Annotated in this window: 43 protein-coding genes (1 of these 43 running past the window's edge); 36 read left to right on the top strand and 7 right to left on the bottom strand. The window is 54.5% G+C overall.

Features of this window, described 5'->3' with window-relative positions; genetic code table 11:
* From ACL7TT_RS02650 to ACL7TT_RS02630, 5 genes are all read left to right on the top strand, one after another.
* Positions 1-321 carry the 3' portion of a glycosyltransferase family protein gene (locus ACL7TT_RS02650; RefSeq protein ID WP_413392963.1) on the top strand. Its footprint begins 573 nt before the window's first position, so 321 of the gene's 894 nt are visible here — the last part of the coding sequence; its start codon lies off the left edge, out of view; the stop codon is at positions 319-321.
* Entirely contained in the window at positions 312-2,363 is a 2,052-nt protein-coding gene (locus ACL7TT_RS02645; protein ID WP_413392961.1) for a capsular polysaccharide biosynthesis protein, read from the top strand. The genes ACL7TT_RS02650 and ACL7TT_RS02645 overlap by 10 nt, the downstream gene beginning before the upstream one ends.
* A gap of 142 nt (positions 2,364-2,505) precedes the next feature.
* Entirely contained in the window at positions 2,506-3,549 is a 1,044-nt protein-coding gene (locus ACL7TT_RS02640) for a phytanoyl-CoA dioxygenase family protein (protein ID WP_413392959.1), read from the top strand.
* A gap of 424 nt (positions 3,550-3,973) precedes the next feature.
* Positions 3,974-5,215 carry a capsule biosynthesis protein gene (locus ACL7TT_RS02635; protein ID WP_413392957.1) on the top strand — a complete coding sequence of 414 codons (1,242 nt, stop codon included), beginning with the start codon at positions 3,974-3,976 and terminating at the stop codon, positions 5,213-5,215.
* Positions 5,216-5,425: 210 nt separating this feature from the next.
* Positions 5,426-7,162, top strand: coding sequence for a DEAD/DEAH box helicase (locus tag ACL7TT_RS02630; RefSeq protein ID WP_413392955.1), 1,737 nt, complete (start codon positions 5,426-5,428; stop codon positions 7,160-7,162).
* Between the two features lie 173 nt (positions 7,163-7,335).
* Here the strand turns inward: ACL7TT_RS02630 and ACL7TT_RS02625 are convergent, their stop codons facing one another.
* Positions 7,336-8,265 (bottom strand): LysR family transcriptional regulator, encoded by a 930-nt coding sequence (locus ACL7TT_RS02625; protein ID WP_299946225.1) that lies wholly within the window; start codon positions 8,263-8,265, stop codon positions 7,336-7,338.
* A 182-nt stretch (positions 8,266-8,447) separates the two neighbouring features.
* Here ACL7TT_RS02625 and metE point away from each other — a divergent pair, with 182 nt between their 5' ends.
* Positions 8,448-10,682 carry a 5-methyltetrahydropteroyltriglutamate--homocysteine S-methyltransferase gene (metE, locus tag ACL7TT_RS02620; RefSeq protein ID WP_413392953.1) on the top strand — a complete coding sequence of 745 codons (2,235 nt, stop codon included), beginning with the start codon at positions 8,448-8,450 and terminating at the stop codon, positions 10,680-10,682.
* 251 nt (positions 10,683-10,933) lie between these two features.
* Here metE and pepQ read toward each other — a convergent pair whose 3' ends face one another.
* Entirely contained in the window at positions 10,934-12,247 is a 1,314-nt protein-coding gene (gene pepQ / locus ACL7TT_RS02615; RefSeq protein ID WP_413392951.1) for a Xaa-Pro dipeptidase, read from the bottom strand.
* An 83-nt stretch (positions 12,248-12,330) separates the two neighbouring features.
* Between pepQ and purU the strand changes: the two genes are divergently transcribed.
* Together purU and ACL7TT_RS02605 are read left to right on the top strand one after the other, a co-directional pair.
* Complete coding sequence (gene purU / locus ACL7TT_RS02610) at positions 12,331-13,167, top strand: formyltetrahydrofolate deformylase (RefSeq protein WP_413392949.1); 837 nt, start codon at positions 12,331-12,333, stop codon at positions 13,165-13,167.
* A gap of 205 nt (positions 13,168-13,372) precedes the next feature.
* Positions 13,373-13,672 carry a hypothetical protein gene (locus tag ACL7TT_RS02605; protein WP_299946233.1) on the top strand — a complete coding sequence of 100 codons (300 nt, stop codon included), beginning with the start codon at positions 13,373-13,375 and terminating at the stop codon, positions 13,670-13,672.
* Between the two features lie 49 nt (positions 13,673-13,721).
* On the opposite strand, the gene ACL7TT_RS02600 is transcribed toward ACL7TT_RS02605, so the two are convergent.
* Together ACL7TT_RS02600 and ACL7TT_RS02595 are read right to left on the bottom strand one after the other, a co-directional pair.
* Entirely contained in the window at positions 13,722-15,218 is a 1,497-nt protein-coding gene (locus ACL7TT_RS02600; protein ID WP_413392947.1) for a tryptophan halogenase family protein, read from the bottom strand.
* 85 nt (positions 15,219-15,303) lie between these two features.
* Entirely contained in the window at positions 15,304-18,102 is a 2,799-nt protein-coding gene (locus ACL7TT_RS02595) for a TonB-dependent receptor (protein WP_413392945.1), read from the bottom strand.
* Positions 18,103-18,712: 610 nt separating this feature from the next.
* On the opposite strand from ACL7TT_RS02595, the gene ACL7TT_RS02590 reads away from it, so the two are divergent.
* From ACL7TT_RS02590 to ACL7TT_RS02580, 3 genes are all read left to right on the top strand, one after another.
* Entirely contained in the window at positions 18,713-20,947 is a 2,235-nt protein-coding gene (locus ACL7TT_RS02590) for an ExeM/NucH family extracellular endonuclease (protein WP_413392943.1), read from the top strand.
* Positions 20,948-21,159: 212 nt separating this feature from the next.
* A complete protein-coding gene (locus tag ACL7TT_RS02585) occupies positions 21,160-21,537 on the top strand; it encodes a VOC family protein (RefSeq protein WP_413392941.1) in 378 nt (125 codons plus the stop codon).
* Between the two features lie 611 nt (positions 21,538-22,148).
* Entirely contained in the window at positions 22,149-22,508 is a 360-nt protein-coding gene (locus ACL7TT_RS02580) for a VOC family protein (protein WP_413392939.1), read from the top strand.
* Positions 22,509-22,564: 56 nt separating this feature from the next.
* On the opposite strand, the gene ACL7TT_RS02575 is transcribed toward ACL7TT_RS02580, so the two are convergent.
* On the bottom strand, positions 22,565-23,827 hold the full coding sequence (locus tag ACL7TT_RS02575) for a 6-phosphofructokinase (RefSeq protein WP_413392937.1): 1,263 nt from the start codon (positions 23,825-23,827) through the stop codon (positions 22,565-22,567).
* 285 nt (positions 23,828-24,112) lie between these two features.
* On the opposite strand from ACL7TT_RS02575, the gene mpl reads away from it, so the two are divergent.
* From mpl to ACL7TT_RS02550, 5 genes are all read left to right on the top strand, one after another.
* Positions 24,113-25,501 carry a UDP-N-acetylmuramate:L-alanyl-gamma-D-glutamyl-meso-diaminopimelate ligase gene (gene mpl / locus ACL7TT_RS02570; protein WP_299946249.1) on the top strand — a complete coding sequence of 463 codons (1,389 nt, stop codon included), beginning with the start codon at positions 24,113-24,115 and terminating at the stop codon, positions 25,499-25,501.
* A gap of 104 nt (positions 25,502-25,605) precedes the next feature.
* Positions 25,606-26,187, top strand: coding sequence for a flavin prenyltransferase UbiX (locus tag ACL7TT_RS02565; protein WP_413393167.1), 582 nt, complete (start codon positions 25,606-25,608; stop codon positions 26,185-26,187).
* A 22-nt stretch (positions 26,188-26,209) separates the two neighbouring features.
* Positions 26,210-26,485, top strand: a complete 276-nt coding sequence (locus ACL7TT_RS02560) for an Rdx family protein (protein WP_459564483.1) — start codon at positions 26,210-26,212, stop codon at positions 26,483-26,485.
* Positions 26,486-26,599: 114 nt separating this feature from the next.
* Positions 26,600-29,173, top strand: coding sequence for an efflux RND transporter permease subunit (locus tag ACL7TT_RS02555; RefSeq protein WP_413392934.1), 2,574 nt, complete (start codon positions 26,600-26,602; stop codon positions 29,171-29,173).
* 437 nt (positions 29,174-29,610) lie between these two features.
* Positions 29,611-30,387, top strand: coding sequence for a FadR/GntR family transcriptional regulator (locus tag ACL7TT_RS02550; protein ID WP_413392932.1), 777 nt, complete (start codon positions 29,611-29,613; stop codon positions 30,385-30,387).
* Positions 30,388-30,611: 224 nt separating this feature from the next.
* On the opposite strand, the gene ACL7TT_RS02545 is transcribed toward ACL7TT_RS02550, so the two are convergent.
* Positions 30,612-33,659, bottom strand: coding sequence for a TonB-dependent receptor (locus ACL7TT_RS02545; protein ID WP_413392931.1), 3,048 nt, complete (start codon positions 33,657-33,659; stop codon positions 30,612-30,614).
* A 418-nt stretch (positions 33,660-34,077) separates the two neighbouring features.
* Between ACL7TT_RS02545 and ACL7TT_RS02540 the strand changes: the two genes are divergently transcribed.
* The 7 genes from ACL7TT_RS02540 (at position 34,078) to ACL7TT_RS02510 (ending at position 44,301) form a co-directional block, all read left to right on the top strand.
* The gene (locus ACL7TT_RS02540) at positions 34,078-36,351 is read left to right on the top strand and encodes a polysaccharide lyase 6 family protein (protein ID WP_413392929.1); all 2,274 of its coding nucleotides are present in this window, start codon (positions 34,078-34,080) and stop codon (positions 36,349-36,351) included.
* Positions 36,352-36,356: 5 nt separating this feature from the next.
* On the top strand, positions 36,357-38,591 hold the full coding sequence (locus ACL7TT_RS02535; protein WP_413392927.1) for a heparinase II/III domain-containing protein: 2,235 nt from the start codon (positions 36,357-36,359) through the stop codon (positions 38,589-38,591).
* 26 nt (positions 38,592-38,617) lie between these two features.
* On the top strand, positions 38,618-38,968 hold the full coding sequence (locus ACL7TT_RS02530; protein WP_413392925.1) for a cupin domain-containing protein: 351 nt from the start codon (positions 38,618-38,620) through the stop codon (positions 38,966-38,968).
* 5 nt (positions 38,969-38,973) lie between these two features.
* Positions 38,974-40,275: an MFS transporter gene (locus ACL7TT_RS02525; protein WP_413392923.1), complete on the top strand. Its 1,302-nt coding sequence runs from the start codon at positions 38,974-38,976 to the stop codon at positions 40,273-40,275.
* 64 nt (positions 40,276-40,339) lie between these two features.
* Complete coding sequence (locus ACL7TT_RS02520; protein WP_413392921.1) at positions 40,340-41,089, top strand: SDR family NAD(P)-dependent oxidoreductase; 750 nt, start codon at positions 40,340-40,342, stop codon at positions 41,087-41,089.
* A gap of 63 nt (positions 41,090-41,152) precedes the next feature.
* Positions 41,153-42,091 (top strand): sugar kinase, encoded by a 939-nt coding sequence (locus tag ACL7TT_RS02515; RefSeq protein WP_413392919.1) that lies wholly within the window; start codon positions 41,153-41,155, stop codon positions 42,089-42,091.
* Positions 42,092-42,549: 458 nt separating this feature from the next.
* The gene (locus ACL7TT_RS02510) at positions 42,550-44,301 is read left to right on the top strand and encodes a polysaccharide lyase family 7 protein (protein ID WP_413392917.1); all 1,752 of its coding nucleotides are present in this window, start codon (positions 42,550-42,552) and stop codon (positions 44,299-44,301) included.
* 123 nt (positions 44,302-44,424) lie between these two features.
* Here ACL7TT_RS02510 and ACL7TT_RS02505 read toward each other — a convergent pair whose 3' ends face one another.
* Positions 44,425-44,706: a peptidylprolyl isomerase gene (locus tag ACL7TT_RS02505; RefSeq protein ID WP_413392915.1), complete on the bottom strand. Its 282-nt coding sequence runs from the start codon at positions 44,704-44,706 to the stop codon at positions 44,425-44,427.
* A gap of 197 nt (positions 44,707-44,903) precedes the next feature.
* Here ACL7TT_RS02505 and ACL7TT_RS02500 point away from each other — a divergent pair, with 197 nt between their 5' ends.
* The 13 genes from ACL7TT_RS02500 (at position 44,904) to lipA (ending at position 57,314) form a co-directional block, all read left to right on the top strand.
* The gene (locus ACL7TT_RS02500; protein ID WP_413392913.1) at positions 44,904-45,479 is read left to right on the top strand and encodes an LON peptidase substrate-binding domain-containing protein; all 576 of its coding nucleotides are present in this window, start codon (positions 44,904-44,906) and stop codon (positions 45,477-45,479) included.
* 103 nt (positions 45,480-45,582) lie between these two features.
* Complete coding sequence (locus ACL7TT_RS02495; RefSeq protein WP_413392912.1) at positions 45,583-46,860, top strand: glutamate-5-semialdehyde dehydrogenase; 1,278 nt, start codon at positions 45,583-45,585, stop codon at positions 46,858-46,860.
* A gap of 39 nt (positions 46,861-46,899) precedes the next feature.
* The gene (gene nadD, locus ACL7TT_RS02490) at positions 46,900-47,586 is read left to right on the top strand and encodes a nicotinate-nucleotide adenylyltransferase (RefSeq protein WP_413392910.1); all 687 of its coding nucleotides are present in this window, start codon (positions 46,900-46,902) and stop codon (positions 47,584-47,586) included.
* Between the two features lie 14 nt (positions 47,587-47,600).
* Complete coding sequence (gene rsfS, locus ACL7TT_RS02485; RefSeq protein ID WP_413392908.1) at positions 47,601-47,963, top strand: ribosome silencing factor; 363 nt, start codon at positions 47,601-47,603, stop codon at positions 47,961-47,963.
* A gap of 4 nt (positions 47,964-47,967) precedes the next feature.
* Positions 47,968-48,444, top strand: a complete 477-nt coding sequence (rlmH, locus tag ACL7TT_RS02480; RefSeq protein ID WP_299947652.1) for a 23S rRNA (pseudouridine(1915)-N(3))-methyltransferase RlmH — start codon at positions 47,968-47,970, stop codon at positions 48,442-48,444.
* Between the two features lie 104 nt (positions 48,445-48,548).
* The gene (gene mrdA / locus ACL7TT_RS02475; RefSeq protein ID WP_413392905.1) at positions 48,549-50,441 is read left to right on the top strand and encodes a penicillin-binding protein 2; all 1,893 of its coding nucleotides are present in this window, start codon (positions 48,549-48,551) and stop codon (positions 50,439-50,441) included.
* Complete coding sequence (gene rodA, locus ACL7TT_RS02470; RefSeq protein ID WP_413392903.1) at positions 50,434-51,579, top strand: rod shape-determining protein RodA; 1,146 nt, start codon at positions 50,434-50,436, stop codon at positions 51,577-51,579. The genes mrdA and rodA overlap by 8 nt, the downstream gene beginning before the upstream one ends.
* A 44-nt stretch (positions 51,580-51,623) precedes the next feature.
* Positions 51,624-52,637, top strand: coding sequence for a lytic murein transglycosylase B (gene mltB / locus ACL7TT_RS02465; RefSeq protein WP_413392902.1), 1,014 nt, complete (start codon positions 51,624-51,626; stop codon positions 52,635-52,637).
* A gap of 256 nt (positions 52,638-52,893) precedes the next feature.
* Positions 52,894-53,766 (top strand): septal ring lytic transglycosylase RlpA family protein, encoded by an 873-nt coding sequence (locus tag ACL7TT_RS02460; RefSeq protein ID WP_413392900.1) that lies wholly within the window; start codon positions 52,894-52,896, stop codon positions 53,764-53,766.
* A gap of 257 nt (positions 53,767-54,023) precedes the next feature.
* Entirely contained in the window at positions 54,024-55,169 is a 1,146-nt protein-coding gene (locus ACL7TT_RS02455) for a D-alanyl-D-alanine carboxypeptidase family protein (RefSeq protein ID WP_413392898.1), read from the top strand.
* 168 nt (positions 55,170-55,337) lie between these two features.
* The gene (locus ACL7TT_RS02450) at positions 55,338-55,619 is read left to right on the top strand and encodes an HP0495 family protein (protein WP_413392896.1); all 282 of its coding nucleotides are present in this window, start codon (positions 55,338-55,340) and stop codon (positions 55,617-55,619) included.
* The gene (gene lipB / locus ACL7TT_RS02445) at positions 55,619-56,323 is read left to right on the top strand and encodes a lipoyl(octanoyl) transferase LipB (RefSeq protein WP_413392894.1); all 705 of its coding nucleotides are present in this window, start codon (positions 55,619-55,621) and stop codon (positions 56,321-56,323) included. Before ACL7TT_RS02450 ends, lipB begins: the two co-directional genes overlap by 1 nt.
* On the top strand, positions 56,316-57,314 hold the full coding sequence (lipA, locus tag ACL7TT_RS02440; protein WP_413392892.1) for a lipoyl synthase: 999 nt from the start codon (positions 56,316-56,318) through the stop codon (positions 57,312-57,314). The genes lipB and lipA overlap by 8 nt, the downstream gene beginning before the upstream one ends.
* The last annotated feature ends 357 nt before the right edge of the window (positions 57,315-57,671 follow it).

The raw sequence follows: 57,671 nt of genomic DNA, 5'->3' as shown, positions 1-57,671 counted from the left end.
AGGGTCCACGTACTGTATCCAATGAAATGGCCCGCATACTTGTCTTTAATAAGGCGTCCGGGCCGCGATATAGGGTTGGCGCCGCTGCTTGATACCCCTTTCAACAGCGCAAGATCTCACACCAAATTCTTTGATATTACCCAAACGGGTGCCGTGGGAATATACGCAGAAGGTCCTATCTATGCGACAGTGGTCAGGCATGACGAAAACGGCCTGTTATTACCTATGAAACCAGAGGCCTGGGTAGAAGCTATATTACGCTTGGCAGACGATCAAAGCTTGCGTCAGCGTATGTTAAAGGTGGCACGCCAGTGCCTGTAGTTGGTTATTGCTCCCTTGGTTTGCGTCGTTTGAGAAATCTGAATCAGTTTCTCAGGGCTGAATGTCGCTATATACCCTTTTACCCTGACGATAAAATAACCCATATGGTTGGTTGGGGGCTCAAAAATACTGCGATTAAAGCCCGAAAAATCGCCAATAAATATAATTTGCCTTATATCTGTATTGAAGATGGGTTTTTACGGTCTTTGGGGCTTGGCGTTGAAGGTTCATTACCCCATAGCCTTGTAGTGGATCATACAGGAATTTATTATGATGCTACTCAAACCAGTGACCTGGAAAGTCTTATTAAAAAAGCCGATTTTAGTCAAGAGGATATTAAGAGAGCCAATAGAGGAATCGAGCTTCTCAGGCATTACCGTCTGTCAAAATATAATAAATCTGACGATTTACCCATAAATTGGCTCGACAAGCGGAAGCGTGTGCTGGTGGTAGACCAGACGTATAATGATGTTTCCGTTCAGGCTGGATATGGCTCCAAGCAACAGTTTTATACAATGCTGAATTCGGCAATCCGAGAAAATCCGGATGCAGAAATTTGTGTAAAGATACACCCGGACGTTATAGCAGGTAAAAAAAAGGGATACCTGCTCGGCCAGGCTCAACAGAAGGGCTGTCGGGTGATTGCAGAAGATATTTCACCCTGGGCGTTATTTGAGGATATAGAGAAAGTCTATGTCGTCACCAGCCAGCTGGGTTTTGATGCATTGATTGCCGGGAAGGAGGTGCATTGCTTTGGGGTGCCCTTCTATGCAGGTTGGGGTTTAACCAAAGACCGTCAAAGCTTGAATCGCCGAAATGTCTCACGCTCCTTGGCACAGGTTTTTTGTGCAACCTATTTCTGCTATTGCCGCTATATCAATCCTTATACCGGCCTTCCTTGCAAATTTGAAGATACTGTCCATTTCATTGCGGAGCAAAAACGTATGTTCTCTCGCTTGAATGGACGGTGGGTAGGGGTAGGCTTCTCACCCTGGAAGCGGCGTTTTATCCCTAATTATCTGGGACGGAGGGGAAAGATACGGTTTATATATGACTATAAGCAAGTGCATAAGGTTAGTGCAGGGGGGAATGCGCTAGTGTGGGCTGGCCGTGTTACGGAAGAAGTTCGCACTTATAGTGAAAAATTAGGATTGAAACTCTGGCAGGCTGAGGATGGATTCCTGCGTTCTGCGGGTCTGGGTGTGGATCTCACTGTCCCAGTATCGCTGGTGTTTGATTCTAAGGGAATCTATTTTGATGCCCGTTACCCCAGTGATTTGGAAGGGATATTAAAAACAACAAACTTTTCTCAATCTTTGATTAATCGCGCAGAGAATTTAAGAAAAAATATTTTGGCAAAAGGGGTAAGTAAATATAATATTGGCTCTTGCGAAAAGCCGGGGGAGTTAAGGTTTCCTGTTGAGCGTAAGATAATCTTGGTGCCAGGCCAGGTTGAAAGCGATGCGTCGATTGCTTGTGGATCGCCGACTATAAAAAGTAATCAATCTCTCTTAAATGTGGTCAGATCTGAAAATCCCGATGCGTATATACTCTACAAACCTCATCCTGATGTAGAGGCCGGGGCTCGTTTGGGGGCTCTGCAACCTGGCCCAGATGCAGCCTATGATCGTTTGATTCGAGATATCGAGATTTCTGTATTGCTGAAACATGTAAATGAAGTACATACAATGAGTTCTTTGACGGGATTCGAAGCCTTATTGCGCAGCTTGAAAGTAGTGACCTATGGGCTGCCTTTTTATGCAGGCTGGGGTCTAACAGACGATAAGCTTCTTACCCGCGATACGCCGGCGGGTATTGAACTTGAATCCTTCAAAGCCAGAAGAGGGCGAAAGCTGACTCTGGATGAATTAGTGGCCGGGGCTCTGATTCTCTATCCACTTTATGTAGATCCTTCTTCGGGAGAGTATATCGATGCGGAGACAGCGGTAGCTTTACTGGATAAAAACAAAAATACAACAGCCTTAACCGGTGTTATTCAGAAGATCTATCGCTGGTATAGGAATCGATATCTTTTCAAATAGTGACAAATTTCGGTTTTTTGATTCTGGCAATAAAGAGCGGTGAGACTTTATTTAAACTGCATTTAGTAGATTTGTCATTTAGATTTTTATCACAATGGTATTGTAATTTTTCCTGATATACCAATCCCGGAGTGTAGGGTTTATGCAAATTCGTAAAGTCATGGATTTGGCCTGGAAATTGCCAAAATGGATTTTTGAACTTTTAAGTTGGGGGAAAAGCTTTAAGAATAATCCAATTATAGGGAATTACTGGCTCAACCGCTGCGGTCTACATGTGGCCAGAGTCATACTGGCTCACTTTCTGTTTAGGCTGCGCATTCTGCTCTTGTCCCCATTGGTATCTAAGGAAGATAGAAAAGATTTTCTTGAAAATGGATTCATCCTAAAGAAGGATTTTCTGCCGGAGGAGCAGTTCTCCAAACTCTCTATCGCACTCAAAAACTATAAGGGGGTGATACGTGAAATTGTCGAGGGGACGACGCTGACGCAGCGTGCTTTTATGGACTACTATAGCAGACAACAGACGCCGGAATTTTGTCAGTTGGTACGCAACCCATATCTTGATAGATTGATGCGGTATAGCTCTTCTAAAAATCGTCCTCCCTTTTTTTTCATAGAAAACCTGTGCAATCACGCCAATGTAGCGCCCCGGCCGGACCCACAGAGGGATATGCACGCGGATACATTCCACCCATGTGTGAAGGCCTGGTTGTATATTGACGGCACTGACGACCAAAACGGGCCCTATATTTATGTACCGGGCTCTCACCGCCTTTCATGGCGGCGCTTAAAATGGGAATACAGACAAAGCCTGAAAGCATGTCAAAAAGGGCCGCTTCGTGACAAAGGAAGATATTGGGATGGATCATTTCGCGTCAATGATACTGCGCTTGCAGAGATGGGCCTGTCGGCTGAGAAACTGTGTGTACCTGCCAATACGCTCTTAATAGCCAATGTGTATGGGTTTCATCGACGTGGTGAGGCCAGTGCGAAATCCAACCGAATGACAATCTGGATGCAGGCACGAGATAATCCCTTTAACCCACTGTTTACCCCCTGTCCAAAATACACGGGAAGGTTGTTTGAATGGGGTTGGGGAAAAGCGTTACAAAGATTGGACAAACGTAAAATCGCCAGTGGAGAGCAAAATAATTATTTGGGAAGATTCACACGTAATATAGACTAGCTTCAGCCCCATAAGAAATAGAATGCACTAATTGACAAAACGGTATTTCATGACTCCAAATGTGAAATTAAATAATAATCAATCCGCGCACTTTAATTAACCTGGCAAATCTATTATTTGCGAAGGGGTTCCTTGATTGCAGACTCACAGGGAGGGGGGATTTATCATTGGCCGACATATAGAATGCTTGGGAAAGGCCGAAATGGAAATAATTAAACTGTATATAGACATTTACGACCGTTAATGTTGCAATACGCGGCTAATTTTTGAAGCACTCTCAAGCTAGCTGTAGTTTGAAAGTGGCAAAAACAGGCAAAATCTACCCAACTATAATTTGAAAGGGGATTTGCCTGGCCACTGGTATTGACTATTTGTACTGTGGCAGATTGTTGTATGTTGTAGTTTTTCTTGGGTAGGGGAATTCATGTCTGTGGCAGTGTTTTTACAGGGGCCCCATGGCCCATTCTTTGCTGAGCTGGCAAAGTGGCTGTCCCAGCGGGGTGTCATTACCCACAAAATCAATTTTAACGGAGGTGATCGTTTTTTTGCCTGGGCAGATTACCAGGCCGATTTCAGCGGTTGTGAACACGACTGGCCCCCCTTTTTTCGTCGCTATTTGCTTGAGCATGGTGCAAAAGCGGTATTTGTCTATGGTGACTGCCGGCCCTTACATGCGATGGCCCGATCAGTCTGCGAGTCTCTGGGTATACCTTTTGGTGTTTTTGAAGAGGGTTATCTACGCCCGGATTTTGTGACTTTTGAGTGGGGCGGTGTAAACGCCTTTTCCCCTACAGACTGGTCCCGTGAAGCCATTGACCGTTACCAGAGCTGCGGGCGTCAACCCGGGGCACCCGTAGGGAGGACTTTCTCTCAACGGGCCTGTTTTGCCATAGGCTATTACCTGGCAATGCGTTTTGCCAAGTCCAGGTATCCACATTATCAGCATCATCGAAGCCGCGATTGGAAAGCAGAAGGGGCCTGTTGGATCAGGAGCTTTTTCCGAAAGGGGCTTTACCGAGCTACCCAGCATTTCTTAACCTCTAAATTGACGAAGGACTTCAGCCGGAAGTTTTTCCTGTTTCCTTTGCAAACCCGTGATGATTTCCAACTGCGCGAGCACTCGGATCTGCTCTCTATGGAAAACGCAATCGATGCAGTATTGAAATCCTTTGCCCGGTATGCTCCGGCAAATACGGTACTTGTGCTCAAGCACCACCCGATGGATCGCGGTTTTTGTCACTACCAGGAGCTGGTTGATGCTTTGGGGGCGCGCTACAAGCTCTCTGACCGAGTCATTTATTGCCATGACCTACATCTACCCACCCTGCTGGATCACGCCAGGGGAGTTGTGACCATCAATAGTACCGTGGGCATTTCAGCGCTTCTGCACAGGGTTCCAACCAAGGTATTGGGGCGCGCGCTCTACGATATGCGGGGCTTGACGCACCAGGGTTCACTTTCCAGCTTTTGGAAGGCCCCTGCTACCGTTGATTACAAGCTATTCCAGCGTTTCCACACCTATTTGTATGAACAGACCCAATTGGATGGCAGCTTTTTCAAGGGAATCAATGCAACCATTGAAGAGGTTGGCGAGCGCTTGGAGCAGATCGTGAACAGTAGATTTGGAGATGCGTCGTTCGAAGCTGGCAATACAAACACGGGCTGAACGGGGGGTGCTTTACTGAGCCTCAAGGTAATACCCCCTCGAAAACCCCGCACTTTTGGCTAGCAAGGCACTTGCTCCGGGTTCTGTACCAGGGGCAAGTTTTGATCAAAAAACAGGCTGTTCTTTGCGGTTTAACCTGTTAGACTGCCCGACCTTTTATCCTGCGCCCCAGTTCCACGACAGGAACTTTGGCCTCAAGTGACTCCCGAAATGACCGATATTCCTCAACCGGTTGGCTTTAGCCAGCTGGGCCTTCCGCCTGAAATCCTCAATGCCATTGAAAAGCTCGGCTACGAAACGCCGTCACCGATTCAGGCGCAGACTATTCCCTCCCTGCTGGAGGGGCGCGATGTGCTGGGCCAGGCGCAAACCGGCACTGGTAAAACGGCGGCCTTTGCGCTGCCACTGCTCTCCCAGTTAGACTTGAAGGATCGACACCCCCAAGTGTTGATATTGGCGCCAACCCGCGAACTGGCTATCCAGGTGGCCGAGGCCTGCCAGTCTTACGCCGCTAATTTAAAAGGCTTCCATGTGGCGCCCATCTACGGTGGCGCCGATTACCGCGGGCAGCTGCAGCAGTTGAAACGGGGTGTGCAACTGGTGGTGGGTACACCCGGCCGGGTGATGGACCATATGCGCCGCGGCTCCCTGAATCTGTCCAACCTGCGCGCCCTGGTGCTGGATGAGGCCGATGAGATGCTGCGTATGGGCTTTATCGACGATGTACAGTGGGTGCTGGAGCAGATTCCCGAAGCGCGCCAGATTGCGCTGTTCTCCGCCACCATGCCCAGGGAAATTGCCCGCATCGCACGGGAGCACCTACAGGACCCGGTTGAAGTCAAGATCCGCGTCAAGACCGAAACCGCGGAGACCATTCGCCAGCGCTACTGGCCGGTGGGCGGCCTGCACAAGCTGGATGCACTGACCCGCATCCTGGAAGCGGAACCGGTGGATGCCACCATTATCTTTGTGCGCACCAAGAACAGCACCGTGGAGCTGGCGGACAAGCTGGCCGCGCGGGGCTTTGCCAGTGCGGCACTGAACGGGGATATGGCACAAAACCTGCGCGAGGCGGTGATCGACAAGCTGAAAAAGGGCAAACTCGATATCGTTGTGGCCACGGATGTGGCAGCGCGTGGACTGGATGTGAGGCGCATCAGCCATGTAATCAACTATGACATTCCCTACGATACCGAAGCCTATATCCACCGTATTGGCCGTACCGGCCGTGCCGGTCGCGAGGGTGATGCCATCTTGTTTGTGGCACCGCGCGAGCGCCGTATGCTGCGGATTATCGAGAAGGCGACCAAGAAACCCATCGAGAGGTTGGCGTTGCCCAGCGCCGAAGTGGTCAACAGTGCCCGCATGCAGCGCTTCCGCGAGCGCATCACCACAACCCTGGAAGGCCAGACGGACCTCGCTCCCTACCGCCAGTTGATGGAGGAGTACCTGGCACAGAACGAGGTGGACCCGCTGGATGTTGCCGCAGCACTGGCGTCTATGGCGCAGGGTGACCAGCCCCTGCTGATCAAGGAACAGACGCCCAAGCCCCGCAAGGAGCGGCATGAGGGGGGCGGGGAGTTTGAAGGTCGCCGCCGCAAGAAGGATGGCTATGAAAAGGATCGCAAGATGCTGCCCCCGGATGAGGGCATGGAGCGTTTCCGTATCGAAATCGGCCGCGAGCAGGGCGTGCGTCCGGGCGGCATTGTGGGTGCAATCGCCAACGAGGTTGAGCTGGACAGTTCATACATCGGCCGTATTGAGATTTACCCGGACTACACCACGGTCGATCTCCCGGAGGGCATGCCCAAAGAGGTATTGCAGCACTTGAAGAAAGTGCGGGTAGCGGGAAAGCCCATGAAGCTTTCCCGTCTCGGTGATGCGAGCGCAAAGTCCGGCGGTCAGCCCAAAGGGGGGCGCAAACCCAAGCGCGCCAGGGAGAAATAGGCTGCCGGGCGTTGCGATCAGGCCCCACTGCTGATACAGGGGATAACGCCAGGGAATGCGTACTGCCTGTAAAAAGCGGTGCCGGTTTCGGGTTTTCCATGCCGGTGGATGACTATACCGGCTCCTCTTATGGCTCTGTGATAATCCGGCTGGGTCGGCTGGGAATTGTTGGATCAGGTGGCTGCGCGGATGCCATTTAAATGGGCAAAAGAAACATCCCGTGCGGTCTGCAGAAAGTCGGCAATGTAGGCCTGATCCAGCATATCCGCCCGCACAGCGGCGTAAAGGGTACTCCAGAGACCCTTCTCGCCCAGACGCAATTGGGCAATAAAGCCTTTTTGCAGGTATTCGTGCAAAGCCCAGTCGGGTAGGGCACAGACGCCGCGCGCGCTCGCCACCAGCTGCATCATCATAACCGTCAGCTCCGCCGTACGCACCTCTGCAGGCTCCACCCCGGCGGGGTCGAGGAAGCGCTGGAAGATATCCAGCCGCTCCCGCTCCACGGGGTAGGTGATCTGCACCTCCCCGGCCAGCTCCTCAGGCGCGACCCAGCGCCGTTTACCACTCTCCAACAACCGGTGATTACGGCTCAGTGCCAGGCACATCTCGAAGCTGAATAGGGGCTGGTAGTGGATTCCTTTCAGTGCCCTATCCGGATTGGCGGTAACCACCAGGTCCAGGTCGCTCCGCACCAGTGCCGGCAGAGGGGCAAAGTGAAAGCCGCTGCACAGGTCCAGTTCCACTTCGGGCCAGCCGTCCCGATAGGTGTTCAGGGTCGGCATCAGCCACTGGTAGCAGCTGTGGCACTCAATGGCGATATTCAAACGGCCCGACTGGCCGGATGCCAGCCGCGCCAGGTCCCGCTGGGCCAAGGCCACCTGTGGCAGTATCGCGTCGGCCAGTTGTAACAGGCGCAGCCCGGCACTGGTAAAGCGTAGCGGGCGAGACTTGCGTACAAACAGCGTCTGGTCGTGGCGCTCCTCCATCTCCCGGAATAAGTGGGATAGGGCCGACTGGGTCAGGTGCAGGCGCTCGGCGGCCCGCACCAGGCTGCCGGTATCTCTCAAGGCACTTAGGGCGCGTAATTGGCGCAGTTTAATCATCTTTGGATTTATTCATGTTTATTGCAAAAAATATGAAATTGATTGAATAACACTGTATTGACACAATCAAGTCCGGATGCTCGCAGAGGGTGTGGCTGGCACTGGCACCGGTGACAAGGCTGCGGGCGAGGGTGCCAATGTGGCGTTGTTCCACGCACAGACATGGACTTGGAGATACAGAGATGGCGCAGACACATATTCTCGGCTACCCCCGGATCGGGGCCGATCGCGAGCTGAAAAAAGCCCAGGAGGCTTATTGGCGTGGGGATATTTCCCAGCAGCAATTGCTGCAGGTGGGCACTGATATCCGCCGCGCCAACTGGCAGGCGCAGAGTGATGCCGGTCTGGACTTTGTGGCAGTTGGGGATTTTGCCTGGTACGACCAAGTGCTCAACCACTCGTTGATGTTCGGTGTGGTTGCCGACCGGTTCGTCGATGGCGCAGCGGAAAACAAGCTGGACCAGTATTTTCGCCTGGCGCGGGGTCGCGCGCCCTCCGGGCAGCCAGTCGCCGCCAGTGCCATGACCAAATGGTTCGATACCAATTACCACTACTTGGTGCCGGAATTTGATGCGGAGCAGGCGTTTTGCTTGGATAGTGGGTGGTTACTGGCAGAGGTGCGTGAGGCCCAGGCCCAGGGGCACAGGGCGAAGCCGGTGGTCATCGGTCCCTTGACTTACCTGTGGCTGGGGCGGGGTGTCGACAATGCCCTGGATCTGCTTCCCAACCTCCTGCCCAGTTACACGCAACTGCTGGCCCAGCTTGGCGAGCTGGGTATTGCGTGGGTGCAGCTGGATGAGCCAATTTTGGGGCTCGATTTGCCTGCCGAGTGGTGCTCAGCGTTCAGCGGCGCTTATCAGGAGATCAGCGCCGCTGCAGGCAGTCCGAAATTACTACTGACAAGCTACTTTTCCCCACTGCGGGAAAACCTGCCCCTGGCCTTTTCGCTGCCGGTGGATGGCGTGCATATCGATTGCGTGCGCGCGCCTGAAGAATTGGATAGGGCAGTGGCGCTTGTCGGTGCGGAGCAAGTACTGTCTGCCGGCGTGCTCAACGGGCGCAACGTATGGCGTGCGGACCTGGACCAGTGGCAGCGTACCCTGAAACCCCTGGCCGAGCAGTTGGGGGATCGCCTGTGGCTCTCCGCCAGCTGTTCCCTGCTGCACAGTCCGGTAGACCTGGAGACCGAAACAGCCCTGCCGCAGGCGCAAAAACAAAAACTGGCCTACAGCCGCCAGAAACTGGCCGAGCTCGCGCAGTTGCAACAGTTGCTGCAAGAAGAGGCCGCTGTAGCTGAGGCTGGAACAGAACAGGGGGAGAGCACCCACTCAGTTGCAGAAAAACTGCGGGATACCTGGCGGGAACAGTGCTACCTGGAGCGGGCATCGGTACAGGCAAAACGTTGGCAACTGCCCTTGCTGCCCACCACCACCATCGGTTCCTTCCCGCAGACCGATCTGTTGCGCAAGGTGCGCCGGCAATATCGCAACGGAGAGATCAGCGAGGAAGACTACCTGGAACACCTGCGCGCGGAAATTGCCGAAGCCATTCGTCGCCAGGAAATTCTCGGCCTGGACGTGTTGGTGCATGGTGAAGCCGAGCGCAACGATATGGTGGAGTATTTCGGCGAACAACTGGCTGGATTTGTACACACCGGCAACGGCTGGGTACAGAGCTACGGCTCCCGCTGTGTGAAACCGCCGATTATCTTCGGTGATATCTCCCGCCCGCAGGCCATGACCGTAACGTGGAGCCGCTATGCGCAGAGCCTCACCAGCAAGCCGGTGAAGGGTATGCTCACCGGCCCCGTTACAATACTCAACTGGTCTTTCCCGCGGGAGGATATCCACCGCAGCGAGAGCTGCCTGCAGATTGCCAAGGCACTGCGTGAGGAGGTGTTGGATCTGGAGGCGGCGGGTATTGGCATTATCCAGATCGATGAACCGGCTCTCCGTGAAGGGGTACCACTAAGGGCGGCCGGACACGCCGATTACTTCGCCTGGGCGGTGGGCTGCTTTCGCTATACCTGCAGTGCGGTGAAGCCGGAAACGCAAATTCATACCCATATGTGCTACAGCAACTTCAATGCCATCATGGATGCGATTGTGTCCCTGGATGCGGATGTGATTACGATCGAATCTGCACGCTCCGATTTGCGCCTGCTCAGCGCCTTTGCGGACAAGACTGGTGGCTACCCCAATGAGATCGGGCCGGGGATTTACGATATTCATTCCCCCAATGTGCCCGAGCGGGAAGAGCTGGTGGAGCGCCTGAAGAAAATTGCCCAGGTGGTACCGGTGGAACGGCTCTGGGTCAATCCGGATTGCGGCCTGAAAACCCGCAGCTGGGCCGAGGTGGGTTCCTCCCTGCTCAATATGGTGGCGGCCGCGCGCGCGGTGCGTGCCGAACTGGCCTGATAAAAATACCGGCAATGGTTGCGATTGCCGCTATTTTTTGAAGCATGGAGAGGGGATCTTCTCTCCGTGGGGGCTGCCGCCGATTATTGGGTTTTTATTGTAACTTTCGGTTTGGAGACGTTGAACTTGTGTTCATATCGGGAGATTGAAGCGGGGCGGGTGCAGTTGGCAACCAAACTGCTCCCGCTACCTGTTTGGCGCCAAGCCGGTTAATTGTTGGGTGTTATAGTGGCTGCGGTCACTGTGCCCAATCAGGATCGAACAGAGCCCTCGCGGGATAGGTTCTCATTACCCGCAGCGCGCACCACTATATTGTCCTCAATACGCACACCGCCATAGGGGCGGAAATCCTCCACCTTTTCCCAATGCACTTCAGTGGCAAGGGGGGAAGCCTTTAACTCCTCCAGCAGGCTGTCGATAAAGTAGAGCCCAGGCTCAATGGTAAATACCTGGTCCTCTTCTATTGTGCGGCTGGTGCGTAGGAAAGGGTACTCCGCCGGTGGGGGCGTGGTACCGCCATCGGGGCCACTCTGGTGGCCGCCCACGTCGTGGACCTGCAGGCCGAGGAAGTGGCCCAGGCCGTGGGGCATAAACGGCCGGGTCAGGCCCGACTCCACTGCGCCTTCCGCCGAGGTCTTGATCACCCCAAACCGGGCCAGCAGCTCGCCGACCTTCAGGTGGCACTGGGCGTGCAGAGCCGGGTAGGGCAGACCGGGTTTGAGCCCATCCACCAGTTCCAGTTGCTTCTCCTCCATGGCTGTCACCAGCTGCGCGAAGGCGTTGTCGGCGTAAGTATAGGTACGGGTGATATCTGAGCAGTAACCGTTGCAGTCTGCACCGGCATCAATCAGGAAAGTCCTCAGTTCCGACTTCGGCAGGCATTCGGTGGAGAGGTGATTGTAATGCAAAATTGCCGCGTGCGCATTCAGGGCAACGATATTGCCGTAAGGCATGCGGTGCTCGCCCTGGCCCGCGGCACCCAGGTAGGCCTGGTTAATTTCAAATTCGCTGGCGCCGCTGCGGAAAGCTTGCTCTGCGGCCCGGTGGCCGGCAAGGGCAATGCGGTTGGCCTCGCGCAGACAGGTGATCTCGTATGGGGTCTTGTAGGCGCGCGCCCAGTGCAGGCGGTTGATCAGCAGCGCCGGGTTGTCACTGCCGAGCGGCCAGCCCTGCAGGCTGTCGCCTTCACCAATAAAGGCTGCATTATCCGCACGGAGGAATGCCTTGGCATCGGCGGGCTTGCCCAGCAGCTCGATATCGTAAAACCCACTCCAGAAAGCCTGGGGAGCGGGCGGGACAAAGTGCCAGAAGTCTACCGGACGGTAGAACAGCAGCTTCGGCTTGCGCCCGCGCTGATAGATTACCCAGCTGTGTGGATTGTCTGTGATCGGGACCAGGGCCTTGAAGTGGGGATTGGGCTTGAAGGGGTAGGGGTTGTCATCCAGAAACTGCAGCCTGGGGGCGCCGCTGAACACATTGAGGGTCTCAAAGCCGCAGGCCTCCAGTATGGTATCGTAGCGGTGGCACAGGGTGGCCATATGCTCGGCGTAAAGGTTTTTATCCATGTTCTCCCCGGAGTGGATCGCTGAATTGGTCAATCGGCATAGTGTATAGTCTGGGCTCTGGATAGTTGGCCTGAAATTTGACCATGGAAAAGAAGATACTGCTGACCGACTGCCCCGATGACAAGGGCTTGATCGCGAAGATTACCAATATCTGCTACAAGCACCAGCTCAATATCATCAGAAACCATGAATTTGTGGACCGGCAGCAGGGCCGCTTCTTTATGCGCACCGTTCTGGAGGGCATCTTCAATGAGTCCACCTTCCTGGAAGACCTGGATATGGCCCTGCCCCAGGGGGCGGAGCGGCGCCTGGTATCCGCCGGGCGCAAGCGCCTGGTGCTGATGGTCACCCGCGAGCCCCACTGCCTGGGGGATATTCTGATGCAGTGCTACTCCGGCGCAATGGATGTGGAAATCGCTGCGGTGATTGGCAATCACCCGGATCTTGCCGGGTTGGTACAGAAGTTTGATATTCCCTTTCACTGTGTGCCGGTCGACGGACTGACGCGCAGCGAGCACGAACAGCAGGTGGCGGCGCTGGTGGACGAGTACAGACCGGATTACCTGATACTCGCCAAGTATATGCGAATACTCACCCCCGACTTTGTGGCCCGCTACAGTGGGCGAATGATCAATATCCACCACTCCTTCCTGCCCGCTTTTATCGGTGCCAGGCCCTACCAGCAGGCCTATGAGCGCGGGGTAAAAATTATCGGTGCCACCGCGCACTTTATTACCGAAGACCTGGATGAGGGGCCGATCATTGAGCAGGACGTGATTCATGTGGACCATGCCCACTCCGCCGCGTCAATGGCGGAGGCCGGCCGCGATGTGGAAAAGTTGGTATTGTCCCGGGCCCTGCTCATGGTGTTGCAGGAGCGGGTGTTTATCCACGGCAATAAAACGGTGGTATTCAAATAGCCGGCGGGTAAGCTGGCGGATGGAATAACCGGGGTAATTTTTCACTGCACATTGAGAATAGATAGAGACCAGGGGGCGTATTTTGGCTGTTAATAAAAAATGTACCGGTATACTTTTTCCGCCGCGGCTGCGGGGTTTATGGCTATTCCCACTGCTTGTGGCCGCCTGTGCCAGCGACGGGCCTTTGCCTGGAATGAAGGAATCCTTGCACACTGAAGTTGCAGCCAATGGCGCCAAGCGCTTTATTTTTACCCTGGAGAGAGAAAACGAGTCATTCCCTGCACCGGTGCTGAAGAACTCCAACGCCCAACGGCGCATGCAACGCGCGCCTGTGGGTATTGACGCAAGTGCCAGCCGCCGCGATATCGCGTATTTTGAGCAGGCTTTGGCGCGAAAACTTGCCGAAGTGGGCTTCTGCAAGCAGGGGTATTTTGAAATAGAGCGCACAGTTTCCAAATACGGCGGTGAAGTGCGCGGAGAGTGCCGCGAGGGGGCCGGGGAATAGACCTTTGCCGCCCGCAAGGTATTTGAGGCTGGTGTATTTCCAAAGCGCCTCATTCCCTATCATCGGGCAAAAACTGCTCATGGCTGGGCAGGCGGTTTACAGTGCCGTTGATCAGCGTTTTCAGGTTTGCCATCAGATCCTGCAGTTGTGGCTGTGACAGGGCGCTCGCGATGATATGGTGATCTCCGGGCAGAAGGCCCTGCCCGATCATCACCTGTTGCCAGGCCTCGTCCGCAAACAGGTCATTGGTATCCCGGAATAGCTTGCCGGTGGTGCGGAACAAGGCGATCTTGTCGCTCAGGCCGGAAGGGATTTGCATGCTTTCACAGGCTTGCCAGAATGGACTGTCGCGGCGTTGGTTGGCTTTGTAATGCAGGATGATAAAATCGCGGATGCGCTCTATTTCCACCTGCGACTGGCGATTGAATTCCGCCACCTCGCAGGGTCTGATGCCGCGGTGGGGAAAGGTTTTGATCAGGCGGGTGGCCGCGGACTGGATCAGGTGGATACTGGTGGATTCAAGAGGTTCCAGAAAGCCACTCGACAGGCCGATACTGATCACGTTTTTGTTCCACTGCGCGCGTCTGCGCCCGGTTTGGAAGCGGATGATCCTGGGCTCCGACAGGGCTTCGGTACCCAGGTTGTGCATCAGCGTATCGCGGGCCTGCACATCGCTCCAGTAGCGGCTGGAATACACCATGCCGTTACCGGTACGGTGTCGCAGGGGGATGCGCCACTGCCAGCCGGCCTTGTGGGCGATGGCGCGGGTATAGGGCACTATGGGTTTTTCCGCAACGCTGGGCACGGCCATGGCCCGGTCGCAGGGCAACCAGTGAGACCAGTCCTCAAACCCTGTGTTCAGGGTTTTTTCTATCAGCAGGGCAGAGAGGCCGGTGCAGTCGATAAACAGGTCGCCGCCAACCGCCTGGCCGCTCTCCAACAGCAGGCGGTCAATAAAGCCGCTGTCTGCGCGAACTTTGACCTCCCGTACCGTGCCCTCGATACGCTTTACGCCATTGTCCTCACTGTATCGGCGCAGGAATTGGGCATAGAGTGCCGCATCGAAATGATAGGCGTAGGACAAACCGGGCAGATTGGTGCCTGCAATCTGTGCCAAAGGGGCGAATTTATTGCGTATGGCAGCCTGGTAATTCAGGGAGTACTCCCACAGGGTCGAAGTGTCGCCATCGTGACGGCTTCTTAGCCAGAGGTGGTGGAAATCACAAAACGGCAAATGTTTGCCGATAGTGCCAAAGGCGTGCATATAACGGCTGCCCTGTTGCAGCCAGTTTTCAAACTGGATGCCCAGTTTGATGGTGGCTTTGGTGGCCTTCAGAAATGCCTGCTCATCCAACCCCAGGGCCTGGTTAAAGTGGCTGATTGGTGGGATGGTGGCTTCACCGACCCCGACGGTATCGATCTTTTCCGATTCCACCAGTGTGATGTCGATCACCTTGCCCAGCACCCTGGCCGCCAGGGCCGCGGTCATCCAGCCGGCGGTGCCCCCTCCGAGAATGACGAGTTTGCGGATAGTGTCGTCGTTCAATGGATACTCCCGATAAAAAAGCGCAAAAAAAGCCCTTGCAATACAGGATCACAAGGGCCCAATACCTGTGAGAGCAACTGGAGATCTAAAGCGCGTAACTGAAGCCCAGCAGATAGATTCTGCCGTAGTTCTGGTAGTCGCGTACCTGCAGTGGATTGTCGCCACTCAGGGTAGTGAAGGGCTCATTGGTCAGGTTCTGCCCCTGCAGAAATACTGACAGACCCTCCAGAGCACCGATACCGGCCTCGGAAAAATCGTAACCGATCTGCGCATCAACGAGGGTTTCGCCCACCACGTCCACTTGCTGGCTATCGAAGCCGATGCCGTAGACTTCACCCTTGAAGTCGTCGCGTTTGCGCATACTCACACGGGCGGAAAAGCCGTAGTTTTCATAATAAGCCGTTATATTCTGAATACTGTCTGAGAGCCCCGCCAGTTGATGATCATTACCGTGCTGGTCCTGAATGTCCGAATCAATGCCCGTATAGCTGGCGAGCAGACCGAAACCATCCAGATGCTCAGTAAAGAGATTGAACGGCAGGGCCACAGAGAGTTCATAACCCGTTAGCGTGCCGCCGCCAGCGTTCACTTTACCGGAAGCAGTTGCGGTGGGGTTCTCCGGTATCTGGCCGGTAGCCGGATCGGCAACGCCTACGAGGTCTACAGTGAAGGTGTCGTCGAAGTGCCATTCGCTCAAATCTTTCCAGAAAATCGCTGCAGAAAAGTAACCTTCGTCACTGAAGTAATTTTCGTAGGTCAGATCCACACCCACGGCTTCTTTTGGCTCCAGTGTCGGGTTACCGCCGCTGATATTCCAGTTGTTACCGTTGCCATCCACCTGTGGGTTGTAGGAAACCTCCAAGGACGCATTCATCTCGCTCATGCGCGCACGGGAGATGGTCTTGGCGGCACCGAAGCGTACGGTCTGCTGGTCGTCAATTTCTAACGCCAGATTCAGGCTCGGCAGGAAGTGACTGTAGTCGTGGCTGATATGGGTGGGCTCGACAATCACAAGTCCGCTCGCTTCATTTACTTGGCCAGCAAAACCTTGAGAGCTCTGCTCGGTGTAGACGTAGCGAAGTCCTGCATTACCGGTCAGTGGCAAACCGAAAATTTCAGTGCCGAAATCTGCCTGAGCAAACGCGGCGGTGATCTTCTCGTTGACAGTGTAGGATTTGGTCAGGTGCTGGATACCGGTCAGTGCTTCATTGGTCAGCTCGTAGTAGCCATCCGCCAGCAGGCCAGCGGAATCGTAGGCGATCATGTCACCCATACCGATAAAGTCCAAGGAAACAGTACCCAGGCGGTACTGTTCTGGTACTTCCAGCACCTGCGGGAAATCCCGCAACGTCATATAGAAGCCTTGGGACCGCTTGATTTTCTCACGCTCGCGAAAGGAAACCCCATAGCGGATTTCATTGACGATACCGGCTTCCACCATCTGTGCGGCGGCCAGCTTTAGTGAAGTTAGCTCGTCATCAATTTCCGGAGCGTTAATAAACCCGTCTTGGGCGGCATTGAAATATTGATCCCCGTCTTCGAGGCCATACTTTTTATTCAGCGCGGAACTTGCTCCCCAGCTCAAAGGACCGCCCAGCTTGATCAATCCAAAGTCGCTGTAGTCCAGTCCGTGGGTGAATCTGGCGCCGGTATTGCCGGAATGGAAGGTATAGCCCAGCGTGTCGGCGGTACCCTCGCTGTCGCCGCGACCGGTGCCAGCATAGCTCTCGAAGCTCCAGGTTTCCCGTGACACACTGGAGTGGCTGGCGTCAAATTCCAACTGCAGCGTATCGCTGAGATCATATTTGGCATTGAAACCAAAGGCACCCAGTTTGGCATCCTGGCTCTCCATATCGTTGCGCACAACGACGCGCTGTCCCTCAGTGACCGCGCTGGTGACAAACCCGGTATCCGGGTCTACTACCGCCGAATCCGCGCTGATAGAACCCTGACCCCAGGCGAAGGGAATCTCGATACCGCGCAATATTTTCTCGTCAGAGAAATCAATATATAGGGCATCGAAAGTCGTATGCAGCTTTTCGGTCGCCTGGGCCTCTACCACCAGCATCGCGCTGTTGCGCTCCAGTACCGAGGAGCGCACAAAGGGTTTGGCACCACCAAGGATGGAGTGGTCCCGTCCCTGATAGGTGAACTCCGGATAACCCCAGGCATTCCAGCGCTCCTCCTGGTTGGGTGAACGCATGGTGTTGTAAGCGAAGGCCACCCCGATGCGGTCGTCGGCAAACTGGTCGATATAGGAGAAGGTGGCGCGGTGGCCCTGGTCCTCGCCATCCGGGTTCAGTTTGTCGAAGCTGGTCATTTCGAACTGGCCATTGAGCTGAATCACGCGCTCGTTGCGTGATAAGGGCTTGACGGTCTGCAGATCGATCACCCCGGCAATGCCCTCGGCTTCGATGCTGGCTTGAGGCGTCTTGTAGACGGTCACACCGCTCATAATCTCGGACGGGTAAAGATCGAACTCAACGCCGCGGTTGTCGTTAATGGAGACCTGCTCGCGGCCGTTAAAGGTGGTGGCGCTCTCGTTCTCGCTGAAACCGCGGACGGACACGCGGCTGGCGCGGCCGTCCAGGCGCTGGGCCGCGAGGCCGGGCAGGCGGGCAATGGCTTCTGCAATGGAGGAATCGGGCAGCTTGCCGATATCTTCGGCAGAGATGGCTTCCACCACAGCCTTGGCATCACGCTTGGTGCCGATGGAATCCATCACACTCTTGCGGAAACCGGTCACAGTGACCTCTTCAATGGTTGCGCTAGCGGCCTCCTCGTCCGCTGCGAGCGCTGTCAGGGGCATACTGGCGGTAGCCGTAATGGCGATGGACAGCAACGTGGGCCGAAAACCCCCTGAGCTTTTGTTGGATAGACGCATCATCTTCTCCCGGAATTATCGTTATGGTGATGAGTCGCATCCTAGGCTTCGCGACAACCCATCACATCCTCCCCCGAGGGGGAGGAGGCAGGACCGTGGCCGGCACCTCTGGAAAAAGTGACTGATTGCAATATAACGCTTTGTTTTATATGTATTTTTAGTCATGCCCCCGACCCGCTTTCCGGATGCCCGGCTGGGCGCTTGGTGCCCGAACCGTGAGCGTCGGCCCTGCGGGGAAGCCATCGGCTCCAAGCGCTGCTGGCAGTTTTTAAGAAATACCACTTAGACCGGGGTATCGGGAATAGCGTGGGCTGTAGAGAGTATATCTGAAAAGATTAAAATTGCGCCAAAAGGGTCCTGATCTTGGGCAGTGCTGTGGGTGCTAGTCAGCCGGTGATAGACAAGCGGTGCGATGGCGTTTTGGCAGTATTTCCGCAGTGTCAATCCACAAGGTTATGGGATCGCTTGTGGGTCGCCGGGTTAGCTAGGCGTGCTTTTGTCGAGGTACGGTAGCGGTGAAACCGAAAATTCACGGTTTTGTCATCAGGATTAAGGAATTCCCTGCAATTGTTTGCGCCGTTTACTCCATTTGTGTCAACAGGAAAAGGCGATGCAGACACTGGACTTGGTTCCGGCAGCGGCCCTGGTGGGTGCGCTGCTGTCGGCTCAGGAGGCCCCTGCGCAGCTATCCGCGCTCAGTGACGGTGGCAGGGCCCTGGCAATCTACGGGGATGCCGGCCCCAGTGATTTGTCGCTGGATCGGGTTGGCACCGCCCCGGCTTATTCTGAAAAGCCGGATTGGCAAAATGCGGATGAGCGCGACATTGCCGGTCCTGTCCTGAGTGTCTGCGGCGAAGCCGCCACATTGATCAGCCAGGTACAGGGCCCCGGCTTTGCCAGTGTCCTGCAGGGTGAGCGCCACGAGATTGAAGCGGTGGTTGTAGGGGATTTCCAGGACCCCATTACCGGTCTTGCCGGCTTCTTCCTGCAGGAAGAGGACAGCGATCAGGACGGGCTAAGCAACACCTCTGAGGGTCTGTTTATCTACGACAATGCCTTCGGCGTGGCGGTGCAGGCAGGTGATTTGGTGCGTGTGGGGGGTATCGTTGATGAGTTCTATGGCTTTACCGAGCTCACGCAAGTTTATGGCGTCACTATTTGTGGTAGGGGGTATAAGGTAACCGCTGAGGGCGTACAGTTGCCGTTTGGCTCCATCCAGGCGCAGGAGCAGCTTGAAGGGATGCTGGTGACATTCCCCCAGACCCTGACAGTGAGCGGCCACTACAACCTGGGCCGTTATGGCGAGGTGATTCTCTCCAAAGATCGCCTGTATATTCCCACCCACAACAATGCACCGGGTGCAGCGGCCGCGGCACAGGCGGCGGCCAACCAGTTGAACCGGATTGTGCTGGATGACGGCGCCGCCGTGCAGAACCCCGAGGTGCTGCCCTACCCGGCGCCGGGCCTTAGCGCTGACAACACGCTGCGCAGTGGTGATACCCTGCAACGGCTCAGTGGCGTCATGGCCTATGGATTTGGGGCCTACCGTGTACACCCGGTTGAAGTGCCGCAATTCACCCCGGCGAATGGGCGCGATAAAACGCCCATTCTGCCCGGCCAGGGCAGTTTGCGTATCGCCAGTTTTAACCTGTTGAATTATTTCAATGGCGATGGCATTGGAGGTGGCTTTCCCACCGCGCGCGGTGCGGATACCCCGAGGGAGTTCCAGCGCCAGCGGGATAAAATTATTGCCGCGATCCTGCGAATGGAAGCGGATATTATCGGCTTGATGGAGCTGGAAAACGATGGTTACGACAGGGACAGTGCGATCCAGGATCTGATTAGGGGGCTCAACAACGCAAGTGGGCACCAGCGCTACCAGTTTATCGATCCGGGTCTCATCCGGCTCGGTGATGACGACATCAGTGTGGGTATGATTTATCGCAGCGACCGGGTGATGCCGCTGGGCAGTGCGGCGACAATACAGGATTACCCGTTTGACGCTGGCAATCGTCCGCCACTGCTGCAACCCTTTGTCGAGCTTTCCTCCGGGGAGCGTTTTGTTGTTGTGGCGAATCATTTCAAGTCCAAGGGCCGCTGTCCTGTGGATGACAGTTTCAATGATGACCAGGGCGATGGCCAGGGCTGTTGGAACACCCTGCGCACCCAGGCAGCAAAGGCATTGGTGCGCTGGATAGACGGCGATCCAACCGGCAGCGGCGTTGATCGCGTATTGGTACTGGGTGACCTCAACAGTTATGCACGGGAAAACCCGATCACCGCCCTGAAGAATGCCGGTTACACGGATCTGCTGCAGAGGTATGGCAAGGGTAAGGCTTATTCGTATGTGTACGATGGCCAGTCCGGGTATCTCGACTACGCCCTCGCCAATGCGGCCCTGGCACCGCTGGTAACCGCTGCAGTGGTTTGGTCTATCAATGCCGATGAACCGCGGGTACTGGATTACAATACGGAGTATAAGAGTGACCTGCAGCTGGAGAGTCTGTATTCCCCTGGGCCCTTTCGCGCATCGGACCACGATCCTGTGATTGTGGAGCTGGCGCTGGATGCCATTAACCTGGCGCTCAAGGCGGGATTCAGGTGGGAAACCGAGGGCAACACAATCTCTTTCGCCGATACCAGCAGTGACCCGGACGGTGTCCTGGTGCGCTGGTTGTGGCGCTTCGGTGACGGTTCGAGCAGTACGCAACAAAACCCCAGCCACCATTTCCATGCACCGGGTTTCTATCTGGTGCGTTTGAAGGTGAAAGACGAGCGCGGTGCGGTATCCACCGCTGCGCAACTTATTGAAGTGAAAGGCTTGGTAGCAGGTGCAGAGAAATAAACTTGGGCGAGTTTCGAAAATATTTCGGACACAAAAAATCCAGTGCATAGCTCAATGGGAATTTACTAAAAGTATTATCGAATTAACAGTGAGTATGATCCTCCCCGGTGCTTTGCATCTCTGTTTACCCCATGATAGCGTTTGCTAGTCGGTGCTTTTACTGTGTTGAATAAAGCAAAGGTGCTGGAAACTCTAATTTTGGAGAATTTTCGATGATTGGATATATCACTTTTGGGACAAATGATTTCAATAAAGCTGTTGATTTTTATGACAACCTTTTAGCGGAATTGGGTGCAAAGAGAGTTATTGAAACCCCGGAATTTGTGGCTTGGGGACCAGAATATGGTGTGGCAAGTCTGTCGGTTTTAAATCCCCACGATGGCAAGCCTGCTACTGCAGGTAATGGTGTGATGGTGGCCCTGAATGCTGATAGTCCAGAAAAAGTAGATCTGGTTTACCAGAAAGCCATTGCGCTCGGGGCTACCTGTGAAGGTGAACCTGGGCCTAGAGCAATGCCTGGTTTTTATGCGGCCTATTTTAGGGATCTGGATGGTAATAAACTAAACGTATTTAATTTTTCACAGACGTAAATGGCGAAGAGTTTATTCTAAAAATCTGGCCCACCCCATTTACTAACAAGGCCGAAGGGAAGAATACCCTTATCTTGGGACCGTATGAGCATGGGCGCCGATTACGGGCGTACAGGGAGGTGTTCACGGCGTGCCCCGAGAGGAGGCTATTCTTTGCTTCCGGCCCGATAGTATAATCCAACCGTGATATTGGTCATGTTCTTGTGACTGTTCCTTATTTATGCTTCCTGATCGTTGCGGAAAACCCGGCGGGTGTCAGATAGCCCGATGCGGAGATGTGTTGTTGTTCATTGTAATTCTGGCGCCATTTATGGATCAGTCTCTTGAAGGGTACAGGGTTTCTGGAGCCAGGCTTCATAAGGCACTCGGGAGTCGTCTGAGTGCTCTGGGTATTCCCAGGAGCGCTTGCGAATCGGATGATCAATGCCAAGGCCGCAAAGGAGAAGCCTGTCGGGTTGCGCTCTGCTTCTGAGCTGAAGACAGGGATTACCCGGTATACTGGATGGGATTCATCGGGGCGCCGGTCGGTACTCAGTGAGTTTTCGCGTTTAGGGCCTGTTGTTTGAGGGGCTGTGCCCCGCGAGTGATTAACGGGTTAAGGAGGTGTTTGGGTGAGCGAACACGAAAAAATAAATTATGTCGAATTCCCGGCGTGCGACCTGGAAAAAACCAAGGCATTTTTCGCTGAGGCTTTCGGTTGGGTATTTACCGATTACGGTCCCGAATATACGGCTTTTACCGCTGCTGGACTGGATGGGGGTTTCTATCAGGCCAACTTGCACAGCTCAACCGCGAGCGGTGGCGCGCTGGTGGTGATTTACAGTACCCATCTGGAAGAGACCCTGAGAAAGGTGGAGGACTGCGGTGCTAAAGTGGTAAAACCTATTTTTTCTTTTCCCGGCGGCAGGCGCTTTCATTTTACCGACCCCTGCGGCAATGAGTTTGCAGTCTGGTCGGATGTGAAATTGTAAGGCGATGTACCCAAAGCCCCCGGTTTAATGGGGCTTTGGACTTCACAATTGTTAAATCAGGCTTTGAAGTCCGCAGCCAGTTTTTTTTCTACCAGATGTTTCCTCAACCTGGCATACCGGGGAATTCCGTTTTTGTAGGGGGGGTAATCTTCGCCCTGGATCAGCGGCAGCAGATAGTCGCGTCCTTGTTGGGTAATGCCGAACCCGTCTTCGCTGATAAATGCATTCGGCATGAATTTTTCCACATTGGCCACTTCGGACAAGGGTGCCTCCCCGACAGACCAGCGGTACTCGCTGCCTTCGGCGCGAATAATGGCCGGCATAATGGCATTTTTGCCAGCAACTGCCATTTGCACGGCAGCGCGGCCTACGGCATAGGCTTGCTCCACATCGGTGGCGGAGGCGATATGGCGCGCAGCGCGCTGCAGGTAGTCGGCCAGGGCCCAGTGGTATTTCAGGCCCAGGTCGCTCTTGATCATAGCGGCGAGCGTCGGTGCTACGCCGCCGAGCTGCTTGTGGCCAAAGGCATCGGTGGCGCCGGCCTCAGCGAGGAAAGTGCCGTCTTTGTTCTGGACGCCTTCAGAGGCGACGATGACGCAGTAGCCTTTCTCGTCCACGGTTGCCTGCACCTTGGCGAGGAACCTTTCTCTATCGAAGGCCACTTCCGGGAACAGGATAATGTGGGGTGCATCGCCTTCCTGCTCCTGGGCCAGGGCGCCGGCGGCGGCAATCCAGCCCGCGTGGCGGCCCATCACCTCTAGAATAAAGACTTTCGTGGAGGTGGCGCACATGGAGGCCACATCCATGGCGGCCTCCTGGGTGGATACCGCCACGTATTTGGCCACAGAGCCGAAGCCGGGGCAGTTGTCGGTCAGGGGCAGGTCGTTGTCTACGGTCTTGGGAATATGGATGGCCTGGATGGGGTAGCCCATGGTCTCGGACAACTGGGACACTTTCAGACAGGTGTCCGCGGAATCACCGCCGCCGTTATAGAAGAAGTAACCGATATCGTGCGCTTTGAATACTTCTATCAGGCGCTCGTATTCTGCACGATTTTCCTCCAGGCTCTTCAGTTTGTAACGGCAGGAACCAAAAGCGCCGGAAGGGGTGTATCGCAGTGCGGCAATATCCTCCGCACGCTCCCGGCCCACGTCGATCAGTTCCTCGCGCAGTGCGCCGAGGATGCCGTTTAGCCCCGCGTAGACATTGCCAATCTTGTCCTGGTTTTCACGCGCGGCTTCGATGACACCGCAGGCAGACGCGTTGATCACAGCGGTCACACCACCGGATTGTGCATAAAAGGCATTTTTTTTCGACATGGTTATCCTGTATCTATCGCGGTCTTGGGAAAGGCTTCTGTTTGGCTGTCCGGCGTACACCTGCTTTCGTTGCCGTGGCGGGCGGGGATTGCCGGGACTTGTGCCGGCTGTCGGCCATTGCCGAAAAATTTCTACCCGTTAAAAGATGGTGGGGCCGACCAGTGCGGGAGCGGAGTCTAATGGAATAGCGCGTAGAATGCATGGCGAGCGGAGTATTTGGCAATTACTGGCCTGTTTTGTCGTGTTAAGCTTGCGCCGCAACTATCGGGAGTACAGGTTTCCGCCATGCATATCCACATTCTAGGTATTTGCGGCACCTTTATGGGAAGCCTGGCCCAGTTGGCCGTGGCTGAGGGGCACCGGGTGACAGGCAGCGATGCCAATATCTACCCGCCGATGAGCACCCAATTGCAGCAGGCGGGTATCCAGATCAATGAGGGATACGATCCAGCGCAACTGGAGCCGGCGCCCGACTTGGTGATCATAGGCAATGCCCTGTCCCGCGGGAATCCCGCGGTGGAAGCGGTGTTGGAGCGGGGACTGCCCTATACCTCCGGAGCCCAGTGGCTGTGTGATCACTGCCTCGGCGGGCGCTGGGTATTGGCGGTGTCCGGTACCCATGGCAAGACCACCACCGCGGGCATGCTGGCCTGGATTCTGGAAGTGGCGGATATGCAGCCGGGTTTCCTGATCGGCGGTGTGCCAAGTAATTTCGGTGTGTCGGCACGGCTGGGGGAATCTCCTTTTTTTGTCGTGGAGGCGGATGAATACGATACCGCCTTCTTCGACAAGCGCTCCAAGTTTGTGCACTACCGCCCGCGCACGGTCATTATCAACAACCTGGAATTCGACCACGCGGATATCTTTGACAGCCTGGCGGCGATACAGCGTCAGTTCCACCATCTGGTGCGCACGGTGCCGGCCAATGGCCTGATTGTTGCCGCCGCCGAGGAAAATGTACAACAGGTGCTGGCGCAGGGCTGTTGGAGTGAAATTCAGCACTTTGGCATTGAGGGTCAGGAGGGTCTTAGCCTGGGTGACTGGCGCGCGGTGGATATTGCTGCGGATGGCAGCAGTTTCACCGTACAGTTTGAGGGGGCCGAGGTGGCGCGGTTGGAGTGGGATTGCACCGGATTACACAATGTGCGCAACGGCCTCGCCGCCATGGCGGCCGCCCGCCATGTGGGGGTGGTGCCGGAGTTGAGTAGTGCCGCGCTGGGGCGTTTCCAGGGAGTCAAGCGCCGTATGGAGTGTCTGGGCGAAGTGGCCGGAATCCGTGTGTATGACGATTTTGCCCATCACCCGACGGCGATCCAATCCACCCTCAATGGGCTGCGGGCCAAAGTGGGAGGGGACAGGATCATCGCCCTGATCGAGCTGCGCTCCAACACCATGCGTATGGGGGTGCACCAGGACAAACTGGCGAATGCCTGCAGCGGTGCGGATATGGTGCTCTGGTACCAACCCCGGGGAATGGACTGGTCATTGGATGCGGTGACCCGCCACTCTTCGGTGCCTGCCGGGATTTTCGATAGTATCGAGACCGGTGTCGAATCGGCCCTCAAACTCGCCGATAAGGGCAGCCATATTGTGGTGATGAGCAATGGTGGTTTCGGTGGTATTCACCAGCGCCTTATCGGTGCTTTGGAACAGAAATACCATCGCTCAGTCTGAGGAATGTTACCGGCACGGAAATGGGTTCGGGGAGTTCTGTCTCAGGGTAAATCAGGGTCACGATATTGCAACAGCCTACTTTTGACAAAACTGTCACTCTGGCCATGACCGGGGCTTCAGGGGCGCAGTACGGTCTGCGCCTGCTGCAGTGCCTGCTCGCAGCCAGAGTGCGCGTCTGGCTGCTGGTGTCCGAAGCGGCGCGGGTGGTGATCAATACCGAAACTGACCTGAAACTCCCCGAAGGCGATGGTGCAGCGCTGCAGGGTTTTCTCGCCGATTATTTTGGCGCGAAGGCGGGGCAACTAACCCTGTTTGGCGGGCGCGACTGGTTTTCCCCGGTGGCATCCGGCACTGGTGCCCCGGCCAGTATGGTGATTTGTCCGGCCAGTGGCGGTACCCTTTCGGCGGTTGCCTGTGGTGCTTCCAACAACCTGATCGAGCGCGCCGCGGATGTGGCCCTGAAGGAGCGCCGCCAGCTGATCCTGGTCCCGCGCGAGGCGCCTTACTCGGAGATTCACCTGGAAAATATGCTCAAGCTCACCCGGATGGGCGCGATGATCCTGCCCGCCAGCCCTGGTTTTTACCAGAGACCGCGCGCAGTTGAGGATATTGTCGACTTCGTCGTGGCACGCCTGCTTGACCAGTTGGGCGTGGAGCAGAAATTATTACCGAACTGGGGCGAATAGGTCGCTAAAAGAGGCCATTGCCGTGAAACCGAGCATCACGATTCATTACTGTGTGCAGTGCAACTGGATGTTGCGCGCCACCTGGATGGCCCAGGAATTGCTCTATACCTTTGCCGATGACCTTCAGCAGGTTGCATTGCAACCCGGAACTGGGGGAGTATTTGAAATCCGGATTGGTAAAAATTTGATCTGGGAGCGCAAACGCGATGGCGGCTTTCCCAGTGCAAAGGCGCTCAAGCGGTGTGTGCGGGATCTGCTGTTTCCAGACCGTGCGCTGGGACATAGTGATACACCCTGAATTTATTTCCAATAAAACGGTGTGATCAAAAAATTTGTCCTAGTAAGCACTCTGAGAGTGATCAAAGCGTACGCGGTACTGTGGTTCACTGATATTGAATACAAGCGGAAATTTATGCTGTCAGCTTTCAAGACCTGTTACGAATACCTGGTGACCAAGCGGCCATTGATTGTATTAGTGGTCGTCGGCCTGTTGAGCCTGCTGGCGGCGATGGGCCTGCCCCGCTTTAAACTGGATGCCTCCGCGGATTCACTTACGCTGGAAGCGGACCAGTCCCTGGATTATTTTCGCGAGATTTCCGCGCGTTACGCCAGCGGTGACTTCCTGGTGGTGACCTACCGTTATAAGGATGGCGACCTGTTTAGCGATGCGTCCCTGGTCACCCTGAGCAGACTGCGCGACGCGCTGGGCGGGGTGGATGGCGTTACCAGTGTGCAGACCATTCTGGATGTGCCGCTACTTTATAGTCCCAAACTGTCTTTGACCGATCTCAGCGACGATATTCGTACCCTGTCCAATCCCGGCACCGACAGGGATCTGGCCCGCCAGGAGTTTCTCTCCAGCCCCATTTATCGCGAATTGATCCTGAGCCCCGACGGCCAGACCACCGCACTGCTCGCCAATCTGAAACTGGACAAGCGCGGTATCGAACTGGTGCGCGAACGCGACGCTCTGCGCCGCAAACGCAACAGGGAAGGCCTGGATGCAGAGGAGTCCGCGCGGCTGCAAGAGGTGAGTGCGGTTTACCTGAAGCACCGTACCGAGCAGGAACTGGAAGCTCGTCAGCGAGTGGAGATAGTGCGCGGGATTCTGGCCGATTACAAGGGGCAGGCGGAATTGTTCCTCGGCGGTGTAACCATGATCACCGCGGATATGATCGCGTTTATCAAGAGCGATCTGGTGGTGTTCGGTGTGGGTATCCTCGCCTTTATTATCCTCACCCTGCTGCTGATCTTTCGTCAGCCGCGCTGGGTGCTGCTGCCGCTGCTCACCTGTGTGACCACCGCGGTGGTGATGCTGGGCCTGCTCAGCTGGCTCGACTGGCGCCTCACGGTAATCTCTGCCAATTTTGTCGCGCTGCTGCTGATAATCACTCTTGCCATCACCATCCACCTGGCGGTGCGCTACCGCGAATATATTGCCCAGCAACCCCACTGGAGCCGTGAGGAACTGGTGCTGCAGACTGTGCGCTTTATGGCCAAGCCGTGCCTGTACACTGCGCTGACGACGATCGTGGCTTTTGTATCCTTGGTGGTGAGCGGCATTCGCCCGGTGATCGATTTTGGCTGGATGATGACCATGGGTGTTACCCTGGCGCTGGTGCTGTCTTTCCTGATTATCCCCTGCTTTCTGATGATTCTGCCCAAGCGTGAGGGCAAGGTGGGCGCGGACAACTCCCACGCCTTTACCCTGCGCTTTTCCCGTTTTGCCGAGGGACACAGATTTATTGTATTGGGCGTTTCTCTTCTGGCTTTCGTGGTCGGTGCAGTGGGTGTGTCCCAGTTGAAGGTGGAAAACCGCTTCATCGATTACTTCGATGATGCCACCGAGATCTACCAGGGCATGCTGGTGATCGACCGTCGCCTGGGCGGAACCGTAACCCTGGATATCATTCTCGATAAACCCGAGGGGGATAAGGTGGCCTTTGAGGGGGAGGAAGATCCTTTCGGCGAGACCGCAGGCGAAGACGCTCTCGCTGCGGAAGATCCTTTTGCCTCAGACGATCCCTTCGGCAGTGCGGAAGAATCCCAGGAGCTGAGTTACTGGTTCACGGTGGCCGGTCTTGCCGAGCTGGAGCAACTACACGACTATCTGGAGGCGCAGCCGGAAGTCGGCAAGGTGCAGTCCCTGGCAACTGCGTACAAGGTGGCCCGCGATTTGAATGGCGGCCCGCTCAATGATTTCGAACTGGCGGTGGCAAATAACAGCCTGCCAACGGAAATTCGCAGTGTACTGATCAGCCCCTATCTTTCCGCGGAGGACAGCCAGGCGCGCATCACCCTGCGGGTCATGGAAACTGACCCCGGCCTGCGCCGTGGGGAATTGATCCAGCGCATCTACGACTACGCCCACAACGAAATGGGCATAGCCCCGCAAAATATCCATCTGACCGGCTTGCTGGTGCTCTACAACAATATGCTGCAGAGCCTGTTCAAGTCGCAAATCCTCACCCTGGGGGCGGTGTTTGTGGGTATCCTGCTGATGTTCCTGGTGCTGTTCCGCTCCCTGTCCCTGGCCATTATCGCGCTGGTGCCAAATATGCTGGCGGCCTGTGTGGTACTGGGCGGTATGGGGCTGGCCGGAATACCGCTGGATATGATGACCATTACCATCGCTGCGATTACGGTCGGCATCGGGGTGGATCATGCGATTCACTATCTGTACCGCTTCCGTGCCGAGTTCGCCAAAGACGGCAACTACCTGGCCACCATGCACCGCAGCCATGCGACTATTGGCCGCGCCATGTTCTACACGGCAATCACCATTATTGCCGGCTTCTCGATTCTGGCGTTGTCAAAGTTTGTGCCGTCCATTTATTTCGGCCTGCTGACCGCACTGGCCATGTCTGCAGCACTGCTCGGCTCTCTCACTTTGCTGCCGCTGCTGTTGGTAATGCTCAAGCCACTGGGCTCAGAGGTTCCGGATGCCGCAGAGGCTACCGTGCCTGAGATCACCGCGGGGGCCTGAGGGAGAAGCCCTCCTTTGTGAAACAAAGAGCTCGGGTCAAATCCTGAGCTTTTTTGAATTTCGGGGCGTGAGCCCAGCAGCAGCCCAGGCAGCCCTGAAATAGCGGTTTTTCCGCGACGCTCGATATTGTGCAGACACTCATTGAGTTAGTCGTTGAATGAAATTTCTGAATACTGAAAAACTGCCCACCAATGCCCAGAGCCAACACGGTTTGGGGCGTACAAGGCGGTAGGGTGCGGTAGCTTGACTCCCTTTGGTTGAACACTCAACAAAGCTATCACCATTAGCCATCATGCCAATCAGGCTTGCCTGTATGACCAATCGTGGTAACATCTAGCCAGCAGTAATCAGCTCGTACACGCGCGATATGCCTGCCTATGCGAGTGTTCACTTGCCCAAATATCCGGAGGTTTCCCTTTTGTTACGGGTTTTTTTCCATGAAAACTGACTTTGTTACCAATGGCCGTCGCATCTATCAACAGGTGGTGGAAAAAATGCTTGTGCTGCTCGACAGCGGCGATTATCCACCGGGGGTGCGACTGCCCTCCGAGCGCGAGCTGTCACAAATGTTCGCTGTCAGTCGCCCCAGTGTTCGCGAGGCCATCATTGCCCTTGAAGTGATGGGGCGTGTCACGGTGCGCACCGGTTCCGGTGTCTATGTTATCGAGCCAGTCGGCATATTTACCGACAGCATGGATTTCAGCCCGTTTGAATTGACCGAAGCGCGGGTATTGGTGGAAGGGGAAACCGCGGCACTGGCCGCTACCATGATTACCGAAGCGCAGTTGGAAGATCTGCGCAATGCCTACCGGGATATGGTGCGGGAAAATGAGGAGGGCAACCTGACTTCCGAGCGCGCGGACCGCAAATTTCACGAAGTAATCTCCCGTGCAACGAATAACCGCGTGCTAATGAGCACCATCGACAAACTTTGGGATATTCAAAAACACTCGCCAGATGTTCAGGCAGTGCACAAATCTGTGTGTAAAAAAGACGGACAAAAACGCCTTGCGGAACACAAGGCCATTTTGCAGGCACTGGAAAACCGCGATGTCAATGCCGCACGTCGTACCATGCGTCTGCACTTCAATCGCTCTCTGAATGCGCTGCACGATGCCTCTGAAGCCAAAGCGGTGGAAGTGGTGCGAAGGGAAGTGTCCGAACGTCGCAAGCGTTTTTCCATCGATCGTCTCGGAGGAGCCTCGGACCTCTGATGCTCGCCTGTCAGGCAAATGACTTTAAAGATGGCTGCCAAATTGTCAGATATCGGTGCACGGATGGTTTTTGGTATCCTGTTTACACGGGATTATTCATGCTGTCTTTGCACCAGTTGCAAGCACAAAAAAGCCCGCATTTTGCGGGCAAAATTGATTGCCGGCGGGTGGTAACCCGCCAGCCGAGAAGAGGCTATTGATCAAGTAGACCAGATTGAAGCGCCTTAGAACTTCGCTTTAAGCCCCAGGAATACGCGCGGGCCGTAACTATTGACTTCGCCCAGGTTATCATTGGTGAAGAAGTACTGCTTTTTCGGTTCATCAAACAGGTTGATGGCTTCCAGGCTCAGCTTCAGATTCTCGTTGACGCGATATGAGGCCCGCGCTTCCCACACACCAACGTCACCCACGTAGCGCAAGCGTGTGCCATTGCTGGTATACGGCTGGAAATACTCACTGCGATACTTGTAGATGATACTGGTGTCGAGATTGCCGATCTGATAGTACAGCTGACCAGAAAATACATTTTCGGAGAAACCCGGGACGTTGCCCGGCGCAATAATGCCCTGAGTCTGACTATGTACTGAGCCATCGTCGGCCAGTATGGTTACACTGCCGTACCGGCTGTCTTCGAACTCGAAGTCGGAATCTGCGTGATTATAGCTGGCTTTTATACCCAGGCCACTCAGATATCCCGGCAAGTATGAGAAGCGGTGCGCACCGGTAATCTCGATACCGTTCAGGTCGTTGGTGTCTTCGTTGGCGCGGGTAGTAGTAAAGTCCGCTTCAACGGCCTGGCCATCGACAACAAAGCTCTCGGTGGTGCGTGCCTGCTCGAAGCCGCCCTGGAATTTTTTGTGATAAATGCCGAACGCAAGCAGGGTATCCTCGTTGGGATACCATTCAATGGCGGCATCGAAGTTCCAGGAAGTCAACGGCTTCATGTTCGGGTTACCGCTGCCGCTGATATCCTCAATCAGCTCATCAATATTGGTAACCTCTTTGGAAGAAGTGGTTTTAAAGGTGCGTTTATAACCCAGGTCACTGGGATCCGGGCGGGAGAGGCCGCGATAAACCGCACCGCGCAGCAATACCGATTCGCTCACATCTGCGACGAGATTAAAACTCGGCAAAACTTCGGTGTAATCACCACCGGATGTCACGCGCTCAGGATCAGCACCTTCTATTGGTTGCAGGGACAGGGCTCCGCTGTCGTGGGTTAGGATTTCATAGGGGGCACGGTAAGCAACTGACTCGACATCAGTTTTTACCACACGCACACCGAAGTTTCCGTAGATCGCTTTGCCCAGCAGCGAGCTTTCGAAGTTTGCCATGACATAGCCAGCCGTGGTGGTCTCGGCCACATCGGTGACGTCTGTGTTTCTATCATTCAGCTCGGGATAAGAAAATTCGGCGCCATTCGCGGAGAGAATCATGTTCGTCACACACATGGTGTCGAAAGTCGCCCAGCTGTTACCGGTACCGGTAGTGGCTGTACCAGTGACGGAATCGATGTTGGTTACCAGATTGCCATCTCTCAGGCCATTGAGGAAATCCCTTTCGGGGAAGGGGATGGCACATGCTTTGTTGATGTCGGCGATAGTTGCAGCACCCGCTTCGGAACCGCGGCTGAGGCTGTATTCTTCGCGGTCCGCCCCCAGATCCAGATATTCCAGCTCGGAAAACCGCAGGCCGCCTTGCAGGCTTGTCACAAAACCGCCATCCAGTTTCCAGTCAAAATCGGTGCGAAAAGCGTTTATCGTATTGCGACGATCCACATCATTATCGATACGCACGCGGTAGGCATCAGAAAACAGAGTGTGGTCGGTTACATCAAAGTCGTTGACCGTGTACTGTAGAATACCGGAATCCTTAGTCCAGCTGACCAGCGGCCGATAGCCTCCCCGGGTCACTTCACCGGCAATATTCTGTTTATCCGACTGTGTCCGCACGGAAACCTGAAGTTCTTCCCGGGTGGTTTCTGAGAATGAAACGTCAGCAGATACGGTCAGATTCTCAGTAAAATCGTAAGCAACATTCAGACCGTAACCGAGATAGTCCTCGGTACGGGAATAGACTTCGCTATTGGACTCGATGGCGGTTTCACCAGCCCACTCCGATACCGCACCGTTTTCTGAAACGATCAGAGACTCAGCGGTTAGGCCCGGAGTAACGCGCCGCATGTTGGCGAAGTTCAAATCGTGGCGCTGCTCTGACTGCACACGCGCAGACTGCTGCAGATCGAAGTTGATATCCATTTTTTCACTGGGTTGGAACTGCAGTGCCACGAAAACGGAATCGCGCTTGTCAGATGTGTCATTCTGGCGATACCCGTTGGAACTTGGCGCGAATGCAAAAGCACTGCCATCACTGTAGGCTTTGCCTGTCTCGGGATTTACCTCGGTATCAAAGGTGCCACCGGACTTGTTACAGTCATCGGGCTTCTCTCGATAAAAGCCACTGGCAATAGCTGGATCATTTAGGCAGGCATAAAGAGACGAGCCGCTGGGGCTGGAGGAGCGTATCTCAGCTTCCGGCTGTGAGATATCACTTTTCTGATAACCCAGAGAAACGCCGAATGCCATGCCGTTGTCGAATTCGAACTGATCTACATAACTGGCAGTGCCACGGAAGCCCAGATTTCCCGCCATGGGGTCGTCGATATTGGACTGATCCGGGTTGTAGTTGGCCTTGGTATCTATCTGGATACGCCGCTTGCCATACTCCAGTGGTTTCAGGGTTTCCAGCGCAATCAAGCCGGCCACGCCACCTTCCACCAAACTCGCATTCTGCGTTTTGTAAATAGCGACTTTATTCATCAGCTCCGAAGGAAACTGGGAAAAGTTTACCGAGCGATCACCACTGCCATTAGTGGCTTCGCGGCCGTTGAAGGTAGAGGCGCTCAGGTAGGGCCCAAGGCCGCGGATTGAGATTTCAGTAGCACCACCGTTTTCTCGGTGAGAAGAGGCACCGGTAACGGATTCCAGCGCTTCACCGATGGACAGCGCTGGCAATTCACCTATTTCATTGGCGGAAAGGCCGTCAACAATAGTGATGGAATTGCGCTTGATATCGATGGTGGTTTGGATCGTGGCGCGCGTGCCGGTGACTGTAACCTCTTCCAATTCCTGCACCGTTGCCGGACCACCGGCTTCCTGCGCATGTGCAACGCTCATACAGGCCGCCGCGGCCACTGCGCTTACTAGAAACGGCTTATTGAATCTTCTCTCGATCGCCATTACATCTTTCGCGTCGTTATTATTCTTACGCATTGAAACCCCCAAGGAAGTCTGCGTTTGTTGATATTAACAGGCGTCGCATCCTGGCGTCGCTTTTTACATTATGAAGAGCACTAACTTTTAACCAGTTCAAAGACCAGTTGTCGTTTACAGCTTCCGATCCGTGCTCAAACCAGTACAAACTCTCACTCGCCCAATATATAGTCAACCAATTTTCAAGTTTATTGCATTTTTTGGACTTACCACTGTTCGTTATTTATTCAAATCGAGAGATATTTTCCATGATATAAAAATTTTTTGAATTAATGAATTGGTCATTAGTAAAATTGGTTGACAGATAGTGTTGGCCAATTTACGCTATCTGCATAATAATTTTGTGCATGCCATCGCTGGCTTCCTGTGGGACACCGGGACACCGTAAAAGCAAAAAAGTCATAAGAGAGATATTCAAGTGATCCTTAGAGCTAAAGGAATCCATCGCCTGCTGGCCGTAGCGCTGCTCACATGTGGCCAGGCTTTGCTCTTCTGTGCACAGGCAGCGGCAGAGGAATACCTTGTTAGCAACCCGAAGGAATACGCCGAAGTTGCAAAAAATCTTGAAGCTGGCGATACCGTGGTACTTGCCAATGGTGTATGGCGGGATTTTGAAATTCTGTTCACCGGAGCGGGTAAAAAAGAGAATCCGATCACGCTGATCGCCCAGGAGAAGGGCAAAGTCGTCTTATCCGGTCAGTCAAATCTGCGTCTTGCGGGCGAGTACCTGGTAGTTGTCGGGCTGGTGTTCAAAAACGGTTACTCCCCCAGCAGCGAAGTGGTCGCCTTCCGCCGCAACCGGGAGAGCCTGGCAAACAATTCCCGTGTAACTGAAATCGTGATTGAAAACTTCAGCAAGCCTGAGCGCATGGAATCCGATTATTGGGTTGCCCTCTACGGTAAAAACAACCGCTTTGACCACGGCCACCTTGCCGGTAAACGCAACAAGGGCGTGACCATAGCGGTGCGCCTCGATAGCGAAGATTCCCAGGAAAATTACCACCGTATCGATCACAATTATTTTGGGCCGCGCCCGGTATTGGGCTCCAATGGTGGTGAAACCCTGCGTGTCGGCACTAGCCGCTATTCACTGACAGATTCCCTGACGGTGGTCGAGAACAATTTCTTCGATCGGCGCGACGGCGAAGTAGAGATCATTTCCGTCAAGTCCGGCAAGAATAAAATCCGCAACAACACCTTTTTCGAGTCCCGCGGCACCCTGACCCTGCGCCACGGCAATGGCAACCTGATAGAAGGCAATGTGTTCATTGGCAACAGCGAGGATCACACCGGCGGTATTCGGGTTATCAATCGCGACCAGACAGTGCGTAACAATTACCTCGAAGGTCTCACAGGCTATCGGTTCGGGAGCGGATTCAGCATTATGAACGGTGTGCCCGATTCTCCCATCAACCGATACCATCAGGTGGTGAATGCCAGAGTCGAGAACAACAGCTTTATCAATGTGGATCACATTCAGCTGGCAGTCGGCAGTGACCCGGAGCGCAGCGCGGTACCGCTGGACTCCAGTATCTCCAATAATATTTTCTACAACGAGAGCGATCGCTCCCCCTTTTCTGTATTTGACGACATCTCCGGGGTTCACTTTGCGGCCAATATTTCCAATGGCTTTGTGGATCAAGAGATTCGTGAGGGCATCAACACCGGTGTAAAAAGACTTCGTCGAGCTGGAAACGGCCTGCTCTATCCTGTCGACCCCGCCATGGTAGATAAGGGTGTCAGCAGAAATCTGATACCCACCAGCAAAAGCATGACGGGTGTTTCATGGTACCCCAAGTCTGAACCGGAAGCTGCCTTCGGTAGCGGTAAAGCCACTGTTGTGCACCCCGGTGAAGATACGCTCTTCGACGCACTGAAAACCATAGCCGATGGCGACACTCTGGTGCTGGAAAATGGAATCTACAAGTCCCGCAAGCGCTTGCAGATTGATAAAACCATTACCATCAAGGCGAAAAAAACCGGCAAGGTGACGCTAACCAGCGAGCGCCCGGTCATGTTCGAAATTATTGATGGCGGCAGCCTGGAACTCAACGGTCTGGTGCTGTCTGGTGAAAACAGCCCGGACTCCACCGGCAATACCCTGATCCGCACTGCCAAATGGGGCATGTTGAAAAACTACCGATTCTCGATGAAGAACAGTCGTGTAGAAAATCTGGACGTCAACCACTCCTATCATTTCTTTGACTCGGGAAGTCGGGCTTTTGCCACCTTTATCAGTATCGAAAACAGTGTGCTTGATAATATTACGGGTGATTTTCTGAAACTGGATAAGGAGAGAGATGATCTCGGTGTTTACAATGCCGAATACGTCACTCTTTCGGGAAACACATTCAGGAATGTAAAGGGTACGCTTGTCAACCTGTATCGCGGTGGTACCGATGAAAGCACCTTTGGGCCACATTTTACTTTTGCCAGCAATATCGTGGAAAAATCCGGAAGTGGTAAACGCAATCGGTCCCAGGCACTGGTAAAACTGCACGGCGTGCAGGTTGCGAACATCCACGACAATACCTTTACCGACAGTGCTGGTATTGTGGTGGAGCACACCGTGGCTGAGCCGATCACCCGTATTGTCAGCAACCAGTTCCACCAATCACCGCTGCCGGACGTTAGAGAGCTGGCCCGTGAGGGCCCTCACACCGCTGTTCTCGCCAACAATAAAGTGAAGTAATCAAAATGTTTGGCCAGAAGTTTGAATCAAAATTAAAAGCTTTAGGGATAAGTGTCGCTTTTGTAACGGGTCTGATACTGAACTCCCAGGAAAGTTATGCTACACCACACCCTAATTTGGTGGTCAATACCGCAGACGTAGACGCCATGCAAACCGCTGTTTCCCGGCAGGGCCGTTTTCGCAGTGCATTTCTCGCCACTAAGGCTGCTGTGGACCGCTCACTGGAAGGGCCTATCGCTGTGCCAATGCCCGCCGATGCAGGCGGTGGTTATACCCACGAACAACACAAGAAAAATTACCAGTTGATGTACAACGCCGGCGTACTGTATCAAATCACTGAAGACGGCCGCTATGCCGAGTATGTGCGTGATCTGCTTCTAGCCTACGCAGCGTTGTACCCAACCCTTCATCTGCATCCGAAACATCGCCTTGGAGCGAAAAACCCAGGCAGGTTGTTCTGGCAGAACTTGAATGAAGCGGTGTGGCTGGTGTACACCATTCAGTCCTATGACCTGATTCGCCCCTCACTCTCTGATACGGAGGCCGAGACGATTGAGCAGGGGGTGCTGCGCCCGATTGCACGCTTCCTTTCCGTGGAATCTCCAGAAACCTTCAACAAAGTGCATAACCACGGCACCTGGCTGGCCGCTGGTGTAGGCATGGTCGGTTATGTGCTGGACGAACCCGAACTGGTTGAACAGGCGCTGTTGGGCCTCGACAAATCCGGCAAAGGCGGTTTCCTGCGGCAGTTGAATACCCTATTTTCTCCCGACGGTTATTACAATGAAGGCCCTTACTATCAGCGCTACGCGCTGATGCCCTTTGTGACCTTTGCAAAAGCCATTGATAACAATGAGCCGGATCGGAAAATTTTTAGCTATCGCGACGGTATTATTCTGAAAGCCATTGATACCACCATTCAACTCAGTTACAACAATCTTTTTTTTCCCATTAATGATGCCATTAAAGACAAGGGCATCGATACTGTGGAGCTGGTGCAGGGCGTGGCCATTGCTTACGGCAAAACGGGCAATCCGCAATTGCTGGACATTGCCGCAAAGCAGGATCAGGTTCTGCTGACCGGTGATGGCCTCAAGGTTGCACAGGACCTGGATGCCAACAAGCAACAACCATACGTATTCAAGTCCAGAGCCTTCCGCGATGGCAAGGACGGGGATGAAGGTGCGCTGGTGGTATTTCGCCTGCAGGTAAATGGCGATCAGGCCCTGCTGTTCAAGCCTTCCGCTCAGGGGATGGGCCACGGCCATTTCGACAAGCTGACCTGGCAATTCTACGACCGCCAAGCGGAAATCGTGACCGATTATGGAGCTGTCCGTTTTCTGAATGTGGAATCTAAAAATGGTGGCCGCTATCTGCCGGAAAACGACACCTATGCGAAGCAGACCATTGCTCATAACACTGTGGTGGTAGATGAAACTACGCACTTCAACGGTGATCTGAAAATCGGCAGCAGTAACCATCCGGAACTTCTTTTTTTCCACGTCGGTGATCAGGTAAAAATCAGCTCGGCGGAAATTGATTCCGCCTATCCGGGAGTTACTCTCAAGCGCACTTTGGCATTAATCAACGATTCCGACAGCGACCATGTTTTCGCCATCGATTTGTTCGAGGTGCAGTCCAGCAGGCAGCACCAATTAGATTTGCCATTGCACTACAATGGTCAGCTTGTGGATACCAGCTTTATACTAAAGGGCTATAAGGACAATATTTCTGCACTGGGTAAGAAAAGCGGATACCAACACCTGTGGCTGAAAGCCCACGCAAAACCGGAGTCCGGTCTCGCGCAGGTGACCTGGTTGAATGACAACGGCCATTTCTATACCAACTCCAGCTTAGTAGACGGAAAAACAGAGTTGTTGTTTGCGGAACTGGGAGCCGATGATCCCAATTTCAATCTGCGCTCGGAAACAGCCTTTATTACGCGCCGGAAGAATGTCCGCAGACACACTTTTGTTAGCGTGCTTGAACCCCACGGTGAGTACAACCCTGCCAAGGAATTTACTCTGCAGGCAGAAAGTCAGGTCGTCGGTATTGAACTTCAGCGCAGCGACGACCTGGAACTGATTGCAATTGCACTCAAGACTGACGTGACTAAATTGATGGCGTTTAACAGCCGCGAGGATTTTTCGGCTCAGAGCAAAACCAGATTTACCTTTCGTGGCAATCAATATGTATTCCGCGGTCGCGCAAAGCTTTTCAGTGTTGGAGAAAATAAATAATTCTATATGTATAGATGGAGGAGCTTATGCCTGCACCCGCTGCATTTTTTCTGCAGGAGACCATTGAAGTGGAAGATCTTGGTGGTGGCATCAAACGTCAGATTCTAGGGTTTGATGAAAGCCTAATGGTGGTCAAGGTCTGGTTTGAAGAAGGCAGTATCGGCTACCTGCATAGGCATCCGCACACTCAGGTGAGCTACGTAGAAAGTGGCGAGTTTGAAGTGCAGGTGGGCGGTCACAAAAAAATTCTTAAAGCCGGGGATAGTTTTTATATTGCTCCCAATATGGAGCACGGTGCAGTGTGTAAAAAGTCTGGTGTTCTGATCGACACCTTCAGTCCTTACCGAGAAGAATTCCTGGATAAAGAAATAGGATAATAAAAATGAAAAACTTGCGCTGGATCATTGTGTCGCTGGTGGCTCTTGCCACCATTATCAACTATATTGACCGCGCCGCGCTATCTGTCATGTGGCCGGGAATTGCTGAAGATCTAGGCATGGACAGCCATGACTATGCCAATATCATGAGTGTATTTTTGATTGCCTATGCCATTGGTCAGGCAGTTTTCGGGCGTATTTTTGATGCCGTCGGCACTCGCATTGGCTTCATGTTGTCCATCGTGGTCTGGTCTGTCTCCATCGCACTGCACGCACTGGCAAGCTCTGTTGCTTCCTTCAGTCTTTTCCGTAGCCTGTTAGGCTTCGGCGAGGCGGGCAACTGGCCGGGTGCCACCAAGGCCAACGCGGAATGGTTCCCGGCCAAAGAGCGGGCACTGGCACAGGGTATTTTTGGCGCGGGTGCTTCTGCGGGCAGTATCATCGCTCCTCCTCTGGTGGCTTTCCTCTACGCATTTCTCGGTTGGCAGGCCACCTTTGTGGTGATCGCATTACTGGGCTTTCTGTGGCTGGTGCCGTGGCTGATCATTTACAAAAGCGGCCCAGATGCGCACCCCTGGATTACCCAGGAGGAGCGTGAACTGATCCTTTGTGGGCAGTTCACCCCAGGTAATAACAATGGCAAAGAAGAGTATGTACCCGGTCTGGTTGAGCTACTTTCACATCGCCAGAGCTGGAGTGTGATCTCCGCGCGCTTTTTCATCGAACCGATCTGGTGGCTGTTCGTAGCCTGGCTGCCACTCTACCTGAATGACAAATTCGGATTTGATGTGAAAGCCATTGGCGCCTCCGCATGGATTCCCTTCGTGGGTGCCGCTGCCGGTGCACTGTTCGGTGGTTGGCTGTCTGGTCGTCTTATCAGCAGGGGCTGGAGTGTGAACAAATCCCGCAAGTTTGCTGTGTTCGTGGGCGGTGCGCTGATGCTGCCAGCACTACTGGCAACCACCTTGGCGAATACACCGGCTTTGGCGCTGGGCATGATCACCGTCATCCTGTTCGGCTTCCAGGCGGCCATTAATAATATTCAGACCTTGCCCAGTGATTATTTCTCTGGAAAGACTGTTGCCAGTCTAGCCGGGATCAGCGGTGCTGTGGGTGTGGTCAGCGTGATTACTGCTATCCAGTTGGTACCTGTTATTACCAACGATGGAACTTACTACCCACCCTTCTTTATTCTCGGTGCCTCTTTGGTTCCGTTAATGTTGATCTCGGTTCTGCTGGTTGGGGGGCGTATTACTCCGGTATGCAGCAAACGAGAAAAAAAGCAACTCGCTGAAGCAGCGGGATGACCAATGTCCACATAATACTTCGATAAAAAAGCATCGACTTCTCATTATACCGTTTGGAGTAGACATGAAATTGAACAACAAGGTAGCAATCGTCAGCGGCGGGGCTAGGGATATCGGCAAAGCGGTATCACTCAAGTTGGCAGCAGAAGGCGCAAAAGTAGTAATCAACTACTTCAGCAACAATCAGACTGCCGATGAAACTCTGGCAGAGATCAAGCAGGCTGGTGGTGAAGCGATCATCGTTCAAGGTGACATGACCAAGCAGACGGACGTTGCATGCCTGGTGGGAACTGCCCGTGAAACCTATGGACCTGACGTTGACATTCTTGTCAATGTTACCGGCGGCTTAGTTGAGCGTAGGATGATCACTGAGGTGGATGAAGACTTCTTCAGCAAGGTTATCGCCCTGAATCTGAACAGCACCTTCCTGCTGACCAAAGCGGTAGTACCGTATATGAACGGCGGAGCGATTATAAACCTGGCTTCTCAAGCTGGTCGAGACGGCGGCGGTCCTGGTGCTTCTGTTTACGCGACTTCCAAAGGTGCAGTGATGACCTTTACCCGCGCCATGGCGAAAGAATTGGGCCCGCAAAATATCCGTGTTAATGCGCTCTGCCCAGGTATGATCAGCACCACTTTCCACGATGTTTTCACCAAGGATGCCGTACGTGCAAACGTTGCCAGTGCAACGCCGCTAAAGCGTGAAGGCAAGGCGAGCGAAGTGGCAGATGCTGTCGCCTATCTGGCCTCTGACGAAGCCTCCTTTCTCACTGGTACCAATGTTGATATAAACGGCGGCCTGTTCTTTTCCTGATTTGTTCGCACGCGATTGAATCTGTGTAGAGGTAATGCTGTGGGTGCCAAAGCGGAAACTACCATGAAAAAAAAATTGGCAGTGCTCGGTGAGTGCATGCTGGAAATTAATCTGGGTGATAACGACCTGTCCATCACTAATAATTCACTGGATGCGAATCTGTTCTTTGGTGGGGATACGCTGAATACCGCACTCTATCTCTCTCGATTGGGTTTTCCGGTGGATTATGTCACCGCGGTGGGAGATGACCACTTGAGTGACTGGATGCTGCAGCAGTGGCGCAATGAGGGTATCGGATGCAATCTGATATTGCGAGAGACAGGTGCCACACCTGGTCTCTATCTGATTGAAACCGGTCCGCAGGGAGAACGGACTTTCCTGTACTGGCGGGATAACTCTCCGGCACGGCGTCTGTTCGATAACCCCAGCAATACCAAGGTGCTGTTTGCCAGATTGATGGAATTCAAAGCCATTTATCTGTCTGGCATCTCGTTGGGTATCTATTCCCCCTCTACCCGAAAGTGTCTGTTTGAATTCTTGGTGGAATTCCGCGCAGCAGGCGGTATGGTAATTTTCGATAGCAATTACCGGCCAACACTGTGGGGTAGTGATCTATTGGCCCGGCAAACCTACCTGCAGATGTATCGCCTGACAGATATTGCCTTGCCCACCTTGGAAGACGAGCAGGCGCTATTTGGCGATGCTGATGAAACAGCGGTACTTGACCGTTTGAAAAATCTCGGTATTCGAGAAATTGTGCTGAAAAAAGGTGGCGATGGTTGTGTTGTGAAAACCGATAAGCACAGCGAGTTCATTGCCGCCAATGAAGTAGTCCCGGTGGATACCACAGCCGCCGGTGACTCATTCAATGCCGGGTATCTGGCGCACCGCTTGAGCGGCAGACCTGTCACGAATGCGGCAAAAAGTGGTCACAATCTGGCAGCGCTGGTAATCCAGCATCGAGGAGCAATTATTCCTCGTGCCGTCATGCGTTTAAGTTAAGAAAATTATGCTTGGCAGGCTGCTGAAAAAGTCATTTCAACTCAATTGTCAGTCTGTATTCTATATGGTTGTAAATTAAAAATATATAAAATAAGGTATTTTTGAAACATTTTCCTTCAGGGTGAAAGCGAATTTCGGCTAAAATCAGGGTTTTTCAGCATCCTGTTAGATATGAATGATGCCAAGTAGTAGACTTCTATCCGGCTGCTCTGGCAGATTTCCTGATATTTGACGGAGAAAAATGCAGTCACTGATCAAAAAATCAGGCTTACAGAAATTATGAAAATAATTTTATCCGATTTTTCGTAGTTAAGAGTTTTCATATCACAGATTTTTAGTAACGGCTACAGATCGCGCTTTTACACTGCCGAAGTGTTTTGTAACCCTGCGCAGAAACCGAACAGCTGTGTTGTACCCGCTGTATATCATTTTATCCTAACTATAATAATGAGAGTTCAATGAAACGTTTAAAACCGCCTTTAGTGAAAATTATCAGTTTTGCCATCATTACCCTATTGAATATTTGCATGGCCAGCGCCAATGCTTCTCTGCAGAATCCGGGATTTGAAAACGATTGGGATGGTTGGTCTGATACTGACCCTTCCGCCATTTCCAGTGTTGCTTACATCGGCAACAAATCCGCCAAAATTGCTGGTAGCGGGGGCCGTATAGAGCAACAGGTCTCTGTAATTGCCGATACCAATTATCGCCTCAGCGCCTATGTAAAAGGCGCTGGTACCATTGGCGCGGTGGTTGGCGGCAGTACCCATAATGCCAGCATTAGCGATTCTGAATGGCGAAAGCTGGATGTGGAGTTCAATTCCGGCAACGCCCTGAGTATCACGGTGTTTGGCACCTACAATGGCGATGAAGGCCGCTTCGACAATTTTACCCTGGAAAACCTTGGCAGCTCAGGAGGTAGTCCAGGCAGCAACAGTTGCACCTCCGGAAGCAAACTGTCGATCATCTCTGCATCAGATGATGGAACTAGTGATGGTCACGACCCCGCTAATGTGATAGATGGCAGTTTTGCCAGTGAATCCCGCTGGTCTTCCGCCGGCGTCAAATGGATTACCATGGACTTAGGTTATGAGCAGGTCATAGAAGCGGTGGATATTGCCTGGTACAAGGGAGATCAACGAAGCAGCTTCTTCTCTATTGAAACCTCTTCTGACAATAGAAACTGGATGACGGTTTTGGGTAGTGGCCAATCTAGTGGCAGCAGTTCCGCTATGGAGCGTTACGAGGTATCGGATTCTACCGCACGGTATGTACGCCTGACTGGTATCGGTAACACTGCGAATAACTGGAACAGTATTCTGGAATTCGATGTGATCGGATGTGGTGAGGATGTCGAAGATGATCTGAACCCATCACTCCCTCCGTCCGGTAATTTCGAATTGGTCGATTGGTATCTCAGCGTGCCTTCCGACAATGATGGCAGCGGTACCGCTGACTCCATCAAGGAATCAGAGCTGAGCGCGGGCTACGAGAACAACAGTTATTTCTATACCGCCAGTGACGGGGGTATGGTATTCCGTTGTCCGATTGCCGGATATAAAACCTCCAATAACACTGCTTATACCCGGACGGAACTACGAGAGATGTTGCGCCGCGGCAACACCAACATTAGCACGAAAGGTGTGAATGAAAACAACTGGGTATTCGGTAGTGCACCCGCTTCCGCTCGCAATGCCGCCGGTGGTGTTGATGGTGTCTTGCGTGCGACTCTGGCCGTGAATCACGTCACTAGCACCGGTAGTAGCAGCCAAGTGGGTCGGGTTATCATCGGCCAGATCCATGCCAATGACGACGAACCGCTACGCCTTTACTACCGTAAACTGCCGGGCAACAGCCTGGGTTCCATCTACATTGCACACCAGCCTGAAGGTGGCAACGATATCTGGTACGAAATAATCGGCAGCCGTTCGAACAGCGCCTTAAATCCATCAGACGGTATTGCCTTGAATGAAATATTCAGCTACAAGGTTGAGGTAGTCGGCAACACCCTTACCGTGACCATCTCTAGGGAAGGTAAGGCGGATGTGGCCAAGACTGTAGACATGAGCAGCTCTGGTTATGATGTCAGCGGCCAATACCAGTACTTTAAAGTCGGTGTTTACAACCAGAACAACACCGGCGATAACAATGACTATGTTCAGGCGACCTTTTACGTGCTGGATAATAGCCACGATGGCTATATTCATTGATCTGAGTCTCGCCAAGGCAGTCGGAGAAAGCTGACCCATTAAGCTATTGCCAGCCAGTTAATTCAACCGACTGGCAATAGGATTGTGATCGGGCTTTTTATGCACAGGTTTATCCGCTGGGCATCAATCCTCGCGGCTGGTAATTTCCAGCAGGTGATAACCAAACTGGGTTTTCACCGGGCCGTGCACCTTATGCAATTCTTCGGAAAAGACCACCTTGTCGAATTCCGCGACCATCACGCCCTTGCTGAATTCGCCCAGATCGCCTCCGGTACGGCCGGACGGACACTGTGAGTGCGCTTTGGCCATTTCGCCAAACTCGGCCCCGTTTTCGATTTCCTGCTTCAGCTGCTGGCACTTTGTTTCGTTCTCCACCAGAATATGACGGGCTGTCGCTGTGGGCATAAATTGTCTCCATCTAATGCATTGACCGCAGCAGCTTACTGGGTGTAGGCGGCATTTGCCACCGGTAATACCCGCAATAAACCCCAAGTCTGGTCGCATCTTTGCCGAGTGGCGCTATAACGCCATTTCTGCCGGGCGGCGGGCGTGTACGCAGTGGTATCTTTAGTGAAGACAACAAAATACGGCGAGTGACCCCAGTGCAACAGATACCTCTTTTTCCCTTGAGTGTGGCCCTGTATCCCGGAGTTACCCTGCCTCTGCGTATCTTCGAACAGCGCTACCTGCATCTGGTGAGTGAAGCCCTGAAGGCCGATAGCGGATTTGGTGTAGTGCTTATTCGCTCCGGTGGCGAAGTGGGGCTTGCCTCGGTGTGGCCGCTGGGTGTCTATGTGCATATTGTCGACTGGGGCCAGGGGGAGGAGGGGCTATTGCATGTACAGGTGGTGGGCCGGCGCCGCTTTCGCATTACCCATACCGACAGAGCTGAAGACGATCTGCTGCTGGGGGATGTGGAATGGCTGCCGGAAGCGACGCCGAAACCCATACCCGCCGACTGCGATGGCTTGCTCGCTGTGCTCAACGAACTGAAAGAGCGCGCCAAAATACTGTCGCTGAAGTTCGACCAGGTGGATTCAGCCGATGCCCTGTCCTGGCAGCTGGCGCAATTGCTGCCGCTGGAAGACAAGGCGCGGGTGGAACTGCTGGCTCTGGAGGACCCCTTGGCGCGCCTGGCCAATATCGCCGACAATCTGGACCGGTGGACCCAGAAGTGACCGGTTGTGGACATATTTCCCGGAGTAGGCTGGGTTTGGTCATTCAAACCCTACCCCACTGGGGTATACTGCGCGGCCGACCGGATTCTGCACGGAGCGCCAAGTGACCCCCACCGACACTGCTGACCAAATCCGTACTCAACTCGGGCAGATGGGCCATGCTGCGCGCGCCGCGGCGCGGTTGATGGCCAGGGCCAATACTGCGGCCAAGAACCGTGCGCTCAGGGAGGTCGCTACCCAGATGGAAGCGCAGCGGGCGCAACTGATCGAAGCCAATATCCGGGATATGCAGGCGGGGCGTGGGCAGGGTCTGGACGCTGCACTGCTCGACCGCCTGGAACTGGATAACACCCGTATCGACGATATGATTGCGGGGTTGCTACAGGTCGCGGATCTGCCTGATCCGGTGGGGGAAGTCGAGCATCTGCGCTATCGCCCCAGTGGTATCCAGGTGGGTAGAATGCGTGTGCCACTGGGGGTGGTGGGAATTATTTACGAGTCCCGTCCCAATGTGACCATAGACGCTGCCAGCCTCTGCCTGAAGTCCGGTAATGCGACTATTTTGCGCGGTGGAAGTGAGGCGCTGCACTCCAATCAGGCCATTGCCGCTTGTATTGCCGCTGGATTACGCGCGTCGGATTTGCCGGAGACAGCCGTACAGGTAGTGGGGACCAGCGATCGCGCTGCAGTGAGCGCTTTGATTACCATGCCGGAATATCTGGATGTGATTGTGCCCCGCGGTGGCACCGGCCTGATTGAGCGTGTCAGCCGCGAGGCCAGTGTGCCGGTGATCAAGCACTTGCACGGGGTGTGCCATGTTTATATCGATGACCGTGCGGACCCGCAAAAGGCCTTCGACATTGCCCTCAATGCCAAAACCCGCCGCTACGGCGTGTGTAATGCGATGGAAACCCTGCTGGTTGCGGAGGGGATTGCCGCAGAGATACTGCCGCGTTTGGCCGCGGCCTATGAGTCCAAAGGTGTCGAACTACGCGGTTGTGAGCGCACTCGCAAGATACTGCCGCGATGCCTGGCAGCCGTGGAAGCGGACTGGGCTGAGGAGTACCTGGCGCCGTTACTGTCGATCCGGGTGGTGGCGGATATGGATGCGGCGATGGCCCATATCGCCCGGTACGGCTCCGGCCACACGGAGGCCATAGTGAGCGAGGACTACAGCCGCAGCCGGCGTTTCCTCACGGAGGTGGACTCCAGTTCGGTGATGGCCAATGCCTCCACCGGTTTCGCCGATGGCTTTGAATACGGCCTGGGGGCGGAAATCGGTATTAGCACTGATAAAATCCACGCCCGCGGCCCGGTGGGGCTGGAAGGGCTCACCTCACGAAAATGGATCGTGCTGGGAGACGGGCACATACGGCAATAGAGGCTGTTTCGGTGTAATCATCTGGCGCAAGAGGTAATTTTGGCGACCAAACGGCAGAGTATCGCCCTGTTCGGCGGCACCTTCGATCCGGTACATTTCGGCCACCTGCGTATGGCGCTGGAGCTGCGTCAGGCTTTGGGGTTCGATGAAATGCGCATACTGCCAAGCCACCAGCCGCGCCACCGCGAAAGCCCGGGGGTGTCTCCCGGTCAACGCTGCCAGATGTTGGTGCTGGCACTGGCAGGTTGTGACGAGTTGCAACTGGATGAACGGGAATTGCGGCGGGGGGGGGTCACTTATACTGTGGATACCCTGGAGGAATTGCGTGCAGCGCTGGGCCCTGAGGTGTCAATCAGTTTCTGTATGGGGCTGGATTCCCTGCTCAGCCTGCACCACTGGCACCGCTGGCAGAGCCTGTTGGCGCTGGCGCACCTGGTGGCGGTGACCCGGCCGGGTTGGAGCCCGCCCCAGCGGGGAAAAGAGGGCGATAACCCCCAGCTGATCGATTTGCTTGAGCGTCATCGCGGAACAATCGCCGATTTGCACGGGGAGCCCTGCGGGCGCCTGGTGGTGCGCGAACAGAGCCTGTTGCCTATCTCTTCCACTCACATTCGCCAATTGCTCGGCAGCGGCCAGTCACCCCGTTACCTGCTGCCGGCTGCGGTGCTGCAATATATTGAAGACCATCAACTTTACAGAAAACAGAATACCGCTGGCGACCGGTAAAACATTAAGGTGTTATGACAAATATTAAAGAAATCGCGTTCAACGCACTGGAAGACCTGAAAGGCAAAGATATCGTTGCCCTGGATGTTTCCGAATTGTCTGATGTAATGGACAGTTTGCTGATCTGTACCGGTACCTCCAGTCGCCAGGTGAAATCCCTTGCGGAAAATGTCGTGGACGAATTGAAGAAACAAGGCGTGCGACCCATTGGCGTGGAAGGGAAAGAACAGGGTGAATGGGTGCTGGTGGACTATGGGGATTTGGTGGTACATGTGATGCTGGAGGATCTGCGTGGCTTTTACGACCTGGAAAAACTCTGGTCGATAACGCCGAATACGCGCGAGGGAGCGGACGGCAGCGACCCCCATAGGGGCTGAGACCGTGAAAATCCGCATTCTCGCCGCCGGGGGGAAAATGCCCGCTTGGGTGCAGGAGGGCTACACTGAGTACGCCAAACGCTTGCCCCGTGAAATTTTCCTGGAGATGGTGGAAATCCCTCTGGGGCAACGCGGCCAGAAAAACGCCATGGCACTGATCGACAAGGCCCGGAGAAAGGAGGGGGCGGCGATGCTCTCTGCGCTCGGTCCCCGGGACCATGTCGTGGCGCTGGATGTGAAGGGCAAACCCTGGAGTACGGAGCAGCTCTCGCGGCAATTGCGTGCATGGCAACTGCTGGGGGAAAGTGTCTGTCTGCTGGTCGGCGGCCCCGACGGTCTCTCTGGGGATTGCCTGGACGCGGCCAGGCAGCGGTGGTCCCTGTCTCCACTGACTCTGCCACATCCGCTGGTGCGTGTGGTTTTGGCCGAGCAGATTTATCGTGCCTGGACACTATTGGTGGGACATCCCTACCACAAATGACGGAGACAATGGCCAGCCGGTGTTGTCTGTTCACTTGTGCCCTGTGGTAATGTAATTCACTTAGAGCTTTCCAGCGCCAGTCAAAACCGTTCAAAAAAGCCCAAATGCCTCACGACCATCGCCTCAAGGACCCCTATACCGAGCTGCGGCTTTTCCACAACCGCATGCTGGTGGCTATCGCCGGTGTTATTGTGCTGCTGGGGGTTTTGGTTGCGCGCTTTTACAACCTTCAGATCGTCAATTACGAAGACTATCGCACCCAGTCCGATGAAAATCGTATCCAGGTGCGCCCGGTAGCCCCTACCCGGGGGTTGATATACGATCGCAACGGCATCCTGCTTGCGGATAACCGTGCCAGCTACAACCTCTCCATTGTGCGCGAGCGTGTACGGGATCTGGATGCGACCCTGGAATTGATCGGTCATCTTATTCACCTTGAAGACAGTGATGTGGCCAAGTTTCGCAAGCGCATGAAGCGCAGGCGACCCTTTGAGCCGGTACCCCTGCGCTTTCGCCTGAGTGAAGATGAAATTGCACACATCAGTGTGAACCAATTCCGTATGCCCGGTGTTTCAGTTGAGGCGGAACTGGTGCGTTACTATCCACTGGGAGAGCTGTTCGCCCACAGTGTCGGCTATGTGGGGCGCATCAGTGAGCGCGATTTAAATAATTTCACCCAGGAGGACGTGCGGCGCTACCGAGGTACCCGCAGTATCGGCAAGGTGGGACTGGAGCGCAGTTACGAGCAGCGCCTGCTCGGGGAAGTGGGCTATGAGAATGTCGAGATCAATGCGCGCGGCCGGGTACTGCGGGTGCTGGAGCGCGAAGATCCCAAACCGGGTGTTGGCCTTACCCTGTACCTGGATGCGCGCCTGCAACAGGTGGCCTCCGCTGCCCTCGGTGATCGCCGCGGTGCTGTGGTCGCCATTGATGTCAATACCGGTGGTGTACTGGCCTTTGTGAGCAAGCCGTCTTTCGACCCCAATCTGTTTGTCACCGGCATCAGTTTTGTCGACTACCGCAACCTCAGTGACTCCCTCGATGTCCCCCTGTTTAATCGCGTCGTACAGGGCCAGTATCCCCCGGGTTCGACCCTGAAGCCCGTGATGGGTCTCGGTGCCCTTGAGGCCGGGATTATTTCCCGGGAGACCAAAATCAAGGATCCGGGTTTCTACAAACTACCCAACGACCCGCGTATCTACCGAGACCATATCCGCTGGGGGCATGGCGACAAAGTGGATTTGGTACAGGCCATGGCACAGAGTTGCGATGTGTTCTTCTGGGATATGGCGCACCGTTGGGATATTGACGATATGCACACTATTGCCTCCCATTTCGGGCTCGGCGCCAAGACCGGCATTGATCTGCCGACAGAGCGTGCTGGTCTTTTTCCTTCGCGGCACTGGAAGCGCAACGCGCGGGGAGTGCCCTGGTTCCCCGGCGATAGCCTGAATGCGGTGCTGGGGCAGGGTTTCGTGCTGGCCACACCGCTGCAACTGGCGGTGATGACCGCGACCATCGCCAATCGCGGCACCCACTACCGGCCTCAAATGGTAAAGACCATCAACGGCACAGTGCAGCCGCCGGAGAGGCTGCACAACCTGGAAGCACACCCGAACCACTGGGATTTGGTGTTTGAGGGCATGGAGGCTGTGGTCAATCGCAGCGACGGTACCGGCAAGCGCGCCGGTGAGGGCCTGGATTTTCGCGTTGCCGGTAAATCCGGTACCGCCCAGGTGGTGGGTATCGCTCAGGGTGCGCAATATGATTCTGAGGCACTGCTGGAGCGCCACCGGGATCACGCGCTGTTTGTTGCCTTTGCCCCAGTGGACAAACCCCGCATTGCAGTGGCGATTCTGGTGGAAAATGGGGAAGCCGGCGGCAAGGTGGCTGCACCGGTGGCCCAAATGCTGTTTGCCGAATGGATGTCACGTCCGTACCCACCCGTTGAGACCGCCCGGGATACAGGGTTGACTGGGAGGGCGGGCAATGGCTAATCGCGACTACTCGCACCGACTGTCCGATATGGACAGCAGCCTCAGAAAACCGGTGAGCCTCGCCCGTCGACTGCACCTCGATGTGCCGCTGCTGGTGCTGTTGTTGATGTTGGCATGTGTTGGCTTGGGGGTGCTCTACAGCGCTTCTGGCGGCGACATCAATTATGTACAGCGCCAGTCGGTTTTTATGTGCCTGGCGTTTTTAGGTATGTTTATTGTTGCGCAGATTCCCCTGGACTTTTACCGGCGTTGGTCGATCTGGGCCTATCTGGGCGGCTGCACCCTGTTGTTGGGGGTGTTGCTTTTTGGAACCGGTGCCAAGGGTGCCCAGCGCTGGCTGGAGATAGGCGGCTTTCGCTTCCAACCTTCTGAGATGATGAAGCTGGGGGTGCCGATGATGGTTGCTGCCTTCCTGCACCAGCGCGCACAGCCCCCTACGCTCGCGGCGGTTTGCGGAGCTTTAGTCATCGTGGCGGTACCGGCTGCGCTGATCGTGCGCCAGCCGGATCTGGGCACTGCCATTTTGATCGCCGCTTCCGGTCTGTTTGCATTGTATCTGGCAGGGCTTAGCTGGAAGATGATCGGTGCCGCGGTCGCAGCGCTCATGGCGTCCACCTGGCCTATCTGGCAGTGGGGCCTGAGGGACTACCAGCGCCAGCGCATCCTGACGCTGCTCAACCCCCACGACGACCGTTTTGGTGCCGGCTGGAATATTTTTAACTCTAAAGCCGCTATTGGTTCTGGAGGGGTGTACGGTAAAGGCTACCTGCAAGGCACCCAATCACAGTTGGATTTTCTGCCAGAGAGCCATACTGACTTTATTATTGCGGTTCTGGCGGAGGAGTGGGGCATGCGCGGCGTGCTTTTACTGCTACTACTTTACGTTTTGGTGATCGCACGCGGTATCTATATTAGCTTTATGGCACAGTACTTGTTCGGGCGACTATTGGCGGGGAGTATAACGCTCACTTTTTTTGTCTATGTATTTGTAAACATTGGTATGGTTACAGGTCTGCTGCCAATAGTGGGCGTACCCCTGCCGATGATCAGCTATGGGGGGACTTCACTGATTACCCTGATGGCGGGATTCGGTATCCTCATGGCTGTAGGGACAGAGCGGCGCAGGGTCCACTTCTAGTGGGCATCGTTCAGCTGATCGATAACCGGATATAGAGATGCGTGATGAAGACAGGAGCGTTGGTTTTGAAGTGGACCTCTGGACTATTGTTTGGTGTGGGGCTGGCCCTCGCTGCCTGCGCGCAGGAGCCTGGTCACGGTGACAATGCGAATGCGCAGAAGTTTGTCGAGTATATGGTGGAAGAGCACCAGTTTGATCGCGAAGAGCTACAGGAACTGATGCGCCAAGCCAAGCGCAAGGACTCCATTCTCAGAGCCATCCAGCGCCCAGCGGAAAGAGCCAAGCCCTGGTACCAATACCGAAAGATGTTTTTGACGCCACAGAGCATCGCCGGTGGCGTCGACTTCTGGGACAACAATGCTGAAGTCCTGGCCGAAGCGGAAAAAAAGTACGGTGTGCCGGCAGAAATCATCGTCGCCATTATCGGTATTGAAACCCGCTATGGCGGCAATATGGGCGGTCATCGCGTACTGGATGCGCTCTCTACCCTGGCTTTTAACTATCCGCGTCGTTCCGCCTTCTTTAGTAAAGAGCTGGAACACTATTTGCTGCTTACCCGGGATCAGGGTATAGACCCTTTGACATTGAAGGGTTCCTATGCCGGTGCCATGGGTTACGGCCAGTTTATGCCCTCAAGCTACCGCGCTTACGCAGTGGACTTCAGTGATGACGGCAAGGTGGATATTTGGAATAACACCCAGGATGCCATCGGCAGCGTGGCCAATTATCTCGCCCAGCACGGTTGGAAGCCCGGCGAGCCCGTTGCCGTTTTGTCAAGCCCGCGTCCCAACGCAGATATGACCATTGTTAACAATACCCTGCAACCCAAGTGGACCGTGGGGGAGTTGGCGGAAAAGGGTTTCACCGCCACCAGCCAGGTGTCACCGGAAATGCCTGCCACTATCTTCTCCCTGCAGACAGAGCGGGGCAAACAGTACTGGCTGGGGCTCAATAATTTTTCCACCATTACCAGCTATAATCGCAGCCGCCTCTACGCCATGGCGGTCAACGAACTGGCCCAGGAGATTGTCAAGGCGCGTGGCGGGAGGCCCTATTGATCGGGCAATACAATGGGTTTTTTCTCGTTTATTGATTCGCCGTTCTCGAACGGCGGGTACAACTTCGGGGAGTTGCCCGTATCTCACGGGCCCGCAACCCATCAATAAGGCGACAGTACGGCTTTGAACCGGCAATTACAGCCAGCCTTGAGAAACCATTGGTTCTGGCTGCAGTCGAAGTTTTTTCATTTCATCAGACAATTTCAGCCAACGGCGTCTTGGAGACGGCAACCCTTTGTTGCCGTGCGGGGGAATTATGGTTCAGTGCAATGCGCGGTTTGGGGTGTTACTTGCCGCTGTGTTTTTGGCGTCCTGTGGGGGGCCGCAGACTCATCCTGGCCCGCGTGCAAAGCCCGCTGGCAGTATTCGTGACAGTGGTCCGCCAACGCCCGTGAGTATGCTGGCCACTCCGGACCCGGCGCCGGTCCGGGAGCCCATCGGCCCCGCCGGGAATAAGACCCCCTACCGCGTCAACGGTGTGACTTATCATGTGCGCGATGCAGTTAAAGGTTATAAAGAGCGCGGCAGAGCCTCCTGGTACGGCACCAAGTTCCATGGTCGCAATACCGCCAATGGTGAGATCTACAACATGTACGCCATCTCTGCCGCACATAAAACCCTGCCTCTGCCCAGCTATGCCAAAGTGACCAATCTGGATAACGGGCGCAGTATTATTGTGCGGGTCAATGATCGCGGTCCCTTTGTGCAGGGGCGCATTATTGACCTCAGTTATACCGCTGCCCAGAAGTTGGGATATGTGGAGCAGGGGGTAGCCCGTGTGGAAGTGGAGTCGCTGGACCCTGCGGTATTGCCGCCGGTAACCGAGGTGCTGCTGACCGGTGATGGGCTGGCGGGCCCAGATGGTTTGGCACAGGATACCCGCGTTAAGCTGCCCGAGAATACCTTTTTACAGGTAGGGGCATACAGTCATTTTGCCCAGGCGGAAGCGGTAAGGGCCCAGCTTGCCGATGCAATTGATTACCCTGTTTCAGTCAGCCCGGTAGAGCGGGATGGCAAGGTGCTTTACCGGGTCCGTATTGGCCCTATTACCCAGCAGCGGGCGCTCGCCACTGTGCGGGAAACCGTAGAGCAAAAGCAGCTGGGGCAGCCCCAGGTAGTGTATGAATAAGACCATCGCAGCGGTTGTCGGAGCGGGCGGATGGTTTCTGCGAAAAATACCTGGCAACCAGTGACTGAAGTAAGGTTTGACGGTCATTTGGATCGCCGTTCACAAAATACTGCGCATTGGCGCGAATTTTCTTGTATTTTGTCAGCATACAGTGGCTTGCGGTATGGGGTGCCCCCCAGAACTGCCGACTAATCTATTAAAATACATAATGGGTTAACAGCCAGCCAATGAACACGAGGATTAATGAGACTCCCCCTATGATCATACGAATTATCGCCTGTTCTTTCCTATTGTTGTGTGCGGGCCTGGTTCAGGCGCAATCTCTTATCCCAGCCCCGCCACAATTGACTGCAAACTCTTACCTGCTGCTGGATGCCAATACCGGCCAGGTTCTGGTGGAGCACGAAGCCGACAAACAGATTCCCCCCGCCAGTCTCACCAAGATGATGACCGTCTATATCGTTTCTGAGGAAATACACAAAGGCAGCGTCAAAGAAGGCGATATGGTGCGTATCTCCGAGAAAGCCTGGCGCAAGGGCGGTTCAAAAATGTTTGTCAAAGTCGGCGACCAGGTGCCTGTGATAGACCTGATGCGCGGGGTCATCATCCAGTCCGGTAACGATGCCAGTATCGCTCTGGCCGAACATGTGTCCGGCAGTGAAGAGGTGTTTGCGGAGGTGATGAACCAGCAGGCAGAGCTTCTGGGTATGGAGAATACCCACTTCCTCAATTCCACCGGGTGGCCGGAGGAAGGGCACCTGACCACTGCCCGTGACCTGGGTGTTCTGGCCCGTGCCCTGATTGCCGACCACCCGGAGCACTACGATATTTATTCCGAGAAGTATTTCAATTACTCGGGGATCAACCAACCTAACCGCAACCGCCTGTTGTGGCGCGACGCCTCGGTAGACGGCATTAAAACCGGTCACACAGAAGAGGCGGGCTATTGCCTGGTGGCCTCTGCAATGAAGCGCGGCATGCGCCTGATAGCCATAGTGGTGGGGACCGATAGCGATGAAAAGCGCGCCTCTGAGACCCAAAAACTGTTGGCTTATGGCTTCCGCTACTACCAGACCCACAAAGTCTATGGCCAGGGCGAGGTTTTGCAGACCGAGCGCGTTTGGGGTGGCAAGAAGCCTCGCGTGGGTATTGCGGTTGAGAAGGATGTTTTCGTCACCATCCCCCGTGGTGGCGAGGAGGGGATCAAAGCAGATCTGATTGTGGATGGCGAGCTGGAGGCTCCGATCCAGAAGGGCCAGCCGGTGGGCAAGGTTGTGGTGATTCTGGATGGTGAGACCGTTGCCGAAGTCAAAGCCGTCACCGGAGACGATGTAGAGCGTGCCGGTATCTTCAAACGCCTGTGGGATACCATCAAGCGCTTTGTGATCGGCTTCTTCAATTAAGTCGCACTTGCAGGCGGGTTTTCCGGGCGGGCATTGTTCCGCCCTGCCCACTGCTTAAAGCCCGCACCCTCTCTGCAGCTCCCTGTCCACTGCGCATCAGCCGCTGTATAATCGCCGCCCGGCTGTGTCCTAGCTTTCCCTTACCTGACACCGGCCCCGGAGAGAGGTATGAACCAGAACCCCAGCCAGCAACCTCCAAAGATACAATTTCCCTGTGAAGACTACATGGTCAAGGTTGTGCGCGACGCCGATGAAAAAGCGCACCGATTTGTATTGGAAGTGATGCGTCGCCACGCTCCGGAACTGGACGAGGGCCGCATTACCCTGCGCGACAGCAGCACTGGCAAGTTCACTTCCATGACCTTTTACATTCTCGCCACCGGTGAAGAGCAGCTCAGAGCGCTGTTTGAGGAGCTCAAAAAGCACCCTTCGGTACATATGGTGCTCTGATGACCACTGTCCGCAACCTTGCCCGGCGGGATTACGAAACTGTCTGGCGCGCTATGTCCCGTTATACCGATCTCCGCAACGCAAGCAGTGCAGATGAGATCTGGTGCGTGGAGCACGAGCCTGTTTTTACCCAAGGGCAGGCGGGCAGGGCGGAACACCTGCTCAACACCGGAGATATTCCTGTTGTGCAGGTGGACCGCGGTGGCCAGGTGACATACCACGGCCCCGGCCAACTGGTGGTTTATCCACTATTGGATTTGCGCCGGGCAAAAATCGGCGTGCGCGAACTGGTATCGGCGTTGGAGATTGCCACTGTAGCCATGCTGGGAGCATTTGGCATCGCAGCGTCGCCACGCGCCGATGCACCAGGCGTCTATCTGGCTGAAGGCCCGCGCGCGGGCAATAAAATCGCCTCTATTGGGTTGCGTGTGCGTCGCGGCTGCAGTTTCCACGGCATCGCCATTAACATCGACATGGATCTGGCGCCTTTCCTCCGTATCAACCCCTGTGGTTACGCCGGATTGCAGATGGTGCAGATGGCCGAGTTGCTCCAGCGGGCACCCAGTTGTCACCAGGTGGCAGAGGTCTTTATACGCGAATTGCTGCATACCCTGAAGCTGTCCGCTGCTCAGTGGCAGCCGTTGGACGACACCGTGTTTACTCGACTGAGCATCAAAAAACAGCAGGAAATAAACAATGGCTAACAAACCCGATCTGGTGCCGGTCAAACGCACCCGCCGCCTTCAACAGGGGGAAAAACTGCGCGATGGTGACAAGGTGGAGCGTATCCCGGTCAAGGTGATTGCCAGCGATACGATCCTGCGCAAACCGGACTGGATTCGTGTAAAGGTGCCCGCTTCAAAAGAGGTGGACCGTATCAAGGGAATTCTGCGTTCGCAAAAACTCTCCACCGTTTGTGAAGAGGCCAGCTGCCCCAACCTGGGCGAATGTTTCAGCGGTGGCACTGCAACTTTTATGATCATGGGTGAAATTTGTACCCGTCGCTGCCCTTTCTGTGATGTGGGGCACGGCAAGCCTAATCCCCTGGACCCGCAAGAACCCGCAAACCTTGCCCGGGCCATTGCAGCCATGGGGCTGCGCTACGTGGTGATTACCTCGGTGGATCGCGATGATCTGCGCGATGGTGGGGCCCAGCACTTCGCCGACTGTATCCGCCAGTCCCGGGCGCTTTCGCCGAATCTGCAGGTGGAAATTCTCACTCCTGACTTTCGCGGGCGGATGGCGGTGGCTCTGGAAATTCTTGGGGAGGAGGCGCCCGATGTGTTCAACCACAATCTGGAGACTGTGCCGCGCCTGTACCGCGAATCCCGTCCCGGCGCCAATTTCAAATGGTCCCTGAAGCTGCTGCAGGAATACAAACAATGTCGCCCGGATGTGCTGACCAAATCCGGTCTGATGGTGGGCCTCGGTGAGGAAAAGGAAGAGATCTTTCAGGTGATGGATGTTATGCGTGAGCATGATATCGACATGCTCACCATCGGCCAATACCTACAACCCAGTAAGCAACACCTCCCGGTGCAGCGTTACGTGCATCCAGACGAGTTTGAAGAGTACCGCCGCTATGCCGAGCAAATCGGCTTCAAGCATGCTGCCTGCGGTCCCTTGGTGCGGTCTTCATACCATGCGGATAAGCAGACCCAGGGGGAGAAACATGTGAATTACAATCCAAATTAGTCTTTCAAATCGATAGATTGTATTCACATCGAAAAGTGTACTGGGTACTCAGGGAGGGGGGCGGTGCATGATTCATTGTGGATTTTTCTGCCGACAACGAAGTACCGGCGTGGTCTCGTGGTGTCAGCAGATCGAAGCTGCCCGTCGGGCTTTTTATGGTTTTGGATGTATAGCCATTTTTGCGGTTGGGCTTGACCTCGCCGACGAGGTGCTCGGTAGTGTTCAGAATTCTGTGTCATTTCTTTATCATTAGCAAAAAAGAGATGACCTATGACTAAACATACTTTCGATATGGATGCTGCTATCAAGGCGCTGCGTGAGGGCAAAGACCTCAGCGGCAAAGATGGCATCCTGACG

This window comes from Microbulbifer jejuensis (assembly GCF_047289955.1).
GTDB lineage: Bacteria > Pseudomonadota > Gammaproteobacteria > Pseudomonadales > Cellvibrionaceae > Microbulbifer.
The sequence above is the reverse complement of the archived record's forward strand: the minus strand, read 5'-3'. Positions and strand labels throughout refer to the sequence as shown.

Excerpts from the sequence above, each read along its gene's own strand:
- ACL7TT_RS02640 (WP_413392959.1), top strand. The coding sequence starts at position 2,506 with ATGCAAATTCGTAAAGTCATGGATTTGGCCTGGAAATTGCCAAAATGG.
- ACL7TT_RS02635 (WP_413392957.1), top strand. The coding sequence starts at position 3,974 with ATGTCTGTGGCAGTGTTTTTACAGGGGCCCCATGGCCCATTCTTTGCT.
- ACL7TT_RS02630 (WP_413392955.1), top strand. The coding sequence starts at position 5,426 with ATGACCGATATTCCTCAACCGGTTGGCTTTAGCCAGCTGGGCCTTCCG.
- ACL7TT_RS02625 (WP_299946225.1), bottom strand. The coding sequence starts at position 8,265 with ATGATTAAACTGCGCCAATTACGCGCCCTAAGTGCCTTGAGAGATACC.
- metE (WP_413392953.1), top strand. The coding sequence starts at position 8,448 with ATGGCGCAGACACATATTCTCGGCTACCCCCGGATCGGGGCCGATCGC.
- pepQ (WP_413392951.1), bottom strand. The coding sequence starts at position 12,247 with ATGGATAAAAACCTTTACGCCGAGCATATGGCCACCCTGTGCCACCGC.
- purU (WP_413392949.1), top strand. The coding sequence starts at position 12,331 with ATGGAAAAGAAGATACTGCTGACCGACTGCCCCGATGACAAGGGCTTG.
- ACL7TT_RS02595 (WP_413392945.1), bottom strand. The coding sequence starts at position 18,102 with ATGCGTCTATCCAACAAAAGCTCAGGGGGTTTTCGGCCCACGTTGCTG.
- ACL7TT_RS02590 (WP_413392943.1), top strand. The coding sequence starts at position 18,713 with ATGCAGACACTGGACTTGGTTCCGGCAGCGGCCCTGGTGGGTGCGCTG.
- ACL7TT_RS02585 (WP_413392941.1), top strand. The coding sequence starts at position 21,160 with ATGATTGGATATATCACTTTTGGGACAAATGATTTCAATAAAGCTGTT.
- ACL7TT_RS02575 (WP_413392937.1), bottom strand. The coding sequence starts at position 23,827 with ATGTCGAAAAAAAATGCCTTTTATGCACAATCCGGTGGTGTGACCGCT.
- mpl (WP_299946249.1), top strand. The coding sequence starts at position 24,113 with ATGCATATCCACATTCTAGGTATTTGCGGCACCTTTATGGGAAGCCTG.
- ACL7TT_RS02565 (WP_413393167.1), top strand. The coding sequence starts at position 25,606 with ATGACCGGGGCTTCAGGGGCGCAGTACGGTCTGCGCCTGCTGCAGTGC.
- ACL7TT_RS02555 (WP_413392934.1), top strand. The coding sequence starts at position 26,600 with ATGCTGTCAGCTTTCAAGACCTGTTACGAATACCTGGTGACCAAGCGG.
- ACL7TT_RS02550 (WP_413392932.1), top strand. The coding sequence starts at position 29,611 with ATGAAAACTGACTTTGTTACCAATGGCCGTCGCATCTATCAACAGGTG.
- ACL7TT_RS02545 (WP_413392931.1), bottom strand. The coding sequence starts at position 33,659 with ATGCGTAAGAATAATAACGACGCGAAAGATGTAATGGCGATCGAGAGA.
- ACL7TT_RS02535 (WP_413392927.1), top strand. The coding sequence starts at position 36,357 with ATGTTTGGCCAGAAGTTTGAATCAAAATTAAAAGCTTTAGGGATAAGT.
- ACL7TT_RS02530 (WP_413392925.1), top strand. The coding sequence starts at position 38,618 with ATGCCTGCACCCGCTGCATTTTTTCTGCAGGAGACCATTGAAGTGGAA.
- ACL7TT_RS02525 (WP_413392923.1), top strand. The coding sequence starts at position 38,974 with ATGAAAAACTTGCGCTGGATCATTGTGTCGCTGGTGGCTCTTGCCACC.
- ACL7TT_RS02520 (WP_413392921.1), top strand. The coding sequence starts at position 40,340 with ATGAAATTGAACAACAAGGTAGCAATCGTCAGCGGCGGGGCTAGGGAT.
- ACL7TT_RS02515 (WP_413392919.1), top strand. The coding sequence starts at position 41,153 with ATGAAAAAAAAATTGGCAGTGCTCGGTGAGTGCATGCTGGAAATTAAT.
- ACL7TT_RS02510 (WP_413392917.1), top strand. The coding sequence starts at position 42,550 with ATGAAACGTTTAAAACCGCCTTTAGTGAAAATTATCAGTTTTGCCATC.
- ACL7TT_RS02505 (WP_413392915.1), bottom strand. The coding sequence starts at position 44,706 with ATGCCCACAGCGACAGCCCGTCATATTCTGGTGGAGAACGAAACAAAG.
- rsfS (WP_413392908.1), top strand. The coding sequence starts at position 47,601 with ATGACAAATATTAAAGAAATCGCGTTCAACGCACTGGAAGACCTGAAA.
- mrdA (WP_413392905.1), top strand. The coding sequence starts at position 48,549 with ATGCCTCACGACCATCGCCTCAAGGACCCCTATACCGAGCTGCGGCTT.
- rodA (WP_413392903.1), top strand. The coding sequence starts at position 50,434 with ATGGCTAATCGCGACTACTCGCACCGACTGTCCGATATGGACAGCAGC.
- mltB (WP_413392902.1), top strand. The coding sequence starts at position 51,624 with ATGAAGACAGGAGCGTTGGTTTTGAAGTGGACCTCTGGACTATTGTTT.
- ACL7TT_RS02460 (WP_413392900.1), top strand. The coding sequence starts at position 52,894 with ATGGTTCAGTGCAATGCGCGGTTTGGGGTGTTACTTGCCGCTGTGTTT.
- ACL7TT_RS02455 (WP_413392898.1), top strand. The coding sequence starts at position 54,024 with ATGATCATACGAATTATCGCCTGTTCTTTCCTATTGTTGTGTGCGGGC.
- ACL7TT_RS02450 (WP_413392896.1), top strand. The coding sequence starts at position 55,338 with ATGAACCAGAACCCCAGCCAGCAACCTCCAAAGATACAATTTCCCTGT.
- lipB (WP_413392894.1), top strand. The coding sequence starts at position 55,619 with ATGACCACTGTCCGCAACCTTGCCCGGCGGGATTACGAAACTGTCTGG.
- lipA (WP_413392892.1), top strand. The coding sequence starts at position 56,316 with ATGGCTAACAAACCCGATCTGGTGCCGGTCAAACGCACCCGCCGCCTT.